Annotated in this window: 52 protein-coding genes (1 of these 52 cut by a window edge); 9 read left to right on the top strand and 43 right to left on the bottom strand. The window is 72.6% G+C overall.

The genetic code is table 11. From position 1 onward, the window contains the following. The 15 genes from AB0316_RS12120 to rpsB form a co-directional block, all read right to left on the bottom strand. Positions 1-690: the 5' portion of a N(5)-(carboxyethyl)ornithine synthase gene (locus tag AB0316_RS12120; RefSeq protein ID WP_366273261.1), read on the bottom strand. Its footprint begins 507 nt before the window's first position; only the first 690 of its 1,197 coding nucleotides appear in the window; it begins with the start codon at positions 688-690; the stop codon falls past the left edge of the window. Between the two features lie 93 nt (positions 691-783). Beyond that, on the bottom strand, positions 784-1,983 hold the full coding sequence (rlmN, locus tag AB0316_RS12115) for a 23S rRNA (adenine(2503)-C(2))-methyltransferase RlmN (RefSeq protein ID WP_366273260.1): 1,200 nt from the start codon (positions 1,981-1,983) through the stop codon (positions 784-786). Positions 1,984-1,998: 15 nt separating this feature from the next. After that, positions 1,999-2,814, bottom strand: coding sequence for an SDR family NAD(P)-dependent oxidoreductase (locus AB0316_RS12110; RefSeq protein WP_366273259.1), 816 nt, complete (start codon positions 2,812-2,814; stop codon positions 1,999-2,001). 2 nt (positions 2,815-2,816) lie between these two features. Next, positions 2,817-3,827, bottom strand: a complete 1,011-nt coding sequence (locus tag AB0316_RS12105; RefSeq protein WP_366273258.1) for a phosphatidate cytidylyltransferase — start codon at positions 3,825-3,827, stop codon at positions 2,817-2,819. A gap of 5 nt (positions 3,828-3,832) precedes the next feature. Continuing rightward, on the bottom strand, positions 3,833-4,390 hold the full coding sequence (gene frr, locus AB0316_RS12100; protein ID WP_366273257.1) for a ribosome recycling factor: 558 nt from the start codon (positions 4,388-4,390) through the stop codon (positions 3,833-3,835). Between the two features lie 110 nt (positions 4,391-4,500). Further along, positions 4,501-5,229: a UMP kinase gene (gene pyrH / locus AB0316_RS12095; RefSeq protein WP_366273256.1), complete on the bottom strand. Its 729-nt coding sequence runs from the start codon at positions 5,227-5,229 to the stop codon at positions 4,501-4,503. A 100-nt stretch (positions 5,230-5,329) separates the two neighbouring features. Continuing rightward, a complete protein-coding gene (locus tag AB0316_RS12090; protein ID WP_366273255.1) occupies positions 5,330-6,457 on the bottom strand; it encodes an aminotransferase class V-fold PLP-dependent enzyme in 1,128 nt (375 codons plus the stop codon). A 14-nt stretch (positions 6,458-6,471) separates the two neighbouring features. Next, complete coding sequence (locus AB0316_RS12085) at positions 6,472-9,162, bottom strand: DUF4153 domain-containing protein (protein WP_366273254.1); 2,691 nt, start codon at positions 9,160-9,162, stop codon at positions 6,472-6,474. Continuing rightward, a complete protein-coding gene (locus AB0316_RS12080; protein ID WP_366273253.1) occupies positions 9,159-9,923 on the bottom strand; it encodes a response regulator transcription factor in 765 nt (254 codons plus the stop codon). The genes AB0316_RS12085 and AB0316_RS12080 overlap by 4 nt, the downstream gene beginning before the upstream one ends. Positions 9,924-9,992: 69 nt before the next feature. After that, complete coding sequence (locus tag AB0316_RS12075; RefSeq protein ID WP_366273252.1) at positions 9,993-10,517, bottom strand: DsrE/DsrF/DrsH-like family protein; 525 nt, start codon at positions 10,515-10,517, stop codon at positions 9,993-9,995. Further along, positions 10,517-10,831 (bottom strand): TusE/DsrC/DsvC family sulfur relay protein, encoded by a 315-nt coding sequence (locus AB0316_RS12070; RefSeq protein WP_366273251.1) that lies wholly within the window; start codon positions 10,829-10,831, stop codon positions 10,517-10,519. Before AB0316_RS12070 ends, AB0316_RS12075 begins: the two co-directional genes overlap by 1 nt. A gap of 21 nt (positions 10,832-10,852) precedes the next feature. Then, entirely contained in the window at positions 10,853-12,100 is a 1,248-nt protein-coding gene (locus tag AB0316_RS12065) for an FAD/NAD(P)-binding oxidoreductase (RefSeq protein WP_366273250.1), read from the bottom strand. Between the two features lie 146 nt (positions 12,101-12,246). Further along, positions 12,247-13,008: a hypothetical protein gene (locus AB0316_RS12060; protein ID WP_366273249.1), complete on the bottom strand. Its 762-nt coding sequence runs from the start codon at positions 13,006-13,008 to the stop codon at positions 12,247-12,249. 203 nt (positions 13,009-13,211) lie between these two features. After that, positions 13,212-14,042, bottom strand: coding sequence for a translation elongation factor Ts (tsf, locus tag AB0316_RS12055; protein WP_366273248.1), 831 nt, complete (start codon positions 14,040-14,042; stop codon positions 13,212-13,214). Positions 14,043-14,106: 64 nt separating this feature from the next. After that, complete coding sequence (gene rpsB / locus AB0316_RS12050; protein WP_366273247.1) at positions 14,107-15,018, bottom strand: 30S ribosomal protein S2; 912 nt, start codon at positions 15,016-15,018, stop codon at positions 14,107-14,109. Positions 15,019-15,304: 286 nt separating this feature from the next. Here rpsB and AB0316_RS12045 point away from each other — a divergent pair, with 286 nt between their 5' ends. The 3 genes from AB0316_RS12045 to AB0316_RS12035 all read left to right on the top strand — a co-directional run bounded on the left by AB0316_RS12045 (position 15,305) and on the right by AB0316_RS12035 (position 19,396). After that, positions 15,305-17,233 carry a DUF6541 family protein gene (locus tag AB0316_RS12045; RefSeq protein ID WP_366273246.1) on the top strand — a complete coding sequence of 643 codons (1,929 nt, stop codon included), beginning with the start codon at positions 15,305-15,307 and terminating at the stop codon, positions 17,231-17,233. Positions 17,234-17,411: 178 nt separating this feature from the next. Next, positions 17,412-18,575: a pyridoxal phosphate-dependent aminotransferase gene (locus AB0316_RS12040; RefSeq protein WP_366273245.1), complete on the top strand. Its 1,164-nt coding sequence runs from the start codon at positions 17,412-17,414 to the stop codon at positions 18,573-18,575. 263 nt (positions 18,576-18,838) lie between these two features. After that, on the top strand, positions 18,839-19,396 hold the full coding sequence (locus tag AB0316_RS12035; RefSeq protein WP_366273244.1) for a M23 family metallopeptidase: 558 nt from the start codon (positions 18,839-18,841) through the stop codon (positions 19,394-19,396). 68 nt (positions 19,397-19,464) lie between these two features. Here the strand turns inward: AB0316_RS12035 and AB0316_RS12030 are convergent, their stop codons facing one another. The 9 genes from AB0316_RS12030 to rplS form a co-directional block, all read right to left on the bottom strand. Continuing rightward, complete coding sequence (locus AB0316_RS12030; protein ID WP_366273243.1) at positions 19,465-20,391, bottom strand: tyrosine recombinase XerC; 927 nt, start codon at positions 20,389-20,391, stop codon at positions 19,465-19,467. A gap of 189 nt (positions 20,392-20,580) precedes the next feature. Beyond that, entirely contained in the window at positions 20,581-21,687 is a 1,107-nt protein-coding gene (gene dprA / locus AB0316_RS12025; protein ID WP_366273242.1) for a DNA-processing protein DprA, read from the bottom strand. Between the two features lie 33 nt (positions 21,688-21,720). Next, positions 21,721-23,283: a YifB family Mg chelatase-like AAA ATPase gene (locus tag AB0316_RS12020; protein WP_366273241.1), complete on the bottom strand. Its 1,563-nt coding sequence runs from the start codon at positions 23,281-23,283 to the stop codon at positions 21,721-21,723. After that, positions 23,283-23,648 carry a YraN family protein gene (locus AB0316_RS12015; RefSeq protein ID WP_366273240.1) on the bottom strand — a complete coding sequence of 122 codons (366 nt, stop codon included), beginning with the start codon at positions 23,646-23,648 and terminating at the stop codon, positions 23,283-23,285. Before AB0316_RS12015 ends, AB0316_RS12020 begins: the two co-directional genes overlap by 1 nt. Before the next feature lie 104 nt (positions 23,649-23,752). After that, positions 23,753-24,073, bottom strand: a complete 321-nt coding sequence (locus AB0316_RS12010) for a DUF2469 domain-containing protein (protein WP_366273239.1) — start codon at positions 24,071-24,073, stop codon at positions 23,753-23,755. Beyond that, on the bottom strand, positions 24,070-24,858 hold the full coding sequence (locus tag AB0316_RS12005) for a ribonuclease HII (RefSeq protein WP_366273238.1): 789 nt from the start codon (positions 24,856-24,858) through the stop codon (positions 24,070-24,072). Before AB0316_RS12005 ends, AB0316_RS12010 begins: the two co-directional genes overlap by 4 nt. 17 nt (positions 24,859-24,875) lie before the next feature. Then, complete coding sequence (gene lepB / locus AB0316_RS12000) at positions 24,876-25,757, bottom strand: signal peptidase I (RefSeq protein WP_366273237.1); 882 nt, start codon at positions 25,755-25,757, stop codon at positions 24,876-24,878. Then, the gene (lepB, locus tag AB0316_RS11995; RefSeq protein WP_366273236.1) at positions 25,757-26,392 is read right to left on the bottom strand and encodes a signal peptidase I; all 636 of its coding nucleotides are present in this window, start codon (positions 26,390-26,392) and stop codon (positions 25,757-25,759) included. Before lepB (AB0316_RS11995) ends, lepB (AB0316_RS12000) begins: the two co-directional genes overlap by 1 nt. Positions 26,393-26,601: 209 nt before the next feature. Then, complete coding sequence (gene rplS, locus AB0316_RS11990) at positions 26,602-26,985, bottom strand: 50S ribosomal protein L19 (RefSeq protein ID WP_142204644.1); 384 nt, start codon at positions 26,983-26,985, stop codon at positions 26,602-26,604. Positions 26,986-27,235: 250 nt separating this feature from the next. Here rplS and AB0316_RS11985 point away from each other — a divergent pair, with 250 nt between their 5' ends. Further along, positions 27,236-27,994 carry an ABC transporter permease gene (locus AB0316_RS11985; RefSeq protein ID WP_366273235.1) on the top strand — a complete coding sequence of 253 codons (759 nt, stop codon included), beginning with the start codon at positions 27,236-27,238 and terminating at the stop codon, positions 27,992-27,994. A gap of 6 nt (positions 27,995-28,000) precedes the next feature. Here AB0316_RS11985 and trmD read toward each other — a convergent pair whose 3' ends face one another. The 4 genes from trmD to rpsP form a co-directional block, all read right to left on the bottom strand. Further along, positions 28,001-29,194 carry a tRNA (guanosine(37)-N1)-methyltransferase TrmD gene (gene trmD / locus AB0316_RS11980; protein WP_366273347.1) on the bottom strand — a complete coding sequence of 398 codons (1,194 nt, stop codon included), beginning with the start codon at positions 29,192-29,194 and terminating at the stop codon, positions 28,001-28,003. Between the two features lie 32 nt (positions 29,195-29,226). Further along, positions 29,227-29,754: a ribosome maturation factor RimM gene (gene rimM, locus AB0316_RS11975; RefSeq protein ID WP_366273234.1), complete on the bottom strand. Its 528-nt coding sequence runs from the start codon at positions 29,752-29,754 to the stop codon at positions 29,227-29,229. Between the two features lie 166 nt (positions 29,755-29,920). Beyond that, entirely contained in the window at positions 29,921-30,163 is a 243-nt protein-coding gene (locus tag AB0316_RS11970; protein WP_142222349.1) for an RNA-binding protein, read from the bottom strand. A 2-nt stretch (positions 30,164-30,165) separates the two neighbouring features. Then, positions 30,166-30,603 carry a 30S ribosomal protein S16 gene (rpsP, locus tag AB0316_RS11965; RefSeq protein WP_366273233.1) on the bottom strand — a complete coding sequence of 146 codons (438 nt, stop codon included), beginning with the start codon at positions 30,601-30,603 and terminating at the stop codon, positions 30,166-30,168. Positions 30,604-31,002: 399 nt separating this feature from the next. On the opposite strand from rpsP, the gene AB0316_RS11960 reads away from it, so the two are divergent. Continuing rightward, on the top strand, positions 31,003-34,845 hold the full coding sequence (locus tag AB0316_RS11960) for a beta-galactosidase (RefSeq protein WP_366273232.1): 3,843 nt from the start codon (positions 31,003-31,005) through the stop codon (positions 34,843-34,845). A 78-nt stretch (positions 34,846-34,923) separates the two neighbouring features. Here the strand turns inward: AB0316_RS11960 and AB0316_RS11955 are convergent, their stop codons facing one another. From AB0316_RS11955 to ffh, 4 genes are all read right to left on the bottom strand, one after another. Beyond that, a complete protein-coding gene (locus tag AB0316_RS11955; RefSeq protein ID WP_366273231.1) occupies positions 34,924-35,856 on the bottom strand; it encodes a GNAT family protein in 933 nt (310 codons plus the stop codon). Beyond that, positions 35,846-36,934: an amidohydrolase family protein gene (locus AB0316_RS11950; protein ID WP_366273230.1), complete on the bottom strand. Its 1,089-nt coding sequence runs from the start codon at positions 36,932-36,934 to the stop codon at positions 35,846-35,848. Before AB0316_RS11950 ends, AB0316_RS11955 begins: the two co-directional genes overlap by 11 nt. 74 nt (positions 36,935-37,008) lie before the next feature. Beyond that, positions 37,009-37,212 (bottom strand): hypothetical protein, encoded by a 204-nt coding sequence (locus AB0316_RS11945; protein WP_366273229.1) that lies wholly within the window; start codon positions 37,210-37,212, stop codon positions 37,009-37,011. 126 nt (positions 37,213-37,338) lie between these two features. Further along, on the bottom strand, positions 37,339-38,970 hold the full coding sequence (gene ffh, locus AB0316_RS11940; protein WP_366273228.1) for a signal recognition particle protein: 1,632 nt from the start codon (positions 38,968-38,970) through the stop codon (positions 37,339-37,341). 82 nt (positions 38,971-39,052) lie between these two features. Here ffh and AB0316_RS11935 point away from each other — a divergent pair, with 82 nt between their 5' ends. Further along, positions 39,053-39,490 (top strand): NUDIX domain-containing protein, encoded by a 438-nt coding sequence (locus AB0316_RS11935; RefSeq protein WP_366273227.1) that lies wholly within the window; start codon positions 39,053-39,055, stop codon positions 39,488-39,490. Between the two features lie 8 nt (positions 39,491-39,498). Here AB0316_RS11935 and AB0316_RS11930 read toward each other — a convergent pair whose 3' ends face one another. The 6 genes from AB0316_RS11930 to smc form a co-directional block, all read right to left on the bottom strand. After that, complete coding sequence (locus AB0316_RS11930) at positions 39,499-41,859, bottom strand: [protein-PII] uridylyltransferase (RefSeq protein ID WP_366273226.1); 2,361 nt, start codon at positions 41,857-41,859, stop codon at positions 39,499-39,501. Positions 41,860-41,948: 89 nt separating this feature from the next. Further along, a complete protein-coding gene (locus tag AB0316_RS11925) occupies positions 41,949-42,287 on the bottom strand; it encodes a P-II family nitrogen regulator (protein ID WP_366273225.1) in 339 nt (112 codons plus the stop codon). Then, complete coding sequence (locus AB0316_RS11920; RefSeq protein ID WP_366273224.1) at positions 42,284-43,771, bottom strand: ammonium transporter; 1,488 nt, start codon at positions 43,769-43,771, stop codon at positions 42,284-42,286. Before AB0316_RS11920 ends, AB0316_RS11925 begins: the two co-directional genes overlap by 4 nt. 204 nt (positions 43,772-43,975) lie before the next feature. Continuing rightward, the gene (gene ftsY / locus AB0316_RS11915) at positions 43,976-45,178 is read right to left on the bottom strand and encodes a signal recognition particle-docking protein FtsY (RefSeq protein WP_366273223.1); all 1,203 of its coding nucleotides are present in this window, start codon (positions 45,176-45,178) and stop codon (positions 43,976-43,978) included. A gap of 126 nt (positions 45,179-45,304) precedes the next feature. Further along, positions 45,305-45,487 carry a hypothetical protein gene (locus AB0316_RS11910; protein WP_366273222.1) on the bottom strand — a complete coding sequence of 61 codons (183 nt, stop codon included), beginning with the start codon at positions 45,485-45,487 and terminating at the stop codon, positions 45,305-45,307. Positions 45,488-45,629: 142 nt separating this feature from the next. Further along, complete coding sequence (smc, locus tag AB0316_RS11905) at positions 45,630-49,208, bottom strand: chromosome segregation protein SMC (RefSeq protein ID WP_366273221.1); 3,579 nt, start codon at positions 49,206-49,208, stop codon at positions 45,630-45,632. Between the two features lie 119 nt (positions 49,209-49,327). Between smc and AB0316_RS11900 the strand changes: the two genes are divergently transcribed. Continuing rightward, the gene (locus tag AB0316_RS11900) at positions 49,328-49,987 is read left to right on the top strand and encodes an MSMEG_1061 family FMN-dependent PPOX-type flavoprotein (protein ID WP_366273220.1); all 660 of its coding nucleotides are present in this window, start codon (positions 49,328-49,330) and stop codon (positions 49,985-49,987) included. A gap of 35 nt (positions 49,988-50,022) precedes the next feature. On the opposite strand, the gene AB0316_RS11895 is transcribed toward AB0316_RS11900, so the two are convergent. Then, on the bottom strand, positions 50,023-50,325 hold the full coding sequence (locus AB0316_RS11895) for a chorismate mutase (RefSeq protein ID WP_366273346.1): 303 nt from the start codon (positions 50,323-50,325) through the stop codon (positions 50,023-50,025). 33 nt (positions 50,326-50,358) lie between these two features. Continuing rightward, positions 50,359-50,688, bottom strand: coding sequence for an acylphosphatase (locus tag AB0316_RS11890; protein ID WP_366273219.1), 330 nt, complete (start codon positions 50,686-50,688; stop codon positions 50,359-50,361). A 107-nt stretch (positions 50,689-50,795) separates the two neighbouring features. Between AB0316_RS11890 and AB0316_RS11885 the strand changes: the two genes are divergently transcribed. Then, a complete protein-coding gene (locus AB0316_RS11885) occupies positions 50,796-52,817 on the top strand; it encodes an acyltransferase family protein (protein ID WP_366273218.1) in 2,022 nt (673 codons plus the stop codon). A 63-nt stretch (positions 52,818-52,880) separates the two neighbouring features. On the opposite strand, the gene AB0316_RS11880 is transcribed toward AB0316_RS11885, so the two are convergent. Genes AB0316_RS11880 through AB0316_RS11870 form a run of 3 tightly spaced genes read right to left on the bottom strand, consistent with a single transcriptional unit; the run spans position 52,881 to position 57,010 of the window. After that, entirely contained in the window at positions 52,881-53,738 is an 858-nt protein-coding gene (locus tag AB0316_RS11880; protein ID WP_366273217.1) for an MOSC N-terminal beta barrel domain-containing protein, read from the bottom strand. Then, positions 53,735-55,660: a M3 family metallopeptidase gene (locus AB0316_RS11875; protein WP_366273216.1), complete on the bottom strand. Its 1,926-nt coding sequence runs from the start codon at positions 55,658-55,660 to the stop codon at positions 53,735-53,737. The genes AB0316_RS11880 and AB0316_RS11875 overlap by 4 nt, the downstream gene beginning before the upstream one ends. A gap of 54 nt (positions 55,661-55,714) precedes the next feature. Further along, the gene (locus tag AB0316_RS11870; RefSeq protein WP_366273215.1) at positions 55,715-57,010 is read right to left on the bottom strand and encodes a hydroxyacid-oxoacid transhydrogenase; all 1,296 of its coding nucleotides are present in this window, start codon (positions 57,008-57,010) and stop codon (positions 55,715-55,717) included. A gap of 22 nt (positions 57,011-57,032) precedes the next feature. Here AB0316_RS11870 and AB0316_RS11865 point away from each other — a divergent pair. Next, positions 57,033-57,513, top strand: a 481-nt coding sequence (locus tag AB0316_RS11865; protein WP_366273214.1) for an FAD-dependent oxidoreductase, incomplete at its 3' end; no start/stop codon positions are given.

Below are 57,513 nucleotides of genomic sequence, written 5' to 3'. Positions count from 1 at the left end.
GTGCACGATCCGGGCCGAGTGGATCGGGGCGGCCACGGCTGCGCGCTGCCGGTGCGTGAGCACGTCGACCTCCCCGACGCACAGGGCGTTGAGGGCGGTCACCGCGCCCCGCGCCGTCGCGCCGAAGCCGATGACGACCGCGCGCCGGTGCGGGCCGTACGCGCCTGTGACGCCGGCGAGCTGGAGGGCATGCAGCACCGAGCAGTAGCCGGCGAGCTCGTTGTTCTTGTGGAAGACGTGCAGGTTGAAGGAGCCGTCCCGATTCCAGTGGTTCATCGCCTCGAACGCGATGAGCGTCAGCTGCCGGTCGATGGCCACCTGGGTCAGCTGAGCGTCCTGCACGCAGTGTGGCCACCCCCACAGCACCTGCCCGATGCGCAGGCCCTCGATGTCGGCGATCAGCGGCTTCGGCACCAGGACCACGTCGCAGCGCCGCACGAGCTCCTCACGGGTGCCGAACCCGCCGACGTAGCGCTCGAGCTCGTCGTCGGCCACGCCGAACCGCTCCCCGTAGCCGTGCTCCACGACGATCCCCTCGCGCAGCGCGGCGGGGATCCGGTCGAAGTGCCGCGGATGCAGCGGCAGCCGGTGCTCGTTCTCCTTCAGCGAGCGTCCCAGCAGCCCGACACTGAGCTCGAACGACGTGACGGGACCACCGGGCGGGACCGGCTCGACGAGGGACTGGACCATGGGCGCACCTCCTGGCGAACACGCGCCCCGCCCGGTGCCCCGTCCACCAGCGCCCGCGCCGGGGCACTGCCTCTGCTCGCCAGCCTACGCAGGTCAGGCGGTGGCCGCAGCGAGTTGGCCGCAGGCCCCGTCGATGTCCTGGCCGCGCGTGTCGCGGATGGTGGTGGGGATGCCGTGGGCGCGCAGCCGCTCGACGAAGTTCTGCTCGACTCCCGGGCGCGAGGCGGTCCACTTCGAGCCCGGCGTCGGGTTGAGCGGGATGGGGTTGACGTGCACCCAGCCCTTGCCGCGCCGGGCGAGCTTCTCCCCCAGCAGGTCTGCGCGCCAACCCTGGTCGTTGATGTCGCGGATGAGGGCGTACTCGATGGACACTCGACGCCCGGTCGTCTCGTAGTAGCGGTGGGCCGCGTCGAGTGCCTCGTCGACGGACCACCGGGTGTTGATCGGCACGAGCTCGTTGCGCAGCTCGTCGTCGGGGGCGTGCAGCGACAGCGCCAAGGTGACCGGGATGCCCTCGGCCGTCAGCTTGTCGATGCCCGGCACGAGACCGACGGTCGACATCGTGATGCCGCGCGCCGACATGCCCAGGCCGTCGGGGGCCGCGTCGGTGAGCCGCCGGATGGCGCCGATGGACGCCTTGTAGTTGGCCAGCGCCTCGCCCATGCCCATGAAGACGACGTTGCTGACCCGGAGCGGGTGCTCGCGGTCCTCGTCGTCGCCCCCGGCGAGCTCGCCGCGGCGCAGCGCCCGGGCCGCCCACACCACCTGCTCGACGATCTCGGCCGTCGACAGGTTGCGGGTCAGGCCGGCCTGGCCCGTCGCGCAGAAGGGGCAGTTCATGCCGCAGCCGGCCTGGCTGGAGATGCAGATCGTGACGCGGTTCGGGTAGCGCATGAGCACCGACTCGACGATGGCACCGTCGTGCAGGCGCCACGCATACTTCATCGTCTGGCCGTCGTCGGCCACCCGCTCGACGACGGGCGTCAGCAGCGTGGGCAGCAGGTCGGCGACGAGCTCGGAGCGGACCGCCTTGGGCAGGTCGGTCATCTGCTCCGGGTCGTCCTCGAGGCGCTCGAAGTAGTGCGTCGAGAGCTGCTTGGCGCGGAAGCCCTTGTGGCCCAGCGACTCGACGGCTTCCTTGCGCTCGGCCGGCGCGAAGTCGGCGAGGTGGCGCGGCGGCTTGCCGCGGCGGGGGGCCGTGAAGGTCAGCTGCCCCGGCTGGGGGCGCGTCGTCGTCGGCTCGGGCAGCGCGACGGGTGCCGGCTCGGGGGCGGGGGCGGAGGTCTCAGTCATCTCCCCTCCAGTGTCTCAGGCCGAGTCAAAACGAGCGGGCGGCGCGGCCGCGCGCTGCTCGGACACGGCGTTGCCGCCGTCGACGACGAGCACCTGACCCGTGACGTAGGACGCCTCGCGGCTGGCGAGGAAGGCGACGGCCACCGCCACCTCGTCGGCAGTGCCGGACCGTCCCACCGGGGTGGCGAGCCCCTCGCGGGCCTCGTCGTCGGTCTGCGAGCCGGTCGCCACCCAGCCGGGCGCGACGGCGTTGACGGTGACCCCGTGCGGTCCCTCGTCGACGGCCAGGGCGCGCGTCAGGCCGACCATCCCGGCCTTGGCGGTGGCGTAGGCGACCTCGGCCCGCATGGCCATGACGCCGCCGGTCACGCTGCTGACGAGCACGAGCCGCCCGCTCCCCGAGGCGCGCAGGTGCGGCAGCGCCGCCCGGCTGACGAGGTATGCCGTGTCGAGGTTGCGGGCGAGCGAGCGGCGCCAGCGCTCGGGGTCGGTCGCGAGCAGGTCGCCGCCGAGGGTGTCGGGGTCGGCGGCACTGGTCATGCCGGCGTTGGTGACGACGACGTCGAGGCGGCCGTGGCGCTGCAGGCAGGTCTCGACGAGCGCCTGCGCAACGGCCGCGTCGGTGAGGTCGCCGACGAAGCCGCTGGCCGCGACGCCGTCCTGCCCCAGCTCCGTGGCACGGTCGTGCACACGCTCGGTGGTGGCTGCCAGCAGCACCTGCGCACCCAGCCGCCCCAGCAGGCGGGCCGTGGCGAGGCCGATCCCCTCGGGGCTGCCCGCACCGGTGACGAGGGCGACGCGGCCGACCTGACCGAAGGGCGTGGTGGACACGATCAGACCGGCTTGGCTGCCAGCAGGGTCAGCACCGCCCACACGATGGGCGCCACGACGACCATCGAGTCGAGCCGGTCCATGACTCCGCCGTGCCCGGGAAGGACGTTGGACATGTCCTTGATGCCGAGGTCGCGCTTGATCAGCGACTCCATGAGGTCGCCGATGGTGGCCGCGATCGCGACCCCGACGCCGAGCGCGAGGCCGATGACCCACGAGTGGTCGAGCAGCAGGTGCACGGTGATCGAGCCCCCCACGACGCACAGCACGACCGAGCCGGCGAAGCCCTCCCAGGACTTCTTCGGACTGATGGTGGGCGCCATGGGGTGCTTGCCGAAGAGGACGCCCGCGGCATACCCCCCGACGTCGCTGCACACGGTCGTGATGAGGAAGACGAACATCCGGCCCACCCCGTCGGGCGGCGCGAGCAGCAGCACGGCGAAGCCGACGAGGAAGGTCGGGTAGGTCGAGATGAAGACCCCGCCCAGGACGTCGCGGCCGGCGCCCTCGCGGCGTCCGGCGCCGCGCCAGAGCACCACGGCCAGGCCCGTCAGCGCCCACGCCACGAGCAGGCCGGCCGGTCCGTGGACGTAGGCCGCCCAGAGCATCCCGACCAGACCGACCAGCGGGGGGACGAGCGGCGCCTCCACGGCGGCGTGCCGCAGCGCGGCCCGCAGCTCCCAGAGGCCGATGCCGACCGCGACCGCGACGAGCAGCAGGAACGACTCCTTGCGGATGAGCAGGGTCGCGATGATGAGGACACCGAGCCCGACGCCCACGCCGATCGCGGCCGGCAGGTTGCGTCCGGCGCGGCTCTGCTTCTTCTCGAGGACCACCTCGGGCGGCAGCCCAGCCGACTCGTCGAGGGCCGGGTCGTAGGGAACCGGCTCGAGCGGCCCGTGACCGCCGTCTGCGCCGTCGGTCGCGTCGGCGCCGTCGCCCACGGCATCCGGTGGCCGCGCCGGATCCACGGGCTCCGACGGCTGGTCGGTCGTCATCTCCTGGTCGAGCACCGAGGTCACACCTCGAGCAGCTCGGTCTCCTTGGCCTTGACGAGGGTGTCGACGAGGTCGGTGTGCTTCTTCGTGAGCCCGTCGAGCTCCTTCTCGGCGCGCGTGCCGTCGTCCTCGCCGACCTCGCCGTCCTTGACGAGCTTGTCGAGGTCGGTCTTGGCCTTGCGCCGGATGTTGCGCACCGAGACGCGGGCCTCCTCGGCCTTGTGGTTCGCGAGCTTGATGTACTCCTTGCGGCGCTCCTCGGTCAGCTCCGGCATGACGCAGCGGATCTGGTTGCCGTCGCTGCTCGGGTTGACCCCGAGGTCGGAGTCGCGGATGGCGCGCTCGATGGCGTGCATGGCCGACTTGTCGAAGGGGATGACGAGGATGGTGCGAGGCTCGGGGTTCTGGAACGAGGCCAGCTGCTGCAGCGGCGTCGGGGCGCCGTAGTACTCGACCGTGAGCTTGTTGAACAGGCCCGGGTTGGCGCGGCCGGTGCGGATGCCCGCGAAGTCCTCCTTGAGGACCTCGACGGCCTTGTCCATCTTCTCCTCGGCCTCGAACATCGTCTCTTCGATCATGGCTCTTGGGTTTCCTCGTCCTCGTTCGTTCGTGGTCGTGCTCAGCGTGTTCGTATGCGGTGTGGCGCCGGCCGCGTCGTCGCCGCCGACCGGGCGCGGCGACCTGGCGTTCAGGCGTTGGTGACCAGCGTGCCGATCTTCTCACCGAGCAGGGCGCGCGTGATGTTTCCCGCGCCCTCCATGCCGAAGACGACCATCGGCAGCTTGTTCTCCATGCAGAGGCTGAAGGCGGCTGCGTCGACCACCTTGAGCCCCTCGGCGATGGCGTCGTTGAAGGTGAGCGTCTCGAGCTTCTTCGCCTCGGGGTTGGTGCGCGGGTCGGAGTCGTAGACGCCGTCGACGCCGTTCTTGGCGATGAGCACGGCGTCGCACTTGATCTCGAGGGCGCGCTGGGCGCTGACCGTGTCGGTCGAGAAGAACGGCATGCCGGCGCCGGCTCCGAAGATGACGACCCGGTGCTTCTCGAGGTGGCGGATGGCGCGTCGCGGGATGTACGGCTCGGCCACCTGCTGCATCGCGATCGCGGACTGCACGCGGGTCTCGACGTCCTCCTTCTCGAGGAAGTCCTGCAGGGCGAGGCAGTTCATGACGGTGCCGAGCATGCCCATGTAGTCGGCGCGGGTGCGGTCCATCCCCCGTTGCTGCAGCTCGGCGCCGCGGAAGAAGTTGCCTCCGCCGATGACGACGGCGACCTCGACGCCCTGGTGGACGGCCTCGGCGATCTGCTTGGCGATGCCGGACACGACGGCCGGGTCGAGGCCGATGCGGCCTCCGCCGAACACCTCACCGGAGAGCTTGAGAAGGACCCGGTGGAAGGGGGTCGTCTGGGCATCTGTCATGGCGCAGGGCCTCCTCGTGGGCAGCGTTCCGGCGGTCGGTCGATCTTTCCACATCCCCCGGGCATCGGCCGCATCGAGGGGCGAAGTGGGCCGGCGGGAGTCAGCCCTCGAGGACCCGTGGCAGAGCCGCGGCGAGGCGCGTGTAGTCGTCCTCGTCGTTGTAGGGGGCCGCGGCCAGCCGCAGGTAGCCGCGACCTGCGAAGGCGACCGGGGGCACGACGAAACCCGCGTAGTAGAGCCGCTGCCACAGCGCGTCGGCCGACTCCGTCGTCGTGGCGACGCCCTCCGGGAGCGCCACCAGCCGCAGGCAAGGAGCCGAGGGTATGCCGCCGAGCGGGTCGGGCGTGCCGAGAGCGTCCCGCACGACCTCCACTCCACTGGCCAGCAGCTCCGCGTTGCGCCCGACCTGCTCCCAGCCGCCGAGCGCCTCCCAGGCCGCGATGCCCTCGGGGACGGCGAGCCACGCCGAGTGGTCGACGGTGCCCTGCAGGTCGAAGCGCTCCGGGTAGGGCAGTCCGTGGCTCCAGGACGTGACGAGCGGGCGGAGCGACTCGCGGTGCTCCGGAGCGGCCCAGAGCGCGGCCGCGGCACGCGGCGCGTACGCCCACTTGTGCAGGTTGCCGGACCAGAAGGCGACGCCCAGGGACTCGATGTCCACCCCGGGCAGCGAGCCGGGCACGTGCGCGGCATCGACGAGGACCGGCACCGGCGCCACCGCCGCCACCACGTCGGCCACGGGGAGCACGAGCGCCGTCGGCGAGGTGATCTGGTCGATGACGACGAGGCGGGTGCGGTCGGTCACCGCGGCGGCGAATGCGGCCACGACGTCCCCGGGGTCGGCGTCGACGGGGAAGCTGGCGGTGCGGAGTGCGGCGCCGCGCACCTCGACGGACCAGCCGGCAGTCAGGTAGCCGTGGCTGCTGACGACGACGTCGTCACCGGGCCCGAGGCCCAGGCCCTGCGCCACCACGCCGACCGCCTCGGTCACGTTGCGCACCAAGGCGGTCGAGTCCTCCGGCACCCCGAGGAACGCGGCGGCCGCCTGCCGTGCGTGCGCGAGCTGGACGGGCAGCTCGTCACGGAAGGCGCGCATGGGGGCGCGCTCGATGCCGGCCCGGGCCCGCTCCTGGGCCTCGCGCACCGAGCGAGGGACCGCCCCGAACGCTCCGTGGTTGAGGTGGGTCAGGTCCGGGTCGAGCTCGAACAGCTCGGCGATGTCGCGACGCACGCGGCCATCCTGCCTCAGGGAGCGGAGCTCGACGCCATCAGCCCCGGGCAGGCCACCGCCTCGGCCTGGGTCAGGGGCGGGAGCGAGACAGCGCGCTCGCGGGAGCGTCCGAGGTTCCACGACAGCGCGTCCTCACGGGCCTCCCGTCCGGCGATGACCAAGGGCGTCACGATGCACGCCGACACCTCCCGCGGGAGCCCGGCCACGATCGTCGGGGTCGCGTCCGGTCCTAGCGAGCGCAGGTAGGCGAGGTCGAGCTTGCCCGTGGCCTGGAAGCGCTCGACGTTGCGCTGGGCGACCCACGCCTCGGGGTTCGCCAGGCCGCCGACGAGCACGAAGGCCGCCGCCGACACGAGGGCGGCCCGGGGCAGCCACCACCCCGACAGGCGCACCCCGGCGGCGAGGACGAGCACGACGAGCAGGCCCAGCCACAGCTCGAAGGCGTCGACGAGCACGCGCAGGACGGTGAAGCCGTACGCCTGCTGGTAGAGGTCCATGCGGTGCAGTGCCGAGGCGACGACGAGGAGCGTCAGCCCGCACAGGGCCCCGAGGGCGATCCGCAGCCGCAGCGCGTCACGCCGGCTCGACCGGGGCGCCTTGCGGACGGCGAGCGCCACGGTCGCCAGGGTGAGGAGCGTCGCCGCGGTGAGCTGGCCGAAGCCCTGGTGCACGTAGTCGGCATAGGTCAGGCCGGTGGTGCGCTGGATGTAGTCGTGTCCGCCGAACAGCGCCGCGGCCTGGGCGACGACGAAGGCGAGGAAGACGGCGGTGACGAGGGCGACCGGCACGAGCCACTCCCACGGATGCACGACGGGGCGTCCCTCCGGCAGCGAGACACGCTCGACGCGCGGCGGGTTGAGCGCGACGTACGTCGCGGCGAGGAGCGCACCGCCCATGACGAAGCCCACGAAGGTGCGGAAGACCAGGCTGTCCCAGCCGAGGTGCGGCACGAGCGCCCCGGCCCAGGACCCGAACAGGGCGTCGCCCGAGGCGAAGAGTCCACCGAAGACGACGAGCGCCACGAGCGAGACGGCCGCCGTGCGCACGACCGGCCACAGGACGTGGATCCGGCTGGTGGCGGCCACGGTGCGGCCGAGCAGCGGCAGGCCACGGACGGCGGCGAGCGGCCAGGAGGCGACGCCGGCGAGCAGCGGGAGCAGCCGCCGGGCATCGGTCAGCGCGGTCGTCAGCAGGACGATGCCGAGCAGGACCGCCAGCACGGTCAGCCACTCGGCGGCGCGGAGCACCGACAGGGAGGCGAGTGCGACGCACAGGACGCCCGTGAGGGCCGTCCACCGGGAGTGGCGGTGGCGCCTCGTGCGCCACAGGACCGCTCCCCCGAGGACGAGCACGCCGAAGAGGGCCAGGCCGAACTGGCGGTAGGGCAGCACGACGGCCGACAGGGCGCCGACCCCCATGCAGCCCAGCAGCAGACGCACCTGGGGGGCGAGCCCGGCCTCGGGCCAGAGGTCACCGAAGAGCGAGTCGACGACGGGACCCGGCGGCGCTACCGGGACGCCGCCGTATGCCGTGGGCTTGGGCGCCGCGGACACGTCTCCTTGCGTCGGCGCAGAGCTCGCGCCCCGACCGCCCTCGGCGGACGTCGCAACGCCGGCTCGGGACTGGGTGGGCGATGGCACGGTGGTCTCCTGCGGGTCGGGCGCGTCGGGCGCGTCGGGCACATGGGGGCGCGAGAGGGTGGGTCCCGGTGTCCGGGGCAGCACGGCCCGGAAGCGGGCTCCGTGCTCCCCCGGGTCGGGTCGGAGCGAGGCGATGGATCCGCCGTGCAGCTCGCACACCCAGCTCGCGATGGCCAGGCCGATGCCGGTGCCTCCACCCGAGTCGTCGCCGGAACCGAACCGGTCGAAGATGCGGTCGGCGTGCTCCTCCGGGACGCCGTCGCCCTCGTCGGCGACGAGGAGCCACCACCGGTCGGCGCCGTCCGGCCCGGCCGAGACCGTGACCCGGCCACCGGGCGGGCTGTGCCGGTCGGCATTGTCGAGGAGGTTGGCCAGCAGCTGGGCCAGGCGGGCCGGGTCGGCCGTGACCTTCAGTCCCGCCGGCACGTCGACGTGGTGGACGGTGCCGCGCCGGGACACCCCGGCCTCGGCGACGGCCGCCTCGACGAGCTCGCGCACGTCCACGGCCGAGAGCGCGAGCGGTGTGCGGCCGCCGTCGACCCGGCTGAGGTCGAGCAGGTCGCCGACGAGGGCCCCGAGGCGCTCGGCCTGTGCGAGCGCGCTCCGTAGGACGGCGTCGTCGGGCCGGACGACGCCGTCGACGAGGTTCTCGAGCAGCGCCTGCTGGGCGGCCAGGGGGGTCCTCAGCTCGTGCGAGACGGTCGCCACGAGCTGGCGGCGCTGGGAGTCCGCGCCGGCGAGGTCAGCCGCCATGGTGTTGAACGCGTGAGCGAGGACGCCGACCTCGTCGGCGGACGTGGCGGTGACGCGCCGGGAGTAGTCGCCGGTCGCCATCCTCGCCGCGGCAGCGGTCATCTCGCGCAGCGGCGAGGTCATCCCGCGGGCCAACCACTGCGTGACGCCGAGCGCGGCCACGACGGTCACGGGCAGGGTGAACCAGCCCGGCACCCCGGCGCGGTCACCGATGGTCGAGACCAGGGCGGCTGCGACGATGCTGACGGCGACGAGCAGCCCGAGCTTCGCCTTGATCGAGCGGACCCCGTCGAGGGGCCGGTCCGGGTTCACGGCCGCGCCGCCTGCGTCACCGGACCGGGCGGCTGAGCCTCGCGCGGATCCGCCTCCAGCGCGTAGCCGACCCCGTGGACGGTGCGCACCCGGGCGGCGCCGATCTTGGCGCGCAGCGACTTGACGTGGCTGTCGAGTGTGCGCGTCCGGCCCGCGTCGGCCCACCCCCACACCTCGCGCATCAGCTCGTCTCGGGCGCGAACGGCCCCCGGCTCCTCCGCCAGGGCCACGAGCAGGTCGAACTCGAGCGGCGTCAGGTGCACCGACGCACCCCGAACGGCGACGCGGCGCGTGCTGCGGTCGATGGTGAGGTCGCCGACCACGAGCAGCGGCTGCTGCGCAGCCGCGATCTCGCGCGCCCGGTCGACGCGGCGCAGCAGTGCGCGGACCCGGGCCACGACCTCGCGCATCCGGAAGGGCTTGGTGACGTAGTCGTCGGCGCCCACGCCGAGCCCGACGAGCAGGTCGGTCTCGTCGGCACGGGCCGTCAGCATGAGCACCGGCACGGGACGCAGCGCGTGGACCCGTCGGCACACCTCCAGCCCGTCGAAGCCGGGCAGCATGAGGTCGAGCACGACGAGGTCGGGCGCGTGCTGCTCGTGCGCCGTCACGGCACCAGGGCCGTCGAAGGCCTGCACGACCCGGAAGCCTTCGGCCGCAAAGCGATCGGTGAGGGCCTGGTTGATGGTCGGGTCGTCCTCGACGACGAGCAGCGTCGGCGGCTCCTCGCGTGGCGACCCCACGGCATACCCCTGTTCCATGTCCCAGAGCCTAGGAGCGGCCGTGGGGGTGGCGAGGGCGCGACGTGTGGAGATGCTGTGAAGACCCGCTCAGATGAAGAGCAGCTGCGCGCCCTCGGTCAGCTCGATGAAGTCCGACGCGGAGATGATCCCCTCGACGTCCTCGCGAAGGTCGGCCTCGGTCAGGTGCTGCATGTCCGCCGACATGCGGCAGGCCCACAGGTGGCCGCCCGAGGCGACGATCTGGTCGAGGAACTCGGGCACCTCGGGGACGTCCAGCTCGGCGATCGACTTCTTCAGCTGCGACGTGGCGAGGTGCGTCATGCCGGGCATGCCGCCGAGGCCCTGCGGAAGGTGGGTCGCCGTGTTGCCGAGCATCGTGAACTTCAGGTCTCCGGCGGTCTTGGTGTTGATCATGTCGAAGCCCCAGAAGGTGAAGAACAGGTGCGTCTCGACCCCCTCCCCGAGCGCGGCGTTGGCGAGGATCAGCCCCGGGTAGGCCATGTCGAGGTTGCCCTTGCTGCAGATGATGGCGAGCTTGCGGCCCTCTGACGCCGGGGTGTCGAAGGACGGGACGAGGGGGGCGGTGGTCGGCGTTGCCGTGTCGGTGGTCATCACACACATCCCTTCGGCTTGGGCAGGCCCGCGACGTAGGCCATCTTCTTGGCGGGCTTGGCGGGGAAGAGCTCGAAGATGGACTTGACGGGCGTCCCGGTCTGGGTGCTGACCCGCCGCAGGGTGGCCGTCTCCCCCTGCCGGGCGAAGTCCTCGCGGAGGAAGTGCACGAGCTTCCAGTGCTCGTCGGTCATGTCGATCCCGATGAGCCTCGCGAGCTCGGACCCGAGGTCGTCCGACCACTGGTCGGGACGGGTCAGGAAGCCCTCGTCGTTGACCTCGACGGCATGGCCGGCGATCGTCGTGGTGGGCATGGTGCCGCTCCTTGTCTGCGGTTACGCGGCGGGGACCTTCCCCGCCATCGACATCTGCGCGGGCAGGCCGAGGGGTCGTCCGGGGAGCAGGAGGTTCCAGTAGATGTGGCGGAACGCGAGCTTGCCGAGGTGGTTTGCGCGCGACTCCTTGAGCAGGGTCATCGGCCCCAGCCTCGGCAGCGGGAACGTGCCGGTCAGCGGCTCGGTGTCGTAGTTGAAGTCGAGGAGCATGGCCTTGCCGCCGCCCGACTCGACGAAGCAGTTGGCGTGGCCGTCGAACGAGTGGGTCATGCGCTGCCCGCGGATGTGCTGCAGGAAGTTCTCGACGAAGACCTCGACGGAGAAGTGGGCGACGGAGCCGGCCTTCGACGTCGGGATGTTGCTCGCGTCGCCGAGCACGAAGATCGAGGGGTGCTCGGTCGAGAGCAGCGTGTGCTTGTCGACCGGGACGTAGTTCAGCTCGTCGCCCAGCCCCGAGCGGGCGACGAACTCGGCGCCCATGTTGAGCGGGATCGTCACGAGCTGGTCGTAGTCGACCTCGCGCTCGTCGTAGGAGACGAGGACACGACGCTCCTGGTCGATGTGCTCGACCATGAAGTCGGTCTCGAGCGTGATTCCCTTGTCGGCCAGCAGGTGCCCGAGCTCCCGGCTCGCGACCGGCTTGGTGAAGGCGCCGTCGAGCGGGGTCACGAAGACGATCTCGGTCCGGTCGCGCAGGCCGCGGCGGCGCAGGTGGTCCTCGGCGAGGAAGGTGAACTCCAGGGGCGCCACGGGGCACTTGATCGGCATCTCCGTGACGTGCACGACGAGGCGCCCGCCCGAGAAGCCCGCCAGCGACTCACGCAGGGCCATCGCGCCCTCGTACGTGTAGAACTCCCCGACGCTGCGGTGCCAATCGGGCCCGAGCATCCCGGGCGTCTGGTCGGGACGCGGAGCGGTCCCGGTGGCGATGACGAGCTCGTCGTAGCCGAGGGTCCGGCCGTCGACGAGCGCGACCTCGCGGACCTCCGGGTCCACGCGGTCGACGTCGCCGAGCACGAGCTCGACTCCGTCGGCGATGAGCGAGTGCCGACTGCGCCTGACCTGCTCCGGCTCGATGAGCCCGAAGGGCAGGAAGAGGTAGCCCGGCTGGTAGTCGTGGACGTCGTCCTTGTCGACGACGGTGATGTGCCACTCGCCGGCGGGGAGGCGGTGCCTCAGCTTGTTGACGACCATGGTGCCGGCCGTGCCCGCTCCCAGGACCACGAGTGACTTCGTGGAGGTGGTCATGCTTCGACGGTACCCCTGCGGGTATGCCGCGGGCTGTGAACCACGGAACAGCGCCGGTGTGACCTCCGAGACACGTCCCCCGCGGTGACCGGAACTCTGCGTCCGACCGAACGCTGACGGGTGCGCCGGCACCGCGAGCCGGTGCCTCAGCCGTCCTCGCGGTCCGGGCTCTCCAGGCGGAAGAAGTTCGACTGCCGTCCGTCGCGCCGGTTCTCCTGGTAGATGAAGTTCAGCCGCCGGACGTCGAAGGTCTCGAACCACTCCTCCCAGCTGACGTGCCGCAGGTTCGCGTTGTCTCCACTGAAGTCCAGGCGCAGCACTCCCAGGTGGTCGCCGTGCTCCGTGCCGTCCACGGTCGCCGGGGTCGCGCCGCGTTCCCCCGCCCACTCCTTGATGACCTCGTGGTGCGTGGTGGCGAGACTACGGCCCTCACGTTCCGGCCCTTCCTCGGGGGACGTGATCTCCTGGGAGTACCTGATCGAGCTCGAGGTCTCCTCCCCCACGCGAACATGTCCTCCGTCGGGGCCGGCACCGAGGTCGCCTTCGTCGCCGCCCCCGTCGTCGTCGCCCTGGTCGCCTGCGCCGCCTGCCTGGCCCATGTCGCCGGCCTCGCCCACGAGGGCCGTCGTCGCGGTGATGGCCCCCGCCTCATGCTCTGACGTGCTGGCCGCTCCGGCGTCGTGGTAGCGCGGAGTCCGGTCGTCGTCCGCGTCGATGGGCACGCCCTCGTCCGCTCCGTTGCCATCATCCGCCGGGACGACCTCGCGCGCCGGCACCTCGACGAGGGCGCCCGAGGTCTCCGGGCCTTCCTCCGCGCCCTGCTGGTCCACCGGCTGCTCCACCGACCTGTCGCGCGCCTCGGTCGCGCCCGCCTCGAACACCTGGGGCCTCTGGTCCTGCGCACCCATCACGTCTCCTTCACTCCCGCTTCGGATGTGCGCATCCCCTACCCCGGGGCCTGCGCGACTCACGGCGTCGGCGGGGACCCACCGCGCCCTGAGGCACGCCGGGGCGCCGGAGACCGGGCCCGGACACGACGATGCCGGTCGCCCCCGAGGGAGCGACCGGCATACGTGGTCGTGCTGCGCGAGTGCGCGAGGAGGTCAGGACCTCACTGGCCGACGCGGAAGCGCGCGAAGGACTTCGCCGTGGCGCCGCCCTCCTCGAGCACCTTGCCGACCGTCTTCTTGGCGTCCTTGGCGAAGGCCTGCTCGAGCAGGACGTTCTCCTTGAAGAAGCCGTTGACGCGGCCCTCGACGATGCGGGGAAGGGCGGCCTCGGGCTTGCCCTCCTCCTTGGCCGTGGCCTCGGCGACGCGACGCTCGTTCTCGACCGTCTCGGCCGGGACCTCGTCGCGCGAGAGTACCGTCGGGCTGAACGCCGCGATGTGCATCGCGACGTCGCGGCCGACGGTGTCGTCGCCGCCCTCGAGGGCCACGAGGACACCGATCTGCGCGGGCAGGTCGGGGCTCGTCTTGTGCAGGTAGGAGACGACCTTCTCGCCCTCGAGGCGCGCCACGCGGCGGACCTCGATCTTCTCGCCGATGGTGGCGTTGGCCTCGTCGAGCAGCTCCTGGACGGTGCGGCCGTCCTCGAGGTTGCTCTTGAGGAGCGAGTCGGCGTCGGTCGCGCCGGAGGCGACGGCCTGCGCGAGGACCTGGTCGGCCAGGGCGATGAACTTCTCGCCCTTGGCGACGAAGTCGGTCTCGCAGTTGACCTCGACCAGCGTGCCGACGCCGTCGGCGGCCTGGGCGGTCACGAGGCCGTTGGAGGCCGAGCGGCCCTCACGCTTCGTGACGCCCTTGAGGCCCTTGACGCGAAGGATCTCGACGGCCTTGGCGCGGTCGCCGTCGGCCTCGTCGAGCGCCTTCTTGACGTCCATCATGCCGGCGCCGGTCTGCTCGCGCAGCGCCTTGATGTCAGCGGCGGTGTAGTTCGCCATGCTCTGTATCGCTCTTTTCGTCAGTGGAGATTGACTTGGGTGCTGGGGCGGTCGGCCGACAGGCTCAGGCCTGCTCGGCACCGGCCGTCGCGTCAGCAGCGGGGGCCTCGGCAGGAGCCTCTGCCGGAGCCTCGGCGGGGGCGTCGATCGCGATCTCGGCGGCGACCTCGGGGGCCGGCGTCTCGACCGGAGCGGTCTCGGTCGCGGCAGCGGCCTCGGCGTAGAGCTCGCGCTCCCACTCGGCCAGCGGCTCCTCGGCCTGCGCGTCGGCACCGGTCTTGCCGGACGAGCGCTGGACCAGGCCGTCGGCCACGGCGTCAGCGATGACCCGCGTCAGCAGCGTGACGGAGCGGATCGCGTCGTCGTTGCCGGGGATCTTGTAGTCGACCTCGTCGGGGTCGCAGTTCGTGTCGAGGATCGCGATGACCGGCAGGCCGAGCTTGCGGGCCTCGTCGACGGCGAGGTGCTCCTTCTTCGTGTCGACGATCCACACGGCCGAGGGGACCTTGGCCATCGTGCGGATGCCGCCGAGGGTCTTCTCGAGCTTGTCCTTCTCGCGCTTGAGGATGAGCAGCTCCTTCTTCGTGTAGCCCGAGCCGGCCACGTCGTCGAAGTTCAGCTCCTCGAGCTCCTTGAGGCGCGTGAGGCGCTTGGAGATCGTCTGGAAGTTGGTGAGCATGCCACCGAGCCAGCGGTGGTTGACGTACGGCATGCCGACGCGGGTCGCCTGCTCGGCGACGGGCTCCTGGGCCTGCTTCTTCGTGCCGACGAAGAGGATGGTGCCGCCGTGGGCGACCGTCTCCTTGACGAACTCGTAGGCGTTGTTGATGTACGTCAGCGACTGCTGCAGGTCGATGATGTAGATGCCGTTGCGCTCGGTCATGATGAAGCGCTTCATCTTCGGGTTCCAGCGACGGGTCTGGTGCCCGAAGTGGACGCCGCTCTCGAGGAGCTGGCGCATGGTGACGACGGCCATTGCCGTGTTCTCCCTTGTGTCGTTGTTGTCAGTTGTGCGTGGGCGGGCGACGCTCGGGGCCACGTGGAGCACGTGACCCGGCGGGCGGCGTACGACCTCACTCCTGGCGCCTGACGCACCCCGCCCCGCCCGAAGGTGGGGACTGCCGTGGTGCGACCCGGTCCGGCGGACCGGCAGAAGACGCGCGAATTTAGGCCCCGCGTGCGCAGGCACACGTGACCGCAGACCATGCTACGGGCTGACCCGGGTCGTGGTGAAATCGCGGACACCCGCCACAATGGCCCGCATGGCTCACTGGGTGGACACGGTCCCGACCTTCGTCGTCCTCACGGTGGTGCTGTTCCTGCCCGGCTGGCTCGTCGTGCGTGCCCTCGGCGCCCGTGGGCTCGAGGCGCTGGCCGTCTCGCCCGCCGTCTCCACCGGCATCATCGCCGCCTTCGCGACCGTGGCCCAGCGCGTCGGCGTCCGCTGGGGCCTCGTGCCGCTCCTCGTCGTGACGCTGGTGTCCGTCGCGGTGGCGTGGCTGGCCCGGCGACTCTTCGGCCGCCACGACACCGACCTGCACCCGGCCCGGCGCCTGTTGGGCCGTCCGCGCCCCGACGCCGTCGTCGCCATCGCGATCGGCGCCGTCCTCGCCCTCGCGACGATCCTGCCCGCGATCGGCCGGCCCGACCAGCTCGTCGACTCCCCCGACGCCGTCTACCACCTGGGCCGGATCAAGACCTTCCTCGAGTCCGGCAACTTCTCGATCGTCAACCCGACCTTCTATCCCAATGGCTTCCACGCGTGGGTGGCGACGGGCCTGCTGCCGGGCAGCGCCGGGGTGCTCCCGGGGACGAACGTCGCCACCATCGTGCTCGCGGCCGTGGCGTGGCCCGTGGGATGCGTGGCGCTCGTCCGGCACGCGCTGGGCACCTCGCGCCTCGTGACGTATGCCGCCGGGTTCGCCTCGGCGGCCTTCATCGCCTTCCCGACGACCCTCCTCGGCTGGGGGGTGCTGTGGCCCAACCTCATGGCGACCGCGCTGACCCCCGGCGCCCTCGCCCTGATGCTGCAGGCCGCGCGCTCGGGCCGGGTCGGCCAGTGGCTGGCCTTCGTGGCCGCGATGCCGGGCCTCGCGCTCATCCAGCCCAACGCGCTCGTCGCCCTCGTGGTGTTCGCCCTCGTGTGGTTCGCCACCGCCCGGCTGCGCGCCGGGCTGCTGCACCACGTCTCCTGGCTCGTTGTGGCCAGGGACCTCGGCATCGTGGCCGTGCTCGTCGCGGCCGGTCTGGTCGCGGCCCCGTCGGTCTCGGCCCAGCTCGCCTCGACGCAGTCCTACCAGTGGGACAACAAGGTCTCCGTGTGGACCGCGCTCGTCGAGGTCGTCGGGGGCCGCGTGCTGATCTCCGCGGTGCTCTGGGGCCTGCTCGTGCTGCTGGTCCTGGGAATCGGCTGGATCGTGCTGCGTGCCCGCGCTGCCCTTCCGGTCGTGGCCATGTGGGTGGCGTGCATCGTGCTCTACGTGCTCGCGGCGTGGTCGACGATGTCGTGGACCGCGCTGCTCACCGGCTACTGGTACAACGACAAGGTCCGGCTGGCCTCGCTGGCTGCCGTGCCGGGCGTCGTCATCGTGGCCGCCGCAGCGCCGGCCGCGCGGGCGCTGCTCTCCCGGGTGCCGGCGATCGGACGACGGCCCCTGCTGGCCGCGGTCGTCGCCGTGCTCGTCATCCCTGTGCTGACCCTCGGGCTCAACGGCGGGACCCGGGACGACATGCTGACCGGCTTCTTCCAGCCGGACGACCCCAAGAAGGTCATCCTCAGCGAGCAGGAGCAGCAGTCCCTCGCCCGACTGGCGCAGCTCATCCCGACGGGCCAGGCCGTCGTGGGACGGCCCGAGAACGGCTCGCCGCTCATGTGGCCGCTCTTCGGCACCGACACGCTCTACCGCTCCATCCCCATCCCGACGACCGGAGACCAGATCCTCATCGGCACCGGCTTCGACAACATGGCGCAGCGGCCCGACGTGTGCGAGGCCCTGGTCCGCAACAACGTCCGCTGGGCCATCGACTCGAGCCACGTCTACTGGCTCGACAAGCCGGAGCGGTCCTCGGGCCTGAAGGACCTCGACAAGGTCGACGGTGTCCAGGCGGTGCGCACGGACGGCGAGTACACCCTCTACCGCGTCACCGGGTGCGGCCTGGGCGGCGGCTCCGGGAGCCCGGCGACGTCCTGAGCCGGCCGGACGGCATACGCCCGGCACACCCCCAACGGCGAGGGCGTGTAACGCGGTGCGGCCGCCCGACGATGGGGTGGATGGAGATCCCGCCCGGACCCCTGACCAGGCGGGGTCTCCGCGCCTGGTCAGGGGTCCGCGGCCGGGGAGGCGCAGGCTCCGTGGCTACGCTCGGCCCATGAGGACGCCGCTGATCTCCCGGATGCACCCCTTCGGGCCCACGATCTTCGCCGAGATGTCGGCACTCGCCCAGCGCACCGGCAGCATCAACCTCGGGCAGGGCTTCCCCGACACCGACGGCCCGCGGGAGATGCTCGATGCGGCGAAGGCGGCCATCGACGGCGGTCGCAACCAGTACCCGCCGGGGGCCGGCGTGCCGGAGCTGCTCGACGCCGTCGCCGAGCACCAGCGGCGCTTCTACGGCCTGGCGCTCGACCCCTCGTCGCAGGTCCTGGTCACGGCAGGGGCCACCGAGGCGATCGCCGCCGTCGTGCTCGCGCTGTGCGAGCCCGGCGACGAGGTCGTCACCTTCGAGCCCTATTACGACTCGTATGCCGCGACGATCGCCCTCGCCGGCGCGACCCGCCGCACGTCGGTGCTGCGCTTCCCCGACTTCGCGGTCGACGAGGCGTCGCTGCGGGCGGCCTTCTCGGCGCGGACCCGCCTTGTGCTGCTCAACACCCCACACAACCCGACGGGGAAGGTCTTCACCCGCGCCGAGCTCGAGCTCGTCGCCGAGCTGGCGCGCGAGCACGACGCGTGGGTGGTCACAGACGAGGTGTACGAGCACCTCGTCTTCGACGGAGCCGAGCACGTGCCCATGGCCACGCTGCCCGGCATGTTCGATCGCACGATCACGATCAGCTCCGCGGGCAAGACCTTCTCGGCGACGGGCTGGAAGGTCGGGTGGCTCTCGGGGCCGGCCGAGGCCGTCAGCGCAGCCCGCACCGTCAAGCAGTTCCTCACCTTCGTCGCGTCGGGCCCGTTCCAACCGGCCGTCGCCGTCGCGCTCGGGCTCGGTGACGACGTGTATGCCGGCCTGCGCGACTCGCTGCAGGCCAAGCGTGACCTACTGTGCTCGGCGCTCGCCGCCTCCGGTCTGCAGGTGTCGCGCCCGGCGGGCACCTACTTCGTGATCGCGGACGCGGCACCGCTCGGCGCGGTGGACGGGCTGGAGTTCGCACGCCGGCTGCCGGGGCTCGCCGGGGTGGTGGGTGTGCCGGTGTCGGTCTTCCACGACAACCAGGAGGCGGCGCGCACGCTCGTCCGCTTCGCCTTCTGCAAGCAGGACGACGTCCTCGTGGAGGCCAGCCGGCGTCTCGCCGCCGCCGGTCGGGCGTAGCCCGCGCCCCACTCGAGACCGCGCCCGGCCCCATTCGAGAGCGCACCCCGCCCCACACGACAGCGCGCCCCGCCCCAATCGAGAGCACCCCGCCCCATCCGACTCACGCGCTGTGTGACTGGTGGGGTTGCCCGCACACTCGACTGTGACGAAGTGCGCTCTCGAGGGGCTGGTCGTCCACACCCTGCGGCCGCATCTGCGGTTTCCCACAGCGCAGGACGGTGTCACCCCATCCGGGAGGCTCCGCCGCCGAGCATGGGGAGATGTCGATCGGCTCGGGACTCCTGGCAGTGGTGCTCACCGCCGCCGCTGCGACCTCGGCGGGCGCAGGGCCGCCCAGCGACCTCGCGGCGGTTGCCCCCACGGCGCCGGCCGCCGGGCCGAGTACACCGGGTGATCGCACGGCGACCGGTCGGTGGGCGTGGCCGCTGCAGCCTCGGCCGGAGGTGGCGCGACGCTTCGACCGGCCCGACCAGCCGTGGCTGCCGGGACACCGCGGCCTCGACCTGGCCGCTACCAAGGGCCAGCGGGTGCTGGCTCCGACGGACGGCCAGGTCACCTGGGCCGGCGTCATCGCGGGGCGGTCCGTCGTCGTGGTGTCGCACGACGACGGCCTGCGGAGCACCTTCGAGCCGGTGGCTGCTTCCGTGCCGGTGGGCACCGTGCTCCGTCGTGGGGAGGCGGTCGGTGCCGTGACCTCCACCCCTGGGCACTGCGCTCCTCGCACCTGCGTGCACTGGGGTGTGTTGCGCGGAGAGACCTACCTGGACCCGCTGTCGTTCGTCGGCCGGGCCCGGGTGGTCCTGCTCCCCCTGACCTGAGGCGCCGCCCACGCCCGGCGCGCTCCGGACGGCCCATTCGGCCGGCCGTGCGCCGCCGTGTCGGGATCTCAGGCGCGCGGGTGTGCCTGCTCGTAGCTGCGGCGCAGCCGGTCGACCGACACGTGCGTGTAGATCTGGGTCGTGGCGAGGCTGGCGTGGCCGAGGATCTCCTGCACCATGCGCAGGTCGGCGCCACCTTCGAGCAGGTGGGTGGCGGCGCTGTGCCGAAGACCGTGCGGGCCGAGGTCGGGCGCGTCCGGGAGGTGCGAGAGCAGCTCGTGCACCGCCGAGCGCACCTGGCGGGTGTCGACGCGCCGTCCGCGCCGGCCGAGGAAGAGCGCCGGCCCCGAGTGGTCCCGCACGAGACGCGGGCGGACAGCCAGCCAGGCCTCGATGGCACGTCGTGCCGGGGCGCCAAAAGGCACGATGCGCTCCTTGGCCCCCTTGCCCATGACGCGCACGACGTCCTGCCCTCGGTCCACGTCGTCGATGTCGAGGGCCGCGAGCTCGCCGACCCGGATCCCGCTGGCGTAGAGCAGCTCCAGCATCGCCCGGTCCCGGACGTGGACGGGGTCGTCGTCGTCGGCGCGCGTCGCTGCCAGGTCGAGCAGCGCGCTCGCCTCGCCCTGGCGCAGGACCTCGGGAAGGTGCGCCTGCCGCCTCGGCGCCACCAGCCGCAGGGAGGGGTCGGTGGCGATACGCCCGGTGTGCTCGGCCCACCGCAGGAAGGTGCGGGCGGAGGCGGCGCGCCGCGCGATCGTGGCGCGGGCGGCGCCGGCATCGGCCTGCGCTCCCAGCCACGACCGGAGGTCACCGATGCGCAGCTCACCGATCTCCCCGATGCCCTGCTCCGCGGCGAAGGCGAGCAGGTGACGGACGTCGCCGAGATAGGCACGCCGGGTGTGGGCCGAACGTCCGCGCTCGGCACCGAGGTGACGGGAGAAGGCGTGGAGCAGCTCGGAGTGGTGCTGGAGCGCCTCCACCTCTTCGCCCACCTCGCCGTCCTCTCGGGGCCGCGCCACATCCGTCACTTGCGCACCATCGCAAAGGCGCGCGTCCTTGGCAAGCCCGCCCCGGAGGGCCCCCGTGGCAGCTCACCCCGTGGCAGCTCACCCCGTGGCAGCTCACCCCGTGGCAGCTCACCCCGTGGCAGCTCACCCCGTCCCGGCGCACCTCGTGGGGCTTCAACCCGCTGTCGTCAGCCGCCGTTGGGGCCGCTTGCGCCAGGTGCCGGCAGACTCGGTCACGAGCCCGAGGCGCTCGAGCCGCCCGAGGGCGGCACGCACAATCAGTGGCGACTGCCCGGCCGACCGCACGATGGCATCGAGGGGAAGGGCCGAGCGGAACGGCACGGCCTCGAGCACCGAGGCATCGAGCGACGGCAGCCCGTCCTCGGGGCGCACCGGCCCCCGACCCGGCTCGCAGGCGTCGTCCCCGAGGTCTCCCACGAGATCGATGACCTCCTCGGCGCTGGTCACGAGCACCGCGCGCCCGTCGCGGATCTCCTGGTGGCAACCGGAGGACGTCATCGAGGTGATCGGGCCCGGCACCGCACCGACGTGCCGGCCTGCCTCGATGGCGTGCTTGACGGTGTTGCGTGACCCTGAGCGCAGGTCTGCCTCCACGACCACGGTCCCGCGGGTCAGCCCGGCGATGAGCCGGTTGCGCGCCAGGAACCGCGACTTCATCGGCGCCGACCCCGGAGCGACCTCCGACACGACGAGGCCGTCGCGGGCGATCCTCGAGATGAGGGTGGCGTGGGCGCTCGGGTAGGGACGCTCGACCCCACCTGCGAGCACCGCGACCGTGGCGCCGTCGACCGCGAGCGCGCCGCGGTGCGCACTGCCGTCGATGCCGAAGGCCGCGCCCGACACGACCGACCAGCCGCGCTGGGCGAGGCCGGCGGCGAGGTCCGCCGCGACCTGCTCGCCGTAGGCGGTGGCCGTGCGGGAGCCGACGACCGACACCGAGCGCTCGACCGTCTCGGCGAGGTCGAGGGGACCGCGCACCCACAGGCAGTACGGCGGCACGGGAATGCTGCCGAGCCGCTCCGGCCACTCGTCGTCCGAGGGGATGACCACCCGCGCCCCGACCTTCGCCGCGATGTCGAGATCGCGTTCGGTGTCGAGCGCGGCCACCCGGGCCCGCAGCCGGGCCAGCCTCCCACGACCTGCACGGATCGCCGCCACCGCCGCGACCGCTCCCACCTCGTCGAGGAGGGTGCGCACCTCCGAGTCGCAGGGCTCCGCGAGCCGCGACAGGGCCGCTCGGGCGAACCGGTCAGCGTCCATGCTGCACCTCCTGGTGGTCATTGCTGTCATGTCTCATGCGGCCATCCCCGCCCGGTGGCGCAGCGACAGTGCGAGGTCGACCTCTTCGCGGCCGGGACGCTGCAGCCCCATGACGTCCGCGATGGTCCAGGCGCACCTCAGCGTCCGGTCGTAACCGCGCAGACTGAGGGCCCCGCCCTCCAGTGACCGGTCGAGCGTGGTCGTCGCGGAGGTCGGCAGGCGCCACGGACGCCCGCGCAGGACCGAGCCCGGCACGTCGGCGTTGACCCCTCGACGTGTCTCGAGCACCTCCCTCCAGCGCTCAGCCTGGGCGCTACGGGCTGCGGCGACCCGCGCCGCCACCGACGCCGTCGACTCACCGGGAGTCGCCCCGGCCATGGACAGGCCCGGCGGCTGCACGTGCACCTGCAGGTCCACGCGGTCGAGCAGCGGCCCGCTCAGCTTGCCGAAGTAGGACCTGCGCATCATCGGCGTGCACGTGCAGTCCAGCCCCTTGCCCCAGCCGTTGCCACAGGGGCAGGGGTTGGCGGCGAGGACGAGCTGGAACCTCGAGGGGAAGGTCACGGTCTCCTGGGCCCGGGCGATGGAGACCGACCCGCGCTCCAGCGGCGTGCGCAGCGACTGGAGCACTCCCTTGTCGAACTCGGGAGTCTCGTCGAGGAAGAGCACGCCGAGGTGCGCCTGGGTGATCGCGCCGGGGCGGATGCGGCCGGAGCCGCCCCCGATGACCGCCGCCTGGGAGGCGCCGTGGTGGGGCGCGACGAACGGCGGCCGGCTGATCAGTCGCACCTCCTCGCCGTCCCCCAGCGCGCCGAGGACCGAGTGGATCGCCGTGACCTCCATCGACCCGGCCTCGTCGAGGGCGGGCAGCAGGCCCGGCAGTCGCTCGGCGAGCATCGTCTTGCCGGCGCCGGGCGGACCGGCCAGCAGCAGGTGGTGGCCGCCGGCGGCCGCGATCTCGAGCGCGAGCTTGGCGTCCGCCTGGCCGACCACCTCACTGAGGTCACGCACCGGAGCGCGCTCCGGGGGCACGACGAGCGGCACGGGCACCTCCGCGACCAGCCGGCCCTTGCCCAGCGCGTCGTAGCGGTGCACGAGCTCCATGACGTCGGCGACCGGGTGCACGCGGACACCGGACACGAGCCGGGCCTCCCCCGCGTTGGCGACCGGCACCACGACGTGGCGCACACCGGCCAGCGCCGCCGCGCGGACCAGGGGCAGCACCCCCGGCACCGGGCGCACCGTCCCGTCGAGCCCCACCTCGCCGATGTGCACGACCTCGCGCACCACGGCGACCTTCACCAGCTCCATGGCGGCCGCGACCGCGACGAAGATGCCGAGGTCGAAGCCCGTGCCGACCTTCCGCTCCCCGGCCGGCGACAGGTTGACGGTGACGCGCCGCTGGCTGACCGGCATCTTGTCGATGAGGGCTGCCGCCGCCTTGATGCGGTCGGAGGACTGCTTGACGGCCGAGTCGCCCAGACCACTGATGGCGAAACCGGGCAGCCCCTGCGTGACGTGGGCCTCGACGTCGACCACGAAACCGGTCACGCCCCGCAGCCCCACCGAGCGCGTGCGCCCCAGCCCGGTGCCCATCAGCACACCCCGCGCAGGTGCTCGAGCCGCGCCCGGCCCGCCCGCGGGCGCAGGATCGAGATGACGTCGATGCGCAGCGCCAGGCCACGCGCGAGCTCGGAGTGCTCGTCGCGCCACAGCCCCGCGAGCCGCCGCAGGCGACGCTGCTTGGTCCACGTCACCGCCTCGAAGGGCGCGCCGTAGGCCTCGGTGGTGCGGGTCTTGACCTCGCAGACGACGAGGTCGCGGCCGTCGACCGCGACGACGTCGATCTCGCCCCGCACGCACCGCCAGTTGCGGTCCAGGATGGTCAGGCCCTGCGCGAGCAGGTAGCGGCACGCGAGGCGTTCGCCGTAGTCGCCGAGGGCGCGGGTGGAGAGGTCCATGCGGACCACCCTCGCCGGCGCGGCCCGGGGAGGACAGCGGTCAGCGCGGGGCTGTGGACGGCATACGTCCTCGGGAAGGGGGTGTGGACGAGACCGTCACGGTGTCAGCTGAAGTCGCCGTTCTCGGGGAGCTTGATGTCGGGCTTCGGCAGCTCCTCGACGTTGACGTCCTTGAACGTCACGACGCGCACGTTCTTGACGAATCGCGCGGGCCGGTAGATGTCCCAGACCCAGGCGTCGGCCATCGTGACGTCGAAGAAGACCTCGCCGCCGTCGGTGCGCACCTTGAGGTCGACGGAGTTGGCCAGGTAGAAGCGCCGCTCGGTCTCGACGACGTGGGTGAAGAGGCCGACGACGTCGCGGTACTCCTTGTAGAGCTGGAGCTCCATCTCGGTCTCGTACTTCTCGAGATCTTCCGAACTCACCTGACCGCCGTTCCTGTCTGCTCTGCCGTGGTGGGCACCGGGACGATCGCCCCCGTGACCTCATTCAACACCTCGACGGCCTCGTCGGTGTAGACGCCGGGCAGGCGCCACGAGCGCCGGTGCAGCTCGCACGGCCCGAGGCGCGCCAGCGCGTCCATGTGCTCCGGGGCGGAGTAGCCCTTGTTGAGCGACCAGCCGTATGCCGGGTGCTCGGCCGAGAGCGCCACCATCAGCTCGTCGCGCTCCACCTTCGCGAGCACGCTGGCGGCCGCGACGGAGGAGCACTTCATGTCGGCCTTGATCATCGTGGTGACCGGCGGCGTCGCGGGACCGGAGTCGTCGGCGAAGGCGAAGAGCCCCACCTCCGTCGGTGCGGTCAGCCAGTCGTGGTTGCCGTCGAGGATCACCAGGTCGGGCACCATGCCCAGGCCGGCGAGAGCGCGCATCCCGGCCAGGCGCAGCGCCGCCATGATGCCGATGGCGTCGATCTCGTCGGGCCCTGCGTGGCCGACGGCGTGCGCCACGGCCCAGCGCTGGATGCGCGGCACGAGCACGGTGCGGGCCTTCTCGGTGAGCAGCTTGGAGTCCTTGACCCCGATCGGTGCCGACCGCACGGTCTCGTCGATGACGACGACCCCGACGCTGACGGGGCCCGCGAGGGCGCCGCGGCCCACCTCGTCCATGCCGGCGAGCAGGCGGTGACCGGAACGCTGCAGCGCCCGCTCGACGCGCAGCGACGGCTTCTTCGAGGCGGGAGAGGCTGCGGGGGGTGGTGGAGGTGCCATGGAAGGGAGCGCGCCGGTCAGCCTGCCGCGGCCTTCGTCGCCGAGACGCTGGCCCTGCTGGTCGGGCTGGGGTTGACCGCAGACTTCTGCTTGGGTGTGGTCGAGGACGGCGCCGGGACCTGGGAGAAGGTGCGCGCGGGCACGCCGAGCCAGGTCACGTGGTCGATGGGCCAGACGATGAACAGGGCACGCCCGACGATCTTGTCCATCGGAACCGAGCCGGTCGCGCCGGTGCCGTCGTCGTGCCAGCGGCTGTCGGAGGAGTCGGAGCGGTGGTCGCCCATGACCCAGACGTGGTCGGGCGGGACGACGATGTCGAACTTCTTGCCCTCGCTCGGGTAGTCCCCCGGCTTGATGTAGGGCTCGGTGATCTCGACCCCGTTGACCCGGATCTTGCCGGTGTCGCCGTCGGCCTGCACGTGGTCACCGGGCAGGCCGATGACGCGCTTGATCAGGTGGTTCTCCGAGTCCTCCGGCAGCAGCCCGACGAAGACGAGCGCGTCGTGGAACGGGCCACCGACAGTGCTGTGCGTGTTGCCCAGGCCGGCGAGCCACGGCGTCGGCGTGCCGGGGTCCTCGAAGACGACCACGTCGCCGCGCTTGAGGTCGAACGGTCCCGGCGTCAGCTTGCTGACGATGACCCGGTCGTCCTTGACGAGGGTGTTCTCCATCGACCCGGACGGGATGTAGAAGGCCTGGAAGAGCCACGTCTTGACCACGAAGGAGAGCGCCATCGCCAGGACGATGACGATGACCAGCTCCTTGATGCCGGCCAGCAGCGTGGCCCCGAACCCGCGCGGCGGGTCGTCGTAGTCGTCGAGGTCGTCGTCGGGGTCATCGATGTCGTCAGGGGTACGCCCGCGCGTGGGGTCTTCGGGGCGTCCGGTGTACTGCGACATCACTCACCATCTCGTTGGGGGACAACGGGTCCTGAGGCGACCGGGCCGATCCGATCGAGCGGCCAGTATCGCACCCACACCTTTCCGATGACGTCCTCCCCGGGCACCATGCCGCCCCCCGGGTCGCCGAGGTGGGCCCGCGAGTCCGCCGAGGCACCGCGGTTGTCGCCCATCACCCAGAAGTGGTCCGGTGGCACCGTCACGTCGAACGTCACGGCGCTCGGGCGCTGTCCCGGCGCGATGTAGGGCTCCGTGACGGCGACGCCGTTGACCTCGAGGCGGCCGTCGGCCGCGCAGCACCGGACGTGGTCGCCGGGCACGCCGATGACCCGCTTGACGTAGTCGGTGGGCTGGCCGGTGCCGGTGAGGCTCTGCACGGCCTCGACGAGCGTCTGCAGCGGGCCGCGCTGGGGCACCGCGAGGTGGAAGGCCTGCGAGGCGTCGAAGACGATGATGTCTCCTCGTTGCAGGTCGCGCGGCGCTGTCAGCCGGCTGACGAGGATGCGGTCGCCGATGAGCAGCGTGTCCTGCATCGACCCGCTCGGGATGCCGAACGGCGTGACGAGGAAGGCGCGCACGACGACGATCACGAGCAGCAGCAGCGCGGGACCGAGCAGCCAGCGCTGACGTCGCACGGCGGCATACGTACGCGTGGAGCGGGGTCCGTCGGCACTCCCCTGGCTGCCGGGGGCTCCGGGGAGGCCGGCTGCCGGCTCGGCTGCCTCAGGATGCGACGAAGGCGCGGCGGACCCCGTCTCGGGGGACGTACCGGAGCTCTCCGGGACGGCCCGCTCGGGGTCCACCGCGCCTCGCGTGTTCAGTGGGACGGCTGCGGCAGCAGTCGTCAGCCCTTGGCGCCGGCCTTGGCAGCCTTGGCCGGGACGGTCTCGCGCTTCTCGCGGATCTTGGCGGCCTTGCCGCGCAGGCCACGCAGGTAGTAGAGCTTCGCGCGGCGGACGTCACCGCGGGTGACGACCTCGATCTTGTCGATGACCGGGGTGTGCACCGGGAAGGTGCGCTCCACGCCGACACCGAAGGAGACCTTGCGGACCGTGAAGGTCTCGCCGATGCCGCCACCGTGGCGGCGGATCACGACGCCCTGGAACACCTGGACGCGCGAGCGCGTGCCCTCGATGACCTTGACGTGGACCTTCAGGGTGTCGCCGGCGCGGAACTCGGGGACGTCCGAGCGCAGCGACGCGGCGTTGATGTCGTCAAACGTGTGCATGATGCTTCGCTTTCCTGGGTGCCACAGGCCACCTCGTCACCAGAATGTGGTCGTGCGTCCGCCGGGCCGCGCCAGGTCACCGGTGGAGCTGGAGCCCGCTGGGCTCGGTGGTGACCGGACTCCCCCTGTGGCAGGGGCCGTCGTGTGCCGGACGCAAGGAGCAAGTCTGCCAGAGCACGCGGCGTCCCGGGAAATCGGCGACGGGAACGCCGTCCCGGGGACCGTCGGACGGGTGCCCTAGCGTGGCCTCGTGGACGTCTCCCCCGGCTGGCCCGTCGTCGCCTGCCTGCTCATCCTGCTCGTGGTGACCGTCGTGGCCAACCGCCTCGGCGGCCTCGGCCTCGGCCGCCAGTCCGTGCTGGCGGGCGGGCGTGCCGTCGTCCAGCTGACACTCGTCGCCCTCATCATCACCGCGGTGGTGGGCTCCCTGTGGCTCTCCTTCCTCGGCGTGCTCGCGATGTTCGCCACGGCGGTGGCGACGACGTCCAAGCGGGTCGGCGCGCCCGGCACGTGGCCGTGGGCCGCGGCGGCCATGGCCTGCGGGGTCGTGCCGGTCGTCACGATCATCCTCGCCACCGGGGCGGTGCCCCTGAAGGGGATCGCCGTCATCCCGATCGCCGGCATCGTCATCGGCAACACGATGACGGTGCACACGCTCGTGGGGCGGCGCACCTTCGCCGCGTTGCGCGAGGAGCACGGACAGTACGAGGCCTGCCTGTCGCTCGGCCTCACGTCCGGCCAGGCCATCGACGAGATCATCGCCCGCCGGGTGCCGGAGGGCATCCTGCCGAGCCTCGACCAGGTGCGCACGTCGGGCGTCGTGACGCTGCCCGGCGCCTTCATCGGCGTCATGCTCGGCGGCGGCAGCGCGGTCCAGGCCGCGACGGCGCAGGTGCTCGTGCTCTTCGCGATCATGGCCACGCAGTCCATCACCGCGAGCGTGCAGGCCGGGTTGATCCGCCGGCGGCTCCTGCTGCCGGCCGACCTCGACCTGGCGCTGGTGTCCTGAGGCGGGTCAGCGGCGTCGCTTGGCCAGCACGACCGTGCCGGGCCTCGAGGCGGGCGTGTCCGCGGGGCGGTAGCCGGCCTTGCGGTACGCCTTGAGCGCGTCGGTGCGGTGCGCCCCGACCTCCAGCGTGAGGGTGCGTATGCCGTCCGGCGCGGTGTCCTCCGCGTGGTCGAGCAGCTGCCGGTCGAGTCCGGAGCCGTCGAGGTCCGGGGTCACGCAGAGGCGGCTGATCTCCCAGCGGTCGCCCGCGTCCGGGCTGCGCCGCGTGCGGACGGCGCCCACGAGGCGGCCGGCGCTGCGGGCGAGCCAGGTCTGTGAGGTCTCGAGGGCGGAGCTCACCTCGTCGAGACCCTCGTGCAGGGCCGGGACGTCGAGGCTGCCGGTGGCGACGGCCTCCTCGGCTGCGCAGGCACGCAGGAGCACGGCGAGCTCGGGCACGTCGCCCCGTGTGGCAGCGGTGATGTCGACCGGCACCCCGTCGGGCCCGGTGGCGTGCGAGGCGTGGAGCAGGTCGGGCCGGCGCGCGGCCGTGCGGGCCAGGCGCTGCTCGTGCCGCCAGGCCGCGATGGCGCCGTGGTTGCCGGAGAGAAGCACCGCCGGCACGTCACGGCCGTTCCACGAGCTCGGCTTGGTGTAGATCGGGTACTCGAGCAAGCCGTCCTCGTGCGACTCCTCGACGAGGGACTCGGCGTTGCCGATGACGCCGGGGACGAGCCGTCCGATGGCCTCGACCATGGCGAGCACGGCGACCTCGCCGCCGTTGAGGACGTAGTCGCCGAGGCTGACGACCGAGACCTCGAGGCCGAGGTCGTCGCGGGCGTGCTCGTAGACCCGCTCGTCGATGCCCTCGTAGCGGCCGCACGCGAACGCCAGCCAGGGCTCGAGCGCGAGCCGGCGGGCCAGGGCCTGGCTGAACGGCTGCCCGCCGGGACCGGGCACGACGAGGTGCGGCTTCGCGCCGGACGGGTTGTCGAGCGCCAGGACGTGGTCGAGGGCCTCGGCCCACGGCTGCGGCTTCATCACCATGCCCGCTCCCCCGCCGTAGGGGGTGTCGTCGACCGTGCGGTGCCGGTCGTGGGTGAAGTCGCGAAGGTCGTGCACCCGCACGTCGAGCAGGCCGTCCTCGCGGGCCTTGCCGATGAGCGAGAGGTCGAGCGGGGCGAGGTAGTCGGGGAAGATCGAGACGACGTCGACGCGCAGGGCAGGTCGGGCCGCGGGCGGGAGCTCCGAGCTCACTCGGCGGCCTCGCGGTAGAGGTCGAAGAGGCCGGGCGGCGGGTCGACGACCACGTGGTCCTCGGCGACCGTCGGCACGATGCGCTTGACGAAGGGGACGTATGCCGTCACGCCGTCCTCGAGCCTCACCACCAGGCGGTCCTGGGCAGGCCCGATCTCCAGCCCGCTGATGGTCCCGAGCCTCTCACCGGAGGTGTCGCGGACCTCGAGTCCGACGAGGTCCTCCTCGTAGAACGCCTCCTCCTCCGCGGTGGGTGCGGCCTCGGGGAGCACGAGCCGGGTGCCGCGCAGGCTCTCCGCACCGGTGCGGTCGGGGATCTCCTCGAAGGTGAGCAGCCAGATGCCGCGGTGCACCCGGGTCGAGGCCACGGTCAGGGCCGTCGGCACGCCGGATCCGGGCTCGGCCTCGGTGGCGACGACGGTGCCGACGGCGAAGCGCTCCTCGGGGTCGTCGGTGTGCAGCTGCACGGTGACCTCTCCCCGCAGGCCATGGGGTTTGCCGATGCGGGCCAGGACGACGTTCATGGGCCGAATCCTCTCAGGTCCGGGACGGGCGGGAGACGCGTCCGGGTGACGGTGCGGGGCGTGCGCGACGGCGGGGCCCCGAGGACGCGACAGGGCGCCCCGGAGGTCCGGGGCGCCCTGTCGGTCACTCGTGGTGCTGGGGCGGCTCGTCGTGAGCCGTCGGCGCTCAGCGCACGCGGTCGGTGTCGACGATGTCGACGCGTACGTTGTTGTTGCCCGCGAGGGCGCCGACGACGGTGCGCAGGGCGCTCGCCGTGCGGCCGGAGCGGCCGATGACGCGGCCGAGGTCGTCGGGGTGGACCCGGACCTCGAGCAGCTCACCGCGGCGCAGCTCCTTGCGGCGCACGACGACCTCCTCGTCGTGGTCGACGATGCCCTTGACGAGGTGCTCGAGCGCCTCCTCGAGCATGCTCAGGCCTCGGCCTTCGCGGTGTCGTCAGCGGCCTCGGCCGGAGCCTCGGTCGCCTCGTCCGCCTTGGGCTCGGCCTTCTTGGCGGCCTTCTTGCGCGGGGCCGGGGTGTCGCCGGCCTCGCCCTTGCCACCGGCGGCGGCGACGGCAGCCTCGTAGAGGTCCTTCTTCGAGGTCTTGGGCTCCTTGGTCTGGAGCTTCCCCTCGTCGACGATCTTGATGAGGGCGGCGACGGCCTCGGTCGGCTGGGCGCCCTGGCTGAGCCAGTAGTGCGCGCGCTCGATGTCGATGTCGATGAGCGACGGCTGCTCGGTGGGGTGGTACTTGCCGATCTCCTCGATGGCACGGCCGTCGCGCTTGGTGCGCGAGTCCATGACGACGACGCGGTAGAACGGTGCACGGATCTTGCCCATGCGCTTCAGGCGGATCTTGACAGCCACGGTGGCAGTCTCCTCAACAGGTAGTGAGCGCGGCGAGACCGGCTGGGTTCAGCCGGGGTGCCGACGCTCGGTGTGTAGGCGTCCGGTCCAGCCGAGAGGGGGCCGGACGGGTACAGCCCTCCATTCTGCCAGACGTGAGGGGATGCTCCCGACCACGTCCGCCTGTCTGCGCCTGTCCACATCCTGTCCGGTCAAATCATCGCAAAGACCGTTGACAGCGCCCGACACAAGTTCACACGATCGACCAACATCGGACATTCACCAACGACGGTGGGCAGAGAGGTCGGCGCGATGAAGACTGCTGGACGGCACGGACAGAGATCCCCGGGAAGCGCCGGGCCGCCCGGCGGCCGCCGTTGGCGGGCCAGTGCGGCGGCCACAGCCGTCGCCATCCTCGCAGTGCTCGCAGCCCCACTGTCCGCGAGCGCCCTCGGCACCAGCGTCGCCACCGCAGCCACCGCTGCACCGCAGACGGCCGCCGCGGCCACCGTCCCGGGTCCGTCGACAGCCTCGGGCACGCACAGCGTCAGCTACGACAAGTACTCGCTGATGATCGACGGGAAGCGCACCTTCGTCTGGTCGGGTGAGTTCCACTACTGGCGACTGCCCAGCCCCGGCCTCTGGCGCGACATGCTCCAGAAGATGAAGGCCGAGGGCTACAACGCGACCTCGATCTACTTCGACTGGGCCTACCACTCGCCGAAACAGGGGGTCTACGACTTCAGCGGCATCCGCGACGTGGACACGCTCCTCGACATCGCCAAGGAGGTGGGGATCTACGTCATCGCCCGGCCCGGGCCGTACATCAACGCCGAGACGAGCGGCGGCGGCTTCCCCGGCTGGCTCACCAACCAGGCGGGCAAGGCGCGCAGCGACGCCCCCGACTACCTGGCCGCCTCGGACGAGTGGCTCGGGAAGATCGACGAGGTCATCGCCCGCCACCAGCTGACCAACGGCACGGGGACGGTCATCCTCTACCAGATCGAGAACGAGCTGGCGTCGGCCGGGACCTCGCAGAAGGCGTACATGAGCCACCTCTACGACAAGGTGCGCTCCGACGGGATCACGGTCCCGATCTTCCACAACGACAAGGGCCGCAACGGCATCTGGGTGCCCACGCCCTCCTCGGTGAGCGGCACCGTCGAGGGCCCCACCGACCTGTACGCGTTCGACGGCTACCCCGGTGGCACGTGCCGGACGGACGCCACCCCCGGCGCGCCGTCGGCTGCTCCCGACTGGGGCATCTGGGGCACCGGCGGCGCCAAGGGCGGCTCGACCGCCTCACCCGAGACGCCGGGCTTCGTCGCCGAGTTCGGCGGCGGCTGGTTCGACTACTGGGGCAGCAACGGCACCTACGACTGCACGGCGCAGCGCGAGGGCTCCGGCTACGAGCGCGTCTTCTACGGCACCAACATCGCCAACCGCCTGACGCTGCAGAACTTCTACATGACCTTCGGCGGCACCTCCTGGGGCTGGCTGCCGGCACCGGTCGTCTACAGCTCCTACGACTACGGCGCCGCCTTCGACGAGGCGCGCCAGATCCGGCCGAAGGCGACGACGATGAAGGAGCTCGGCCTCTTCCTGCAGAGCGTCGAGCCCATCACCAAGGTCGACAAGGGCGACCCGGTCACGCCGTCCAACCCCCGGATCCGCGTCTACCACGACGTCAACCCCGACACGGCGACGCACTTCTACGTCGCCATGCACAACCCCTCGAGCTCGACGACCGACGAGACCTTCACCTTCCCGGTCAGCACTCCCGACGGCAGCTACACGGTGCCGCAACAGGGATCGCTGCACATCGACGGGCAGGACGCCAAGATCCTCGTCGCGAACTACGCGCTCGGCGGCCAGCACCTCGTCTACTCCACGTCGGAGATCATGACCCACCTGGCCCAGGGCGGGAAGGACCTCGCGCTGCTCTACGGGCGCGCCGGGGAGGACGGCGAGACGGTGCTGCGCTACTCCTCCCGGCCGCACGTCACCTCGACGGGCGGACCGGTCACGAGCACCTGGGACCCGGCCACGGGAGACCTGCGGCTCGACTACCGGCACGACGGGCTCACCCGCGTCCAGGTCCACGGCGGCGGCCGCCCGCAGCTGACCCTGCTCCTCGCCGACGAGGCGACGGCCGGCACCTTCTGGCGCCAGGACACCGCCGCCGGTCCCGTGCTCGAGCGCGGTCCCGAGCTCGTGCGCACGGCCACGGTGGACGGCTCGACGCTCGCGCTCACCGGGGACACGAAGGACGCTGCCGACCTCGAGGTCTGGGGTCCGTCGCAGATCCACCGCGTGACGTGGAACGGCGCTGGAACCGCGGTCTCGGCGACGCCGTCCGGGTCGGTCTCGGCCGACTCCCGGCTCCCCGGCGCCATCGCCGTCTCGCTGCCCACCCTGGGCGACTGGCGGTCGGCTCCGGGCTCGCCGGAGTCCGAGACCGGCTTCGACGACTCGACGTGGGCGGTCGCGGACCACACGACGACGAACAGCACGACCAAGCCGCCGGCTGGCGCACCGGTCCTGACGGCCGACGACTACGGCTTCCACCAGGGCGACGTCTGGTACCGGGGCCGCTACAGCGGTGGCTCGGCTGCCGCCTCCGTCAACCTGCGCTACGGCGGCGGCGGTGCCGGCATGCTCCAGGCCTGGCTCGACGGCACCTACCTGGGCCAGCACGTGCTGCCCTCGGGAGTCTCCTCCCCCGCCACCACGGGCACCGCCTCGTTCGCGATCCCCTCCGAGCTGCGGACCGACGGCCCGCACGTGCTGTCCGTCATGGTGCGCAACAACGGTCACAACGAGGACGGCGGCGTCAACGACGCCCACAAGGAGGGCCGCGGGCTCATCTCGGCGACCTTCACGGGCGCGTCGAACGCCTCGGTAGCCGTCGCTCCGACGTGGAGGCTGCAGGGCAACCTCGGCGGCGAGGACCTCGTCGACCCCGTTCGTGGTCCCGCCAACGCGGGCGGCCAGTTCGGCGAGCGTCACGGCTGGGCGCTGCCCGGCTACGACGACTCGACGTGGGCGAAGGCGTCGGTCCCGGCGAGCGCCGGCGACGGCGCGGCTGCGACCTCCCCCGGCACGACGTGGTACCGCACGAGCTTCCCGCTGGCAGTGCCCGAGGCGGACGATGCCTCCCTCGGCATCACCATCGGCGATCCCTCGGTCCCGCGCTCCGGCGGGCACTACCGGGCGCTCGTCTTCGTCAACGGCTGGAACGTGGGGCAGTACGTGGCGGACGTCGGGCCGCAGCACACGTTCGTCGTGCCGAACGGCATCCTCGACCCCCGCGGCACGAACACCCTGGCGCTCGCCGTCACGAGCGACGGTGGCCCGGGTGACGGCCTCGAGAAGGTCGCCCTCACCGACCTCGGCACCGTCCGCGGCGGCGTACCGGTCGAGACGGTGACGGCCCCGCGGTGGGACGCGGCGGCATACGGCGACCCGACCGTGCCGTCCCAGGTGTCCATGGGCGCGCTGACGAGCGACGCCGGCTCCCCCGTCCGCCCCGGCGACGTCATCCACGTCCAGGGGACGCTGACGAACCGCTCCGGCGGCACGGCCTCGTCCGTCGTGACGGCGCTCGAGGCACCGGCAGGCTGGCTCGTGACCCCTGCGGGCGAGACGGCAGGGGCCGCGCTGCAGCCGGGTGAGGCCCGCCCTTTGCGCTGGACGGTCACGGTCCCCGCTGACGCCCGCACGGGGTCGGCGGCCCTGTCCGCATGGGCGACGTACGCGCAGGACGGGCACCCCGGACGCACCGGGAGCACCCTGCCGGTGACCGTCCGCAGCAGCGGTGACCAGTTCGTCAGCGACCTGCCGTTCGTGTCGGCGACGAACGGCTACGGCCCGGTCGAGCGCGACACCAACGTCGGCGGATCGTCTGCCGGCGACGGCGGCCCGTTGACGGTCAAGGGAGTGACCTACGCCAAGGGCCTTGGCACCAACGCGGTCAGCAGCGTGACCGTGGCCGTGCCGCAGGGCTGCACGAGCTTCACCACGGGCGTGGGTGTCGACGACTCGGCGGGGGCAGGACGCGGCTCGGTCACCTTCCAGGTGCTCGTCGACGGCGTGGCGAAGGCCACGACGGGCGTCCTGCGGCAGGGCACGGCCGCCCAGGCCCTGACGGTCGACGTGACCGGCAGCCACACGCTGACGCTCGCGGTGGGCGACGCCGGCGACGGCAACGGGCACGACAACGCCGACTGGGTCGACGCCCAGCTGCTCCACTGCACCGGCTGACCGCAACAGCTCGAGCCCTCGGGCCCGTGTCGGCACCCCACGCCGGCGCGGGCCCGTTGCCGTATGCCGTGGGCCCGGTCAGGCGAACGCGGCGCGCACCGTGAGGGCGTGCCGCACGACGTCACGCCTGGGCACGTCGACCCCGCCCGGGAACACCGGCACGACCGACGGGTCGAATCCGGCGCGGGCCAGGCCCATCCGCAGCGCCGGGCCGGTCAGCCCGCACTCGACCACGCCTCCCACCGGTGAGCAGCGGAGCAGCTCGAAGAGCACGTCGGGGCTCTCGACGACCGCGGAGGAGAAGTGCGGGATCCCGAGCTCGGCGGCGACCGCCTCGCCGAGGGTCGTCCCCCCGATGCCACCGGCTCGGTGGACGACGCAGGCGACGCGCCGCCGGGCCGCGAGGTGGTAGGGCGCGGCCGGCCAGTCGCTCGCCAGCATCGTGTAGCGGTCGTGGTCGCGCCAGTCGCGGCGCCCGTCAGGACCCGGCAGGTGCAGGAAGTCTCGCGAGAACCCCTCGTGGGTGAACCCCAGCGAGCGCACGAGCCCCGCGGAGCGGTGGTTGGCCGGCTGGATGTTGGCCTCGATGCGGTGCAGGCCCATGCCGTGCGGAGGGTCCTCGAAGACGAGGTCGAGCACGAGCCGCAGGCCCTCGGCGAAGAGGCCGCGACCGGCATACGGGTCGTAGGAGTCGTAGCCGACCGTGGCGCTGCGGAAGGCGCCGCCGACGACGTTGGCCACGTTGACACGACCGACGAGGCCGTGGGAGTCCCCGGGGTCGAGGGCCACGACCATGAAGGTGCGGTACGTCGGCGACTGGCTCTCGAGGACGGTCGGCAGGTTGTGCGGGTTGGGGATCGCGAAGTCGGCCAGGCGCCGCTCCGAGAGGGTCACGGCAGCGGCATACGCCGGGACGTCCTCAGAAGAGGGAGGCCGCACCTCGACGCGCTCCCCCAGCGCCGTCAGCGGGCGCTGCGGCCCCACCGTGGGGGGCAGCGCGTCAGGCGACAACTCGGCCTCGCAGGACGACCCCGAGCGGCTCGCCGACCGTCGTGACGTCGGCGCGGGGGTCGGCGGCGCAGACGACGAGGTCGGCGTCCTCGCCCTCCACGATGCCCGGGCGCCCGAGCCACTCGCGCGCACCCCAGGTCGCGGCCGAGACCACCTCGGTCGCGCTCAGCCCCGCCCTGGTCAGCTCGACCATCTCCTGGGCGACCAGTCCGTGCGGGAGGCTGCCGCCGGCGTCTGTGCCGACGTAGATCGGGACTCCCGCCTCGTGGGCCGCACCCACGGTGGCGTAGCGCCGCTCGTGCAGGTCGAGCATGTGCCGGTGGTACTCGGGGAACTTCTCCTCCGCCGGCGCGGCGAGGTCGGGGAACTGCGCGATGTTGACGAGGGTCGGCACGATCGCGATGCCCTGCGCGGCGAAGGTGTCGATGGAGTCCTCCTGCAGCCCGGTCGCGTGCTCGATGCAGTCGATCCCGGCGGCCGCGAGGTCGCGCAGCGACTGCTCGCCGAAGCAGTGTGCCGTGACGCGCACCCCCTCCTCGTGCGCTGCCGCGATCGCCTCCTTGACGGCCTGCTGCGACCAGCTCGGGGCGAGGTCGCCGAGGTCACGGTCGATCCAGTCGCCGACGAGCTTGACCCAGCCGTCGCCGCGGTGGGCCTCGAGCCGGACGTACCGCTCGAGCTCCTCCTCCTCGACCTCGTGGGCGAAGTTGCGGATGTAGCGGCGGGTGCGCGCGATGTGGCGCCCGGCGCGGATGATCTTCGGCAGGTCCTCACGCTCGTGGACCCAGCGGGTGTCACCCGGCTGACCGGCGTCGCGGATGAGCAGCGTGCCGTGGTCGCGGTCGGTCAGCGCCTGCTGCTCGGCCTCCTCGCGCGGCACCTCGCCGTGCGGACCGAGCCCGACGTGGCAGTGCGCGTCGACGAGGCCGGGCAGCACCCAGCCCTCGAGCGTCTGCACGTCGCTGCCGTCGGTCGGCGGGGTGAAGGACACGCGACCGTCGATGACCCAGAGCTCGTCGACGACCTCCTCGGGCCCGATCAGCATGCGACCGCGGACATGGAGCACCGGTGCACTCATGGGACCGACCCTAACCGCAGACCCGGCCGGGCCCGCGGACCCCGTGCGGGGAGTGACCGTCTACGTTGCAGGCGTCAGAGCGGCTTCCACCAGATCGAGAACCGCCACGTCAGGCTGGAGCCGATCGCGGCACCGGTCGCGAAAGCGACCGCGCCCACGACGACGGGGACGACCCATCGCCGCTGCTTCTCCGAGATTGTGTCCGCAGTCGGCCGCGCAGGCGCCGTGACGTCGGGCTCTGGAGCGAGGACGGCGTCCGGTCGGGTGGTCGTGGTCATCGAGGCCACCTTCTTCAGGGTGAGTGGTCCCCTGTCCCACGTCCATCGTCCTGCCGGGAGCCCGCGATCGCAGGCGCCCGGCGCGATGGTGCCCGGGGTCACACGTCCGATGCTGCGGCGCTCAGCTCAGCGGCCGAGGAACTTCTCGAAGCCCTTGGGCAGGTTCGAGGCGTCGAATCCGGCCAGCGGGTCGGCATCCTCACCCGCGCCGCCGCCAGCGCTCGCACCCGGAACGCCGAACGCACTCGCGCTCGACGCGGCGCGCCCGGCTGCCGCCTTCTCGGCCGCGGCCCGCTCCTCGGCGGCCCGCTTGGCGGGGTTGCCGCTCTTGCTCTTCTTGCGCTGCGGCTGCTGCTTGCCGCGCTTGCCGGCTCCGGGGATGCCCGGCATGCCGGGGATGCCGCCGCCACCGCCGCGGGCCATCGACTTCATCATCTTCTGCGCCTGGCCGAAGCGCTCGAGCAGCTGGTTGACCTCGGTGACCGTGACGCCGGAGCCCTTGGCGATGCGGGCACGCCGCGAGCCGTTGATCTGCTTCGGGTGGGTGCGCTCGAAGGGGGTCATCGACCGGACCATCGCCTCGACGCGGTCGAACTCACGGTCGTCGAAGGCGTCGAGCTGGTCGCGCATCCCCTGCATGCCCGGCATCATCTTGAGCATCGACTTGAGCGAGCCCATCTTCTTGATGGCGTTCATCTGCTGGAGGAAGTCCTCGAAGGTGAAGTCCTCCTCCGCGAGGAACTTGCGGGCCATCTCGTCGGCCTGGCGCTTGTCGAACGCGCGCTCGGCCTGCTCGATGAGCGTGAGCACGTCGCCCATGTCGAGGATGCGGCTGGCCATGCGGTCGGGGTGGAAGACCTCGACGTCGGTGACCTTCTCACCGGTGGAGGCGAACATGATCGGCTCGCCGGTGATCTCGGCGACCGACAGGGCCGCACCACCGCGGGCGTCGCCGTCGAGCTTGGAGAGCACGACACCCGTGAAGGCCACGCCCTCGTGGAAGGCCTGCGCGGTCTCGACCGCGGCCTGGCCGATCATCGCGTCGAGGACGAAGAGGACCTCGTCCGGCGAGATGGCCGCGCGGATGTCGGACGCCTGCTGCATGAGGTTCGCGTCGACGGCCAGACGGCCCGCGGTGTCGACGATGACGACGTCGTACTGCTTGGCACGGGCCTGCTCGATGCCCATCTGCGACACGGCCACCGGGTCACCGAAGGAGCGGGTGCCCTCGCCGGAGTCGAGGACGGCGTCGTGGCCGCCCATGTTGCCGCGCTCGGGAGCGAAGACCGGGATGCCGGCACGCTCGCCGACGACCTCGAGCTGCGTGACGGCGTTCGGACGCTGCAGGTCGGCCGCCACGAGCAGGGGCGTGTGGCCCTGGTCCTTGAGCCACTTGCCGAGCTTGCCGGCGAAGGTCGTCTTGCCCGAGCCCTGGAGGCCGGCGAGCATGATGACCGTCGGCGGCTGCTTGGCGAAGCGGATCGTGCGCGTCTGCCCGCCGAGGATCGCGACGAGCTCCTCCTGCACGATCTTGACGACCTGCTGGGCGGGGTTGAGCGCCTGGCTGACCTCGGCTCCGAGCGCACGCTCGCGCACCGAGCTGGTGAACCGCTTGACGACGGGCAGCGCCACGTCGGCGTCGAGCAGGGCGAGGCGGATGTCGCGGATCGTCGAGTTGACGTCGGACTCCGTGAGCCGGCCCTTGCCGCGGAGGTTCTTGAACGTCGCGGTCAGGCGGTCAGACAGGGATGCAAACACCCCGCAAGGCTATCCGTTCCTCGAGGGCACTTCCGCACTCGCCGCTCCCCGAGGGCGTATGCCGGCGCGTAGGGTCGCGTGGGTGAGTGACCAGAGCGCCGCCCGCCCGTCCACAACGCCGCCGTCCGTCGTCGACAAGGTCGCCTGGGTCCACGTGGTCGACCGGCGACTGCTCGCTGCCCGCAGTGCCGGCAAGGAGCTGTTCTACGTGCCGGGCGGCAAGCGTGAGCCGGGTGAGAGCGACGTGCAGACGCTCGCGCGCGAGATCGAGGAGGAGCTGTCGGTCGCGGTCGACCCGGCGACGGCCGTGCGCGTCGGGACCTTCGAGGCTCCCGCCGACGGTCGCTCCGACGGGCGCGTGGTGCGCCTCACCTGCTACTCGGCCGGCTACGCGGGTGACCTGGTGCCCGCGGCCGAGATCGAGGAGATCGCCTGGCTGACCGCCGGCGACGCCGAGCGCGTGTCCGCCGCGAACCGGCTCGTCCTCGAGCACCTGCACCGGGCCGGCCTCCTCGACTGACGCGGGGTTCAGCCGGCGTCGCAGGTGTCGATGATCATCGCCACGGTCTGTGCCGCCCGTGCCGGCGCGAGCCGGCCACCGCCGAACTCGGTCACGTAGAAGGTGTCGAGGGTCTGACCGGCATACGTGGCGATGTGGGCCGAGCGCACGGACAGCGACGCGCGAGCGAGCGTGATGCCGATGTCCTGGAGCAGGCCCGGTCGGTCGGTGGCGCGGACCTCGATCACCGTGGCGGTGTCCGAGGCGCTGGTGACCACCTTCGCCCGCGTCGAGTCGACCGACCCGGAGCCGGGGCTGCGCACCGCGGCGGACCGGCGCCGCTGCAGACGGCCGAGCGGTGTGCGGTCGCCGCCCGCCACCCGCCGCAGGTCGCGAGCGATGACGTCGGGCAGCGGGCTCTCGCCACCTGGCGAGTCGACCCACCACTCGTTGACGGCCACTCCGTCCAGCGTGCGCACGATCGCCGAGCGCACCACGAAGCCATGGGCGGCGAGCAGGCCCGCGGTGTCGGCGAAGAGCCCGGCCCGGTCGCGGTCCACGATGTCGAGCCGGTGCGCCCCGCCCAGGGAGACGACCGTCACGTAGGGCTCGCCGGAGGCGACCTGCTCGAGGGCTGCGTGCGGAAGAGCCAGTGCGTCGGTCGGTTCCACGACGAGGGTCCTCTCCTCCTGCGTCCGGGCGAGCGCCGCCCGGCAGGTCTCGTAGAGCCGCTGCACCAGGCCGGCTCGCCAGTCGGTCCAGGCCTTGGGTCCGGCAGCCGAGGCGTCCGCCTCGGTGAGGGCCCGGAGCAGGTCGAGCGTCGTCACGGACCCGTCGACGGCCTCGGACAGGGCCGCGATCGTCGCCGGGTCCTCGGGGTCGCGGCGCGTGGCGAGCTCGACGAGGGTCAGGTGCTCGCGCACGAGCCGCACGACGACCTCACGGTCGGGCTCCGGGACGCCCATCCGTTGCAGCACCGTGTCGGCGACCCGGGCGCCGGTGGCCGAGTGGTCGTGGGAGCCGGCGACCTTGCCGATGTCGTGCAGCAGCGCGGCGAGCACGAGCAGGTCCGGCCGGGCCACGTCGCGCACCATGCCGGCGGCCGCGACGACCGTCTCGACGAGGTGGCGGTCGACGGTGTGGCGGTGGACGGCGTTGCGCTGCGGCCGGCTGCGCACCGCCCGCCACTCGGGAATCCACCGCTCCACCACGCCGGCGAGGTCCAGTCCCTCCCAGACGGTGACGAGTCCCGGGCCCGTCGCGAGCAGGTCGGCGAAGAGGTTGCGTGCCACCTCCGGCCACGGCTCGGGCAGGGCGGGCGCGCTCGCGGCGAGGTTGCGCAGCGTGGCCGGGGACAGCGGTATGCCGCCGCGTGCGGCCACGACGGCCGCGCGCAGGGGGACGACCGGGTCGGACGCCAGGTCGGCGGAGGGCCCGAGGACCGCCTCGCCGTCGTGCCGGTAGAGGCCGTAGCCGAGCGGCGCGAGCTGAGGCCGTCGAGGCCCGACGCGCAGGGTCCTGGCCCGCTGGGACTGCATGGCACGGCGCAGGGTGCCGTCGACGGCATACGCGATCGTGCGGGCGGAGGTGGAGACGTCCGTGAGGAGGGCGTCGGCGTCGGTGTGGCCGAGCAGGGCCGCGCAGGCGTCCTGGTCCTCGCGGGTGAGCCGGTCGCGTCCTCGCCCTGTGACGACGTGGATCGCGTCGCGCACGTCGAGAAGGCGGTCGTACGCCTCGTCGACCTCGCCGTGCGGGCGGTCCGTCAGCCAGGCCGCGGTCAGGGCCCGCAGGACCGACATGTCGCGCAGGCCCCCGTGGGCCTCCTTGAGGTCCGGCTCGACCAGATGGGCGAGGTCGCCCTGGCGGGCGTGCCGTTGCACCACCGACTCCTGGATCTCGGCGAGCCGGGTGCGGGCGTTGGCGCGCCAGTCGTGGGCGACGGTCGAGCGCGCCGCGTTGACCACGTCGGTGTCCCCCGCCACGTGCGTGAGGTCGAGCAGTCCGACCGCGGCGCTCAGGTCGTCGGAGGCGACGGCCCGGCACTCGGCCACGGTGCGCACGCTGTGGTCGAGGCGGACTCCCGCATCCCAGATCGGGTACCACAGCTTGTCCGCGAAGGCCCCGACCTCCTTGCCGGACAGCCCCCTCGGGTGGTGCACGAGGACGAGGTCGTAGTCGCTGAGGGGGCCGCCGTCCCCACGGGCGAGGGAGCCGACCGCGGCGAGCGCGACGCCCTCGTGGCGGCGCCCGGCGCAGGCCTCGCGCCACAGCTGCTGGAGCCAGCCGAACCCGAACTCGGCGAGCGCCCGGCGCCGGGTGGGGCCGGCGCCGGGCGTCGCGAAGGTCCGGGTGCCGGCGAGGTCCAGACGTCTGGTGGTCACGTCGGTCATGTCAGCTGTCGCCGTCCCCTCGTTCGTGTTCTCGATGCCCGGCGTGTGCCGCCGGGCCGTGTGCTCTCAGCCGTGCTGGGTGCCCCGCCTCAGAGGGCCGAGACGCCGCGCTCGCCGGTGCGGACGCGGATCACGTCGTCCACGGGGACGGACCAGATCTTCCCGTCGCCGATGCGGCCGGTCTGGGCCGCCTTGAGGATGACCTCCATGACGTCCGGGGCGTCGATGTCGTCGACGAGCACCTCGAGGCGGACCTTGGGCACGAAGTCGACGGTGTACTCGGCGCCGCGGTAGACCTCGCTGTGGCCGCGCTGGCGGCCGTAGCCGCTGGCCTCGCTGATGGTCATGCCGGCCACCCCGAAGGCCTCCAGGGCCTCCTTCACCTCGTCGAGCTGGTGCGGCTTGATGATGGCGGTGATGAGCTTCATGCTGAGGCCTCTTCCTTGGGTGCCTTCTCGGCGGACGGGGTGGATGCTGCCGGTCCGGCCGGGGTGGCCGGCGCGGAGGCCGTGTGGCCGGCGAGCGCGCCGGTCCGCGACCCCCCGAGCGAACCGAAGTCGTAGCCGGTCTCCGCGTGCTCTGCCAGGTCGATGCCGCCGACCTCGTCCTCCTTGGAGATCCGGAAGCCGATCGTCTTGTGGAGCACCAGTCCGATGGCGTAGGTGACGACGAAGGAGAAGACGAGGACCGACAGCGCCCCCTCGACCTGGGCGAGCAGCTGTGAGGCGCCGCCGCCGTAGAGAAGGCCCTCGTTGACGTCCAGGCCGGCTGCGCCGGTCGGGCTGCCCTTCGTGGCGAGGAGGCCGATGAGCACGGTGCCGATGAGACCGCCGACCAGGTGGACGCCGACGACGTCGAGGCTGTCGTCGAAGCCGAACCGGAACTTCAGGCCCACGGCCAGGGCGCAGCCGACCCCGGCGAGGAGGCCGACGACGAGCGCCCCGACCGGTGACACGGTGGCGCAGGCGGGAGTGATCGCGACCAGCCCGGCCACCACGCCTGAGGCCGCACCGAGGGAGGTGGCGTGGCCGTCGCGCAGCTTCTCGGTCAGGAGCCAGCCCAGCATGGCCGTGGCTGTCGCGGCGAGGGTGTTGACCCAGACGCCGGCCGCCTGGACCCCTGCGCCGAGCGCCGAGCCCGCGTTGAAGCCGAACCAGCCGAACCACAGGATGCCGGCTCCGATCATGACGAGCGTGAGGTTGTGCGGGCGCATCGGGTCGCGCCGGAAGCCGACCCGCTTGCCGATCACCAGGGCGAGGGCGAGACCGGCCGCTCCGGCGTTGATGTGGATGGCCGTGCCCCCGGCGAAGTCGTAGGCGCCGGCGCCCCCGAGGAAGAGCCCCTCGGCCTTGTTGGCGATCCAGCCGCCCGTCTCGGCGGCGTAGCCGTTGAAGGCGAACACCCAGTGGGCCGCAGGGAAGTAGACGAGGGTGGCCCAGATGACCGTGAAGATCGTCCAGGTGCTGAACTTCGCGCGGTCGGCGATCGCCCCGGAGACCAGGGCCACGGCGATGATCGCGAACACGACCTGGAAGGCGACGAACGCGGTGGCGGGGATGCCACCGGCCGCGGCAGTGCCCTTGGCGGCGTCAGCCGGGACGAAGCCGTAGATCTGGTCGAGGACGCCGCTGAGGCCGAAGTGCGTGAAGGGGTTGCCGAGGAGCCCGCCGCCGAGATCCGGGCCGAACGTCTCGCTGTACCCCCAGAGGATCCACACCGTGCCGACCGTGCCCATCGTGATGAACGACATCATCATCATGTTGAGGACGCTCTTGGTGCGGACCATGCCGCCGTAGAAGAGGGCGAGACCGGGGGTCATGAACAGGACCAGGGCGGCCGCTGCCAGGACCCACGCGGTGTTCCCGCTGTCGGTGAACGGTGCGTCTGCCGTCACGTAGGTAAGTGCGCTCATGGCGAGAAGCGTGGAGCCGGGGAATTTCGGCCGGAGGCGCCGTGTGTTACGGCGGTGTCAACAACGGGCCGGCGGTGTTAGCGGATGGTTTCGCCCACGGGGCCGTCCGCATCGTGGACCCGCCCGGCCGCTCGGGGCGACCGGGGACGCAGGAATGCCGCCCGGCGGTGCCGGGCGGCATTCCTGTTCGTCGAGGAGCAGCGACTACATCACGATGGCGTCGACGAAGGCCTCGGGGTCGAAGGGGGCGAGGTCGTCGGGCCCCTCGCCGAGGCCGACGAGCTTGACCGGGACGCCGAGCTGGCGCTGGACGGCCACGACGATGCCGCCCTTGGCCGTGCCATCGAGCTTGGTCAGCACGATGCCGGTGACGTCGACCGCCTCGGAGAAGACCTTGGCCTGCTGCAGGCCGTTCTGCCCGGTGGTCGCGTCGAGGACGAGGAGCACCTCGTCGATCTCGCTCTGCTTCTCGATGACGCGCTTGACCTTGCCGAGCTCGTCCATGAGACCCACCTTGTTGTGCAGGCGGCCGGCGGTGTCGATGATGACGACGTCGACCTCCTCCTCGATGCCGGCCTTGACGGCGTCGAAGGCCACCGCGGCCGGATCGGCGCCGTCCTTGTCGGAGCGCACGGTGGGCACGCCGACCCGCGCGCCCCAGGTCTCGAGCTGGTCGGCGGCGGCGGCGCGGAAGGTGTCGGCCGCGCCGAGGAGCACCTCGCGGTCCTCGGCGACGAGGACCCGGGCGAGCTTGCCGACGGTCGTGGTCTTGCCGGTGCCGTTGACGCCGACGACGAGGATGACGGCGGGCCGGTCGCCGACCCGGGTGCTGGTGATGCGGCGGTCCATCTCCGGCTGGACGAGGGCGAGCAGGTCCTCACGGAGCCAGCCGCGGACGGTCGCCTCGTCGGTGGCGCCGTCGACCTTGACCCGCGTGCGCAGGGAGTCGACGAGCTCGGTGGTCGCCTCGACACCGAGGTCGGAGGAGATGAGGGTGTCCTCGACCTCCTCCCACGTCTCCTCGTCGAGCTTGCCGCGCGAGAGGAGGGCGAGCAGGCCCTGGCCGATGGAGGAGTTGGAGCGCGCGAGACGGGCGCGCAGCCGCTGAAGGCGTCCTCGGGCGGACGCCGGGCGCTCGACGGTCGGCTGGGGCGGGGTGGGCGCGACCTCCGGCTCGGGCTCGACCTCGACGGTGGCGGCGGCTCCCGGCCTCTCCGGCGGGGCGACGGTGTCGGTGCTGTCGCCCGGCGGCTGTCGGTCGAGGTCCTCGCCGGGAAGCCCCGGACGAGCCGGCGGGGCCTCGCGCTCGAGGGTCCGGCGCCGGCCGGTCAGGAGACTGACGCCGTAGGCGATGGCCCCGAGCAGGACGATGACGCCGATGATGACGTAGATCAAGACTGTGTCCACCCGGCCATCCAACCACGGCACGGGGCGGGCTCCGGGCGGCCTCCGCAGGCGCTCGGGGCGCCGCGGACGCGGCTCGGCCACCGGTCGTTCACCGGTGGCCGAGGAGGTGGGCAGGCGGTCTGGCGGCTACGGCGTACGCGTTCGCGGCCGACCGAGGGTGCCGGCTCGGCGTCGTGCCGAGCGGGCCACCCCTTCCCCCTTGGCGGTGAGCAGGTCCCGGCCGCCCCGGTGCGCGGGCACCGCGACGACACCGACGACCGCGACACCGAGTCCGGTGACGACGAGCATCGAGATGACGAGGAAGACCATGTGAGAAGAGTGACTGATGTGACTGGTGTGACGCAAATGGCGCTGGATGACGATTCGGCAACGACGACATGGCCGTCCGGCGCCCGCACCGAGAGGGATGGGCGACGGTGCGGCGGCAACGGGGCGGCGTGTGCCGGCGGCCTCAGGCGGGACGGTCGGCGACGTCGCGCAGTCGCTGCGAGACGACCGTGGTGACGCCGTCCCCGCGCATGCTGACGCCGTAGAGCGCGTCGGCGATCTCCATCGTCTTCTTCTGGTGCGTGATGACGATGAGCTGGGAGCTGTCGCGCAGCTCCTCGAAGAGGGTGATGAGCCGTCCGAGGTTGGCATCGTCGAGGGCTGCCTCGACCTCGTCCATGATGTAGAAGGGCGAGGGCCGCGCCTTGAAGATCGACACGAGCAGCGCGACGGCCACGAGCGAGCGCTCGCCACCGGAGAGCAGCGACAGGCGCTTGATCTTCTTCCCCGGCGGCCGGGCCTCGACCTCGAGGCCGGTGGTCAGCATGTTCGACGGGTCGGTGAGCACGAGCCGGCCCTCGCCGCCTGGGAAGAGCCGCTGGAAGACGCGCTCGAACTGCACGGCGGTGTCCTCGAAGGCCTCGGCGAAGACGCGCTCGACGCGCTCGTCGACCTCCTTGACGATGTCGAGCAGGTCGCGCTTGCTGTTCTTCAGGTCCTCGAGCTGTTCGGTGAGGAACTTGTGCCGCTCCTCCAGGGCGCTGAACTCCTCGAGTGCGAGCGGGTTGATCCGGCCCAGCGCGCTGAGCTTGCGCTCGGCCTGGCGTAGCCGCTTCTCCTGCACGTCCCGGACGAAGGGCACCGGCTCCGGCTGCGGCGCGTCCGGGTCGGCGTCGGGGTCGGGCACGACGGGGACGGGCTGATGTGGCCCGAACTCCTCGACGAGGTCGCCCGGCGCGATGCCGAGCTCCTCGACCGCCTTGGTCTCGAGCTGCTCGATGCGCAGCCGCTGCTGCGTGCGAGCCACCTCGTCGCGGTGGACCGTGTCGGTCAGCTCGCGCAGCTCGGCCTGCAGCGTCGCGATGTCGCGGCGGACCACGGCGAGCTCGGCGTCCCGCTCGGTGCGCTCGGCCTCCCCCGCGGCCCGGGCCCGACCGGCCTGCTCGGCCCAGTCCACGAGCAGCTCGTGGGCCCACGTCGCGGCGCTGCGCACGGCCTCGGCCACGGCCGCCTCCCGCCGGCGACGCTCGCGCTTCTCGGCGAGGCGCCGGCGCGTCTCCTCCTCGTGGCGAGCGCTCCGCTCGAGCGCGTCGGCGCGGTCCTTGAGGGCGCGGGCCCGCTCCTCACGGGTGCGCAGCCCCAGGCGTAGGTCGGTCTCGGCCGCGCGGGCCTCGCGCGCCAGGGCCTCGAGGCGGTCGCGCTCCTCGGTCGAGGGCTCCTCGGCGAAGTCGCCCTCGCCGCTCGCCGCCTCCAGCCGCTCGAGCAGCGAGGCGTGCTCGGCCCGGTCGCTCTCGAGCGCGTGGGTCGCGTCGGCGATCGCCTTCTCGGTGCGCTCGACCTCGGCACGGGCCGCCCGCAGGGTCTGGCCGAGCGAGCCGAGCTTCTCGGCGATGGCCGCCATCCGGGCGTCGCTCTCGTTGAGCCGCTCGAGCGCCGCCTCCACCGCCTCGGCGAGCTCGGCGCGCGCGGCCTCGGCCCCGGCGACCCGGAACCGGGCCTCCTCCCCCTCGCGGGTGGCGCGGGCCATGGCGTCCTGCGCGTCGTCGAGCGCGGCCTGCAGCTCGAGCAGGCTGGGGGCGCTGGTGCTGCCGCCGCGGACGGTGCCGGGCGCGTAGACGTCGCCCGCCTGGGTCACCGCCGTGAGGCCGGGGTGGGTCCGGAGCAGCGCGGTCGCCTGGTGCGCGTCGGCGACGAGGGCGACGCGGTCGAGGACCTGGTCGAGGGCCGGGCGGACGACGTCGGGGCACTGCACGACGTCGAGGGCCCAGCGCGCATTCCCGTCGATCTGCGGCCACGCGGTGCGGTCGAGCGCACCGGCGGACTCGGCCACGAGCAGGCTCGCGCGTCCGTGGTCACCCTCCCGCAGGGCGTCCAGGGCTGCCGCGGCGGCGTCGAGCGACCCCACGGCGAGCGCCTCGGCGGCGGACCCGAGGGCGGCTGCGACGGCGTTCTCGAGGCCCGGCTCGACGGTCACGAGGGAGGCGACCGACCCGAGGATCTGGTGCCCGTCGTCGGCGGCCGCGAGCAGGGCCGCGGCGCCGTCCTTGCGGCGCAGGCTGAGCCCGAGCGCCTCCACCCGGGCGGCCGCGGTCTGGCGCGCCCGTTCGGCGGTGGACTCGGCCTCCTTCCACCGGGCCAGCTCGGCCTCGGCCGCCTCCAGCCGCTCGGCGGCCTCCTCGTAGGCGGTGTCGAGGCCCTCCTCGCCCTCCTCGTCCTCGGCGACGCTCGCCTCGAGGCGGGAGAACTCCCGCTCGGCCTCGGCCGCGCGGGCCTGGGCAGCCTCGACCGTGCTGCGCAGTCGTCCGACCTCGGCCTCGCGAGCCTCGATGCGGGACGCGCGGGCGCCCACCTGCCCGCCGAGCTTGGCCAGGCCCTCACGGCGGTCGGCCGCCGCGCGGACCTCGCGCTGGAGGCGGCCGATCTCCTCGGCGTGGCTGCGCTCGGCGTCGGTGCGGCTGAGCACGGCCTCCTCGAGGGCGGCCTTGGCCTCGGCGATCTCCTCGAGCAGGAACGCCTCCTGCTCGCGCACCTCGGCGGCCTGGACACGCAGCTGCTCCGGGTCGCGGCCCTGGCCGGCATCCCCCGGCTCGTCGTCCTCACTGAGCAGGCGTACGCGTTCGGCGGCGAGCGAGCGGGTCGACGCCATCCGCTCCACGAGCCGTCCGAGCGAGACGTACTCGTCCTGCGCCCGGGTCAGGGCCGGGCGGGCCGCCTCGGCCGCGGCCTCGAGCGAGGACAGCCGCTCGGCGAGGCCCGCGATGGACTCCTCCACCTCGCTGCGCCGCTCGATCAGGGCGGACTCGTCGGCGACCTCCTGCTCGAGGGTCGACCTGAGCTGCACGAGGTCGTCGGCGAGCAGCCGCAGCCGGGCGTCGCGGGCATCGGTCTGGATGACGGCGGCCCTGCGCGCCGTCTCGGCCTGCCGGCCGAGCGGACCCAGCTGGCGGCGGATCTCCCCCGTCAGGTCGTGCACGCGGGTGAGGTTGGCCTCCATCGTCTCGAGCTTGCGCAGTGCGCGTTCCTTGCGCTTGCGGTGCTTGAGGACACCGGCCGCCTCCTCGATGAAGCCGCGGCGCTCCTCCGGCGTGGCGCGCAGGACGGTGTCGAGCTGGCCCTGTCCGACGATGACGTGCATCTCGCGGCCGATGCCGCTGTCCGAGAGAAGCTCCTGCACGTCGAGCAGGCGGCACGGGGTGCCGTTGATCGCGTACTCCGACCCGCCGTTGCGGAACATCGTGCGCGAGATCGTGACCTCGGTGTAGTCGATCGGCAGGGCGCCGTCGGTGTTGTCGATCGTCAGCGCCACCTCGGCGCGGCCCAGGGGCGCCCGCCCCGCCGTACCGGCGAAGATGACGTCCTCCATCTTCCCGCCGCGCAGCGACTTCGCGCCCTGCTCGCCCATGACCCAGGCGAGCGCGTCGACGACGTTGCTCTTGCCCGAGCCGTTGGGTCCGACGATGCAGGTGATGCCGGGCTCGAGGCGCATGTGGGTCGCGGAGGCGAAGGACTTGAAGCCCTTCAGGGTGAGGCTCTTGACGTACACGACCCGATTAGTCCTTTTCCCAGCCTGCCAGCGATCCGGGCCAGCGTACTAGCCGGGCAGCCCGGGCTCGTGGATGCGAGCCGGCCCGCCTGCCGGGGCGGACGGCATACCGTGGGCGGGTGGACGTCGACCCCAAGGCACAGCCGCTCGCAGCCGGCGAGCACCTCGTCACCTCGCTCGAGCGGCTGCTCGAGGTCTACCCCGCCGCCCCGGCGCCCAACTCGCTCGCGAAGGAGTCGTCGACGATCACGCCGGGTCAGGCCCGGATCATCGCCGCGGCGCCGTTCGTCGTCGTCGCCACCGTCGGCGACGGTGGCCTCGACCAGTCGCCACGCGGGGACACTCCCGGCTTCGTCGTGGTCCGCGACGAGCGCACGCTCGTCATCCCCGACCGACGCGGCAACAACCGCCTGGACACGCTGCGCAACGTGGTGGCCGACCCCCGGGTAGGCCTGCTCTTCCTCGTGCCGGGGCTCGGCGAGGAGCTGCGGGTGCGCGGCACGGCGGTCGTGTCGACCGACCCCGCGGAGCTGGCCCGGCACGCCGTGCGGGGCGTGCTGCCGGCGTCGGTGCTCGTCATCACGGTCGAGCGCGTCTACTTCCAGTGCGCCCGGGCGGTGCGGCGCAGCCGGCTGTGGGACCCGGCCTCCCGGGTCCACCCCCGCACGCTGCCCACCGCGGGCGACCTGACCCGCGAGGCGGGCGGCTTCTCGTCCGAGGCGGAGGCGGCCGCGTACGACGCCGCCCTCGAGGCACGCCAGGAGGCGACGCTCTACTGAGTCTGTCGCCAGGCGAGTGAGAGGCCCGCCGAGGGCTACGAGCCGCCGTTGGCGATGTGCTCGTGGTGGTGGATGACCTCGGCGATGATGAAGTTGAGGAACGCCTCGGCGAAGACCGGGTCGAGCCCGGCGCTGTCGGCCAGCGTGCGCAGGCGGGCGATCTGCTGCTCCTCGCGCCGGGGGTCGGCGGGCGGCAGGTGCCGCTCGGCCTTGAGCCGGCCCACCTGCTGCGTGCACTTGAAGCGCTCCGCGAGCAGATGCACCAGTGCCGCGTCGATGTTGTCGATGCTGCTGCGCAGCCGGGCCAGCTCGGCAGGCACCTCGGGCTCGTCGCTCACCGGCTGATCGCTCACCGCGCCAGCCTAGGTCGGTCAGCGCTCGACGAAGCCGGCGGTCCCGCCCCTCGGGACGCCCTGCTGCACGACGACGGCCTCGACGCGTCCGGGGCGCCGCCGGGTCGACGGGGACTCGCGCAGCAGCGCCTCGAGGGCTGCGACGGCGTCGGCACTGCCCTGGGCCACCACCTCGACGCGCCCGTCGGCGGTGTTGCGCGCGTGGCCGACGAGGCCGAGCTCGAGGGCGCGGGCCCGCGTCCACCAGCGGAACCCGACGCCCTGCACGGTGCCGCGCACGAACATGGTCGCGCGCACCGTCTGCCCGGTCTCGGGGGCGCCGGGGGTGTCGTGATCCGCCTCGTCCATCCCCACACCGTATGCCGCGTGGCGCCGCAACCCGGTTCCCGGCCGAAACTATGCTCGCGACAGGCACCGCGGTGACTCCACGCACCGAGGCCCACGGAAGGAGCGACGTGTCGACGTCGGCGATCTCTCGGGCGGCTGGCACGGGTCAGGCCGCCGACACGGCCACGGAGGCCGGCTCCCCATCCGGCCGTGCGCGCGCGGGCGTGGCCGCCTCTCCGGGACGACCGGGCCGCATCGAGGGCTTGGACGGCCTGCGGGCAGTCGCCATCGTGGCCGTCGTCGTCTACCACCTCAACGCCTCGTGGCTGCCGGGCGGTTTCCTCGGCGTCGACGTCTTCTTCGTCGTCTCGGGCTTCCTCATCACCACGCTGCTCGTGCGCGAGCGCGAGGGCACGGGCCGCATCGCCCTCTCCCAGTTCTGGCTGCGGCGAGCGCGCCGGCTGCTGCCCGCGCTCGTGCTGTGCGTCGTCACGAGCGTGCTCATCGCCCGGGCCGTGAGCTCGGACCTGCTCGTCGACATCGGCCGTGAGATCGTCGGCGCACTGACCTTCTCGACGAACTGGCTCGAGATCACGGCCGGCACGAGCTACTTCGACCAGACCGCTCCGCAGCTGTTCATGAACTTCTGGTCGCTCGCGGTCGAGGAGCAGTTCTACTTGGTGTGGCCGCTGCTGACGCTGGCCCTGCTGGCCTTCTCGAGCCGGATCCGTGTCGCCGCCGCCGTCACCGTGGGGTTGGCCTCGTCGGCGCTCATGGCGGTCATGTTCACCCCGGGCACCGACGCCACGCGGGTCTACTACGGCACCGACACCCACGTCATGGGCCTCATGGCCGGTGCGGCGCTCGCGTTCGCGTGGGCCAGCCCCCGCCTCGCACCACGACTGGCCCCTTCCCGGTGGGGGCGCCACGGGGCGTATGCCGTGCCGCTCGCCCTCGTGGTCCTGCTCGCCGAGATGGTGCTGCTCGACGAGCAGTCGAGCTGGACGTTCCGTGGCGGCATCCTGCTGGCCTCGTTGGCCACCGCCGTGCTCGTCATGGGCGTGGTCGAGCGTCGCCCGGGCGGGCCGCGACTCGTCTCCCGCGTCATGCGTCACCCCGCCCTGGGCTGGGTGGGCGCGCGCTCGTACTCCATCTACCTCTGGCACTGGCCGGTCATCCTGCTCGTCGCGCTCGACAACCCGTCCGCACCCGGCACGGTGTCGCACCTGCTGACCCGGCTGTGGTGCGTGCTCGTGACCGTGGCCCTGGCCGACCTGACCTACCGCTTCGTCGAGACCCCGTTCCGCACCCTGGGCTTCCGGGGCGTCGCGAGGGCCCTGGGGCGAGGGGTCTCCGAGCTGACCCTGCGCGGCCGGCGCGTCGTCGCCGTCGTCGTCGCGGTGCTCGCCGTCGCGACCGGCACCATCGTGCTCACCGCCCCCGACCAGACCCAGACGGCGCAGATGCTGGCCCAGAACGAGGCCTCGGCCGACCAGCAGGCGCCCACCGTCGCGCCGTCGGCAAACCCCTCGACACCGGGCAGCACCGGTGCCACGACCCCGGCGGCCACCCCGGCCACACCAGGCGCGAGCTCGGGCCCGGCGCCCGCCGCGAAGGCGTCGTTCGCGATGCCGAGCGGTCCCGACATCGACGCCTACGGCGACTCGATCATGGTCGGCAGCCTGCAGGCGCTGCGCTACTACTTCCCCGGCATCCGCATCGACGCCAAGTCCAACCGCCGCTGGTCCGACGGCCTCGCGCAGGTGCGTGCCCGCGGCACCGACAACCGGCGTGCCGTCATCCTCGCGTTCGGCACCAACGCCGGCGTCGACGAGGACGCCGTCAAGCAGGTGCTCGACACCCTGGGCCCCAAGCGCATGGTCGTCCTCGTCAACATCATGGCGCCCTTCTCACGGGTCGACACCGACAACGCGACGCTCACGCTCGTGGCCCGCGACCGGCCCAACGTCGTGGTCGCGGACTGGGCCGACGCCGTGCGCGCCCACCCCGACCAGGTGCAGTCCGACCGCATCCACCCGACCCTCACCGGTGCCCACCTCTTCTCCAAGACGGTGCGCCAGGCGATGGCCGACCTGTCCCAGCGCCTCACCGGCAAGAAGGTCGTCCTGAAGGACCTGCCGATCCCCTGAGCCGGCCGCGTGGGTCGAGCGCGCGCACGGAGAGCACGCCGGACGCGTACGGCCACGGGGAAATCAGTCGGCGACGACCTCGTCGCCGACCCGGATGGTGGCCCCGGGTGCGAGCGGCAGCACCGGTGTGAGGCGGATGCCGAACCATGTCGCCCCGTCCCACTTGCGATGCCGGGCCAGCGTGCGGATCGGCTCCTTGCGGGTGCGCAGGTCCGACCGGTCGATGGTGGTCATGACGCAGCGGTCGCACACCATCGTGGCGCGGAACGGCACGTCGCCGATGCGCACCGAGGACCACGAGTCCTCCGCGAACGGCTCGCTCCCGTCGACCACGACGTTGGGGCGGAACCGCTCGTGGTCGACCTCGACGCCAGGCTGCTCGAGGCGCTCCAGCGCCGTCTCGAGCATCCAGTCGCCGAGGCGGCGCAGCGACGACTCCGACGTGACGTGCAGCGGCGCCGCGTCGGAGAGGGAGTTGCGGTCCTCGGGCCGACCACCCAGCTCGGGACGGATCGGCCGGTGCGTCGCGTCGTCCTGCCACACGAGCCGCAGCGGCCTGCCGGTCCGGGCGGTCAGCCACGCGTCGGCGGCGGGACCTGCGGGCCGGGCCGATGCCTGACCGGAGAACTCGACGGGCACCGGCTCGGCGTCCGTGGGCGCGGCCACCTCCAACGCGTCGGCCCCGTCGGCGGAGAGTCGGATCGCGCCGTCGGCGAGCGGCTCGGCGCGCAGGCCCAGCAGGGCGTGCTCCTCCCTCGCCGTGACCTTGACCCCGGAACCGTCGACGACCGCCCAGCGGCGGTCACCGCGCAGCCCGCACTCCTCGACGACCGCCTCCTGCACGGCCACGCCCGCGAGCGACTTCACCGGATAGGTGGTCAACCCGGTGACCACCACGCGCGTCGACACCTGCGCGCTCACTCGGCCAGCCATGCGGCATACGCGTCGAAGGTGTAGGGCCGGCCGAGGAAGTCCTCGACGAGGTCGGCCGCGTCCCGCCGACCCCCCTGGGCCAGGACCTTGTCGCGGTACGCGCCGGCCACCTCGGGGTCGAACAGGTCGCCGCGGTCGAACGCCGAGAACATGTCCTTGGCGATGACGAGCGACCACATGTAGGTGTAGTAGGCCGAGCTGTAGCCGTCGAGGTGGCCGAAGTGGCAGTGCATGTGCGTGCCCGGCAGGTAGGGGAACACCGAGTACCGGCCCATCAGCTCGCGCAGGCGACCGGTCAGGTCGTCGGTGCGGTTGACGTGGAAGTCGTAGGACAGGGCGGCGTAGAACATCTGGGTGCGCGCGTCGTAGCCCTTGCCGAAGTCGTCGGCCCGGCGCATGGCCTCCACGAGCTCGGCCGGGATCGTCTCACCCCCGGCGTTGCGGGCGAAGGTCGCGAGGACCGCCGGGTCCCAGGCCCACTCCTCGAGCATCTGGCTGGGGGCCTCGACGAAGTCCCACTCGGTCGCGACCCCGGAGAAGCGCACCCACTCGGAGCGCCCGGCGAGGACGTGGTGGATGAGGTGCCCGAACTCGTGGAAGAGCGTCACGACCTCGTCGTGCTCCATCAGGCCCCGCCCGAAGTTGCACACGAGCACGCCCTCGGGCAGCTGCGTGCCCGTGACGCCCCGGACGAGGTCGAACTGCGCGGCGTGCTTGTACTTGCCCTCGCGCGGGTGCAGGTCGAGGTGGATGCGCCCGATGCGCTCGCCCTCGAAGGCGACGTCGAAGGTGGCGACCTCCTCGTGCCAGGTGCGGGCGTCCCCGGCGGGCACGGCGGTCCACTCGAGGCCGAACAGCCGGCCGGTGACGTCGAGCAGGCCCTGGCGCACCGCCTCGAAGGGGAAGTAGGTGCGCACCCGCTGGGCGTCGACCGCGAGGTCCTCCTTGCGCACCAGCTCGGAGTAGTAGGGCACGTCGGCGCCGTCGATGTCGGTCGCGTCGGGCCGGTCGCGGCGCAGGCGCTCGAGCAGCACCTTCTTGTCCCGCTCGGCGCTCGCGGTCGACAGGTCGGTGATGCGGTCGATGAACTCGGCGATCGCCGGACCGGTGCGGATCATCTTGACCTCGGCGTCGAAGTCGGCCCAGGAGGCGTAGCCGAGGAGCTCGGCGTGCTCGCGGCGGGCGGCGAAGATGTCCTGCAGGACCCGGTCGTTCGCGGGCCAGGCGATGGTGAGGAACTGCGTGGCGAGCTCGCGCCGGGCCTCGGCATCGTGGGCGAAGGTGCGGAACGGCACGACGTCGGGGTAGTCGGTGGTGACCGTGACGAGGCCGTCGTCCTCGACCGGGTGGGCGTCCACCCAGTCCTGCGGCAGCCCCGCGAGCCGCTCGGGAGTGACCCTGATGCTGCGCACGTCCTCACGGATGTTCTTGCTGAACTCCTGGCTGAGCAGGATCTCGCGCTCGCTCAGCTCGCGCAGCCGCTCGCGGGTCGCCTCGTCGCGGTCGACGCCGGCCCGGTGGAAGTCGCGCAGCGTCCGCTCGAGCACGCGGGCGGCGTCGGCGTCGAGGCCGCTCGGGTCGAGCCCGGCCAGCACGGCGTACAGCCGGGTGTCGAGGCCGAGGTCGGTGTCGAGCTTCTGCACCTGCTGGGCCACGGCCTCGGCGCGCTCGCGCACGGACGCGTCCGGGTGCACCTCCGAGAAGAGCGAGCCGACCGACGCGGCGTTGGACAGTGCCGTCTGGGCCTCGTTCCAGACCCGGAGCACCTCGAGAGCCTCCGTCGGCGGGTCGCTGCGCAGCCCCTCGACGAGGGAGCGGGCGAGGGCGAGCTGCTGCTCGCCGCGCTCGCCGACCCACTCGAGCCAGTCGCTCGACAGGGGTAGGGGCAGGTGGGTGGGCTCCGTCGTCACAGGGGGCACTGTATGCCGCCCCACCGGGGCTCACGGGCCCAGCGGCCCGCGGCGCTAGTCCCAGAGCTGCAGCGAGCGCGTCACGATGCCGGCGAGGTCGTCGGCGTGCACCTCTCGCGGGCTCGTCGCGAGCAGTCGCTGCTGCTTGAGCGCCCCGTCGACGAGGTCGTCGACGTCTCCCTCGCGATAGCCCACGGCGTGCAGCCCGTTCGGCATGCCGATGTCGCGCATGAGGTCGGCGAGCACGCCGGGCAGCACGTCGCGCGGCTCCCCCGCCCACCGTCGGCCGTGGCCGGGGTCGAGCAGCCGGGCCGCTGCCAGGTGCCGCTCGGGGTCGGCCTCGAAGGTCCAGCGGAACGCCTCTGGCGCCGTCAGGGCGACGGCCATGCCGTGCGGCACCATCGGCTCGTGGCGGGGGTAGCCGTCCGGGTGGAAGTCGCGCACGCGTCCTGCGATCGGGTACGCGTTGGCGTGCGGCACGTGGACGCCTGCGTTGCCGAAGCCGAGCCCCGCGAACGTCGCCGCCAGGGCCATCTCGCCCCGCGCCGCGTCGTCGGAGCCGTCGCGCACGGCCGAGCGGAACGCCTTGGCGAGCAGGGACATCGCGCGCTCGGACCACATGTCGGAGATGGGGTTGCTGCCGCAGTAGGGCACCCGCTCCCCCGGCTGCTTGCGCTCGTAGGTGGTGAAGGGGCGGGCGGTCCAGCTCTCGAGGGCGTGGCACAGGATGTCCATGCCGGCGCTGGCCGTCACGCCGGCGGGCTGGGACGCCGTGAGCCGGGGGTCGACGACGGCCAGGCTCGGCCGAAGGCGCACGTGGCTGATGCCGGTCTTGACCTTGAGCGAGAGCACGTCGAGCACGCAGATCGTCGTGCTCTCGGCACCGGTGCCCGTGGTCGTGGGGACCGCGACGAGCGGCGCGAGCGGACGGCTGGGCGCACGGGCCGCACCCACCGGAGCGTTGACGTAGTCCATGAGGTCCCCGCCGTCGGACAGCAGCAGGTCCACCGCCTTGGCCGTGTCGATCGACGACCCGCCACCGACGGCGACGTAGCCGTCGAAGGGGCCGTCGGCACGAGCCCGCTCTGCCGCCGCGACGAGACTCGCGTCCGTGGGCTCGACGTGCGCCGAGTCGTGCACCACCGCCTCTAGGCCGAAGCCCCGTATGCCGTCGGCCACCCGGTCGGGCCATCCCGTGGCGAGCACCCCGGGGTCGGTCACGACGAGCACCCGATGTGACCCCAGGGCGAGCAGGTCGTGGCCGATCTCGTCGGCCGCGCCGGCTCCGAACTTCAGGGACGGCGCGCCGTAGGTGAAGACCGACTCGGGGCTGGCTGGCGACCACGTCATGGGGCCACCCTAGGGTGAGGGCATGACCGAGGAGCGCCCCGCACGGACCCTCGTCGTGGGCGCAGGCCAGGCCGGCATCTCGCTCGTGACGGCCCTGCGCGAGCTCGGCGACACGGCACCGGTCGTCCTCGTCGGCGACGAGCCCGAGCCGCCCTACGAGCGGCCACCCCTGTCCAAGGGCTATCTGCGGGGTGAGCACGACCGCGCCTCCCTCGTCTTCCACGACACCGGGTGGTTCGCCGACCTCGGCGTCGAGCTCGTCACCGGGGACCCCGTGGTCGCCGTCGAGCGCGACGCCACCGGGGGCAGCGCGACGACGGCCTCGGGCCGGACCCTCCAGTTCGAGCGGCTCGCGCTGACCACGGGCGCCACCAACCGCACACTGCCGGTGGCCCACGTGACCGGACGCCTGACCGAGCCCCTGACCGAGCCCCTGACCGAGCCCCTGACCGAGCCCCTGACCGAGCCCCTGACCGAGCCCCTGACCGAGCCCCTGACCGAGC

The organism is Terrabacter sp. NPDC080008 (assembly GCF_040702505.1).
Lineage (GTDB): Bacteria > Actinomycetota > Actinomycetes > Actinomycetales > Dermatophilaceae > Terrabacter.
The sequence above is the reverse complement of the archived record's forward strand: the minus strand, read 5'-3'. Positions and strand labels throughout refer to the sequence as shown.

Coding starts and splice junctions, on each gene's coding strand:
- AB0316_RS12070 (WP_366273251.1), bottom strand. CDS start 10,831: ATGCCCACCACGACGATCGCCGGCCATGCCGTCGAGGTCAACGACGAG.
- rimM (WP_366273234.1), bottom strand. CDS start 29,754: ATGAACGTCGTCCTGGCCCGCATCGGCAAACCCCATGGCCTGCGGGGA.
- AB0316_RS12060 (WP_366273249.1), bottom strand. CDS start 13,008: ATGGGTGCGCAGGACCAGAGGCCCCAGGTGTTCGAGGCGGGCGCGACC.
- frr (WP_366273257.1), bottom strand. CDS start 4,390: ATGATCGAAGAGACGATGTTCGAGGCCGAGGAGAAGATGGACAAGGCC.
- AB0316_RS12045 (WP_366273246.1), top strand. CDS start 15,305: ATGGCTCACTGGGTGGACACGGTCCCGACCTTCGTCGTCCTCACGGTG.
- AB0316_RS12040 (WP_366273245.1), top strand. CDS start 17,412: ATGAGGACGCCGCTGATCTCCCGGATGCACCCCTTCGGGCCCACGATC.
- AB0316_RS12035 (WP_366273244.1), top strand. CDS start 18,839: ATGTCGATCGGCTCGGGACTCCTGGCAGTGGTGCTCACCGCCGCCGCT.
- dprA (WP_366273242.1), bottom strand. CDS start 21,687: ATGGACGCTGACCGGTTCGCCCGAGCGGCCCTGTCGCGGCTCGCGGAG.
- AB0316_RS11970 (WP_142222349.1), bottom strand. CDS start 30,163: ATGCTCGAGGAGGCGCTCGAGCACCTCGTCAAGGGCATCGTCGACCAC.
- pyrH (WP_366273256.1), bottom strand. CDS start 5,229: ATGACAGATGCCCAGACGACCCCCTTCCACCGGGTCCTTCTCAAGCTC.
- AB0316_RS11945 (WP_366273229.1), bottom strand. CDS start 37,212: ATGACCACGACCACCCGACCGGACGCCGTCCTCGCTCCAGAGCCCGAC.
- rplS (WP_142204644.1), bottom strand. CDS start 26,985: ATGCACACGTTTGACGACATCAACGCCGCGTCGCTGCGCTCGGACGTC.
- AB0316_RS11925 (WP_366273225.1), bottom strand. CDS start 42,287: ATGAAGCTCATCACCGCCATCATCAAGCCGCACCAGCTCGACGAGGTG.
- AB0316_RS11950 (WP_366273230.1), bottom strand. CDS start 36,934: ATGAGTGCACCGGTGCTCCATGTCCGCGGTCGCATGCTGATCGGGCCC.
- AB0316_RS11870 (WP_366273215.1), bottom strand. CDS start 57,010: ATGACGTGGTCGCCAGCCAGCCCCGAGTCGGTCTTCACCTACGGCGCG.
- AB0316_RS12065 (WP_366273250.1), bottom strand. CDS start 12,100: ATGACCACCTCCACGAAGTCACTCGTGGTCCTGGGAGCGGGCACGGCC.
- AB0316_RS12075 (WP_366273252.1), bottom strand. CDS start 10,517: ATGACCACCGACACGGCAACGCCGACCACCGCCCCCCTCGTCCCGTCC.
- AB0316_RS11890 (WP_366273219.1), bottom strand. CDS start 50,688: ATGGACGAGGCGGATCACGACACCCCCGGCGCCCCCGAGACCGGGCAG.
- AB0316_RS12020 (WP_366273241.1), bottom strand. CDS start 23,283: ATGGGCACCGGGCTGGGGCGCACGCGCTCGGTGGGGCTGCGGGGCGTG.
- AB0316_RS11920 (WP_366273224.1), bottom strand. CDS start 43,771: ATGAGCGCACTTACCTACGTGACGGCAGACGCACCGTTCACCGACAGC.
- AB0316_RS11930 (WP_366273226.1), bottom strand. CDS start 41,859: ATGACCGACGTGACCACCAGACGTCTGGACCTCGCCGGCACCCGGACC.
- AB0316_RS12080 (WP_366273253.1), bottom strand. CDS start 9,923: ATGGAACAGGGGTATGCCGTGGGGTCGCCACGCGAGGAGCCGCCGACG.
- AB0316_RS11910 (WP_366273222.1), bottom strand. CDS start 45,487: ATGGTCTTCCTCGTCATCTCGATGCTCGTCGTCACCGGACTCGGTGTC.
- rlmN (WP_366273260.1), bottom strand. CDS start 1,983: ATGACTGAGACCTCCGCCCCCGCCCCCGAGCCGGCACCCGTCGCGCTG.
- AB0316_RS12015 (WP_366273240.1), bottom strand. CDS start 23,648: ATGGACCTCTCCACCCGCGCCCTCGGCGACTACGGCGAACGCCTCGCG.
- tsf (WP_366273248.1), bottom strand. CDS start 14,042: ATGGCGAACTACACCGCCGCTGACATCAAGGCGCTGCGCGAGCAGACC.
- lepB (WP_366273237.1), bottom strand. CDS start 25,757: ATGTCGCAGTACACCGGACGCCCCGAAGACCCCACGCGCGGGCGTACC.
- AB0316_RS12005 (WP_366273238.1), bottom strand. CDS start 24,858: ATGGCACCTCCACCACCCCCCGCAGCCTCTCCCGCCTCGAAGAAGCCG.
- rpsB (WP_366273247.1), bottom strand. CDS start 15,018: ATGGCCGTCGTCACCATGCGCCAGCTCCTCGAGAGCGGCGTCCACTTC.